This window comes from Ligilactobacillus aviarius subsp. aviarius DSM 20655 (assembly GCF_001436315.1).
Lineage (GTDB): Bacteria > Bacillota > Bacilli > Lactobacillales > Lactobacillaceae > Ligilactobacillus > Ligilactobacillus aviarius.
The window spans coordinates 57672-115342 of the sequence record NZ_AYZA01000016.1 but is presented as its reverse complement, the minus strand read 5'-3'; the positions used below and the strand labels follow the sequence as shown (position 1 = coordinate 115342).

At 40.2% G+C, this 57671-nt stretch carries 47 protein-coding genes and 1 pseudogene (2 of these 48 cut by a window edge); 29 read left to right on the top strand and 19 right to left on the bottom strand.

What is annotated here, in order from left to right:
• Both FC33_RS03085 and FC33_RS03080 read right to left on the bottom strand, forming a co-directional pair.
• A protein-coding gene (locus tag FC33_RS03085) for an NAD-dependent epimerase/dehydratase family protein (RefSeq protein WP_057827155.1) crosses the window boundary here: on the bottom strand, positions 1–385 show its beginning. The gene continues 623 nt to the left of window position 1, outside the view; only the first 385 of its 1008 coding nucleotides appear in the window; the start codon lies at positions 383–385; its stop codon lies off the left edge, out of view.
• Positions 386–406: 21 nt separating this feature from the next.
• Positions 407–925: a phosphatidylglycerophosphatase A family protein gene (locus tag FC33_RS03080; RefSeq protein WP_057827154.1), complete on the bottom strand. Its 519-nt coding sequence runs from the start codon at positions 923–925 to the stop codon at positions 407–409.
• Positions 926–1111: 186 nt separating this feature from the next.
• Here FC33_RS03080 and FC33_RS03075 point away from each other — a divergent pair, with 186 nt between their 5' ends.
• Complete coding sequence (locus FC33_RS03075) at positions 1112–2275, top strand: GNAT family N-acetyltransferase (RefSeq protein WP_057827153.1); 1164 nt, start codon at positions 1112–1114, stop codon at positions 2273–2275.
• Between the two features lie 404 nt (positions 2276–2679).
• Here FC33_RS03075 and FC33_RS03070 read toward each other — a convergent pair whose 3' ends face one another.
• The 7 genes from FC33_RS03070 to FC33_RS03040 all read right to left on the bottom strand — a co-directional run bounded on the left by FC33_RS03070 (position 2680) and on the right by FC33_RS03040 (position 8772).
• Entirely contained in the window at positions 2680–3267 is a 588-nt protein-coding gene (locus FC33_RS03070) for a TMEM175 family protein (RefSeq protein WP_057827152.1), read from the bottom strand.
• A 48-nt stretch (positions 3268–3315) separates the two neighbouring features.
• Positions 3316–4383: a linear amide C-N hydrolase gene (locus FC33_RS03065; protein ID WP_057827151.1), complete on the bottom strand. Its 1068-nt coding sequence runs from the start codon at positions 4381–4383 to the stop codon at positions 3316–3318.
• 58 nt (positions 4384–4441) lie between these two features.
• Positions 4442–5356, bottom strand: a complete 915-nt coding sequence (locus tag FC33_RS03060) for a helix-turn-helix domain-containing protein (RefSeq protein WP_057827150.1) — start codon at positions 5354–5356, stop codon at positions 4442–4444.
• Positions 5357–5680: 324 nt separating this feature from the next.
• Positions 5681–6823 (bottom strand): DUF4767 domain-containing protein, encoded by a 1143-nt coding sequence (locus FC33_RS03055; protein WP_057827149.1) that lies wholly within the window; start codon positions 6821–6823, stop codon positions 5681–5683.
• A gap of 66 nt (positions 6824–6889) precedes the next feature.
• Positions 6890–7408: a biotin transporter BioY gene (locus FC33_RS03050; protein WP_057827148.1), complete on the bottom strand. Its 519-nt coding sequence runs from the start codon at positions 7406–7408 to the stop codon at positions 6890–6892.
• Between the two features lie 75 nt (positions 7409–7483).
• Positions 7484–7801 carry a bacteriocin immunity family protein gene (locus tag FC33_RS03045; protein ID WP_057827147.1) on the bottom strand — a complete coding sequence of 106 codons (318 nt, stop codon included), beginning with the start codon at positions 7799–7801 and terminating at the stop codon, positions 7484–7486.
• Positions 7802–7812: 11 nt separating this feature from the next.
• A complete protein-coding gene (locus FC33_RS03040; protein WP_057827146.1) occupies positions 7813–8772 on the bottom strand; it encodes a biotin--[acetyl-CoA-carboxylase] ligase in 960 nt (319 codons plus the stop codon).
• A gap of 316 nt (positions 8773–9088) precedes the next feature.
• Here FC33_RS03040 and FC33_RS08405 point away from each other — a divergent pair, with 316 nt between their 5' ends.
• The 9 genes from FC33_RS08405 to FC33_RS03000 all read left to right on the top strand — a co-directional run bounded on the left by FC33_RS08405 (position 9089) and on the right by FC33_RS03000 (position 18112).
• On the top strand, positions 9089–9226 hold the full coding sequence (locus FC33_RS08405) for a hypothetical protein (protein WP_164477236.1): 138 nt from the start codon (positions 9089–9091) through the stop codon (positions 9224–9226).
• Positions 9227–9334: 108 nt separating this feature from the next.
• The gene (locus FC33_RS03035; protein WP_057827145.1) at positions 9335–10150 is read left to right on the top strand and encodes a PfkB family carbohydrate kinase; all 816 of its coding nucleotides are present in this window, start codon (positions 9335–9337) and stop codon (positions 10148–10150) included.
• Between the two features lie 20 nt (positions 10151–10170).
• Positions 10171–10770, top strand: coding sequence for a TIGR01440 family protein (locus FC33_RS03030; protein ID WP_186806293.1), 600 nt, complete (start codon positions 10171–10173; stop codon positions 10768–10770).
• On the top strand, positions 10760–11260 hold the full coding sequence (locus tag FC33_RS03025; protein WP_057827144.1) for an ECF transporter S component: 501 nt from the start codon (positions 10760–10762) through the stop codon (positions 11258–11260). Before FC33_RS03030 ends, FC33_RS03025 begins: the two co-directional genes overlap by 11 nt.
• Before the next feature lie 144 nt (positions 11261–11404).
• The gene (gene hdhA / locus FC33_RS03020; RefSeq protein WP_057827143.1) at positions 11405–12220 is read left to right on the top strand and encodes a 7alpha-hydroxysteroid dehydrogenase; all 816 of its coding nucleotides are present in this window, start codon (positions 11405–11407) and stop codon (positions 12218–12220) included.
• Positions 12221–12454: 234 nt separating this feature from the next.
• Positions 12455–13747, top strand: a complete 1293-nt coding sequence (locus FC33_RS03015; RefSeq protein WP_057827142.1) for an adenylosuccinate synthase — start codon at positions 12455–12457, stop codon at positions 13745–13747.
• Positions 13747–15039 (top strand): adenylosuccinate lyase, encoded by a 1293-nt coding sequence (gene purB, locus FC33_RS03010; RefSeq protein ID WP_057827141.1) that lies wholly within the window; start codon positions 13747–13749, stop codon positions 15037–15039. The genes FC33_RS03015 and purB overlap by 1 nt, the downstream gene beginning before the upstream one ends.
• Before the next feature lie 339 nt (positions 15040–15378).
• The gene (locus FC33_RS03005; RefSeq protein ID WP_162257614.1) at positions 15379–17532 is read left to right on the top strand and encodes a SpaA isopeptide-forming pilin-related protein; all 2154 of its coding nucleotides are present in this window, start codon (positions 15379–15381) and stop codon (positions 17530–17532) included.
• A 142-nt stretch (positions 17533–17674) separates the two neighbouring features.
• Positions 17675–18112: a hypothetical protein gene (locus FC33_RS03000; protein ID WP_057827139.1), complete on the top strand. Its 438-nt coding sequence runs from the start codon at positions 17675–17677 to the stop codon at positions 18110–18112.
• Positions 18113–18152: 40 nt separating this feature from the next.
• Here the strand turns inward: FC33_RS03000 and FC33_RS02995 are convergent, their stop codons facing one another.
• On the bottom strand, positions 18153–19055 hold the full coding sequence (locus FC33_RS02995) for a sulfite exporter TauE/SafE family protein (RefSeq protein WP_146993448.1): 903 nt from the start codon (positions 19053–19055) through the stop codon (positions 18153–18155).
• An 86-nt stretch (positions 19056–19141) separates the two neighbouring features.
• Complete coding sequence (locus tag FC33_RS02990) at positions 19142–19897, bottom strand: sulfite exporter TauE/SafE family protein (RefSeq protein ID WP_057827137.1); 756 nt, start codon at positions 19895–19897, stop codon at positions 19142–19144.
• 556 nt (positions 19898–20453) lie between these two features.
• Between FC33_RS02990 and oxc the strand changes: the two genes are divergently transcribed.
• The 3 genes from oxc (at position 20454) to FC33_RS02975 (ending at position 25547) form a co-directional block, all read left to right on the top strand.
• The gene (oxc, locus tag FC33_RS02985) at positions 20454–22136 is read left to right on the top strand and encodes an oxalyl-CoA decarboxylase (RefSeq protein WP_057827136.1); all 1683 of its coding nucleotides are present in this window, start codon (positions 20454–20456) and stop codon (positions 22134–22136) included.
• A 21-nt stretch (positions 22137–22157) separates the two neighbouring features.
• A complete protein-coding gene (frc, locus tag FC33_RS02980) occupies positions 22158–23504 on the top strand; it encodes a formyl-CoA transferase (RefSeq protein WP_057827135.1) in 1347 nt (448 codons plus the stop codon).
• Positions 23505–23660: 156 nt separating this feature from the next.
• Positions 23661–25547, top strand: a complete 1887-nt coding sequence (locus FC33_RS02975; protein ID WP_057827134.1) for an acyltransferase family protein — start codon at positions 23661–23663, stop codon at positions 25545–25547.
• Positions 25548–25598: 51 nt separating this feature from the next.
• Here FC33_RS02975 and FC33_RS02970 read toward each other — a convergent pair whose 3' ends face one another.
• From FC33_RS02970 to FC33_RS02955, 4 genes are all read right to left on the bottom strand, one after another.
• The gene (locus tag FC33_RS02970) at positions 25599–26780 is read right to left on the bottom strand and encodes an AEC family transporter (protein WP_057827133.1); all 1182 of its coding nucleotides are present in this window, start codon (positions 26778–26780) and stop codon (positions 25599–25601) included.
• A gap of 409 nt (positions 26781–27189) precedes the next feature.
• On the bottom strand, positions 27190–29133 hold the full coding sequence (locus tag FC33_RS02965) for a copper-translocating P-type ATPase (RefSeq protein WP_057827132.1): 1944 nt from the start codon (positions 29131–29133) through the stop codon (positions 27190–27192).
• Positions 29133–29447 carry a cupredoxin domain-containing protein gene (locus tag FC33_RS02960; protein ID WP_180752386.1) on the bottom strand — a complete coding sequence of 105 codons (315 nt, stop codon included), beginning with the start codon at positions 29445–29447 and terminating at the stop codon, positions 29133–29135. Before FC33_RS02960 ends, FC33_RS02965 begins: the two co-directional genes overlap by 1 nt.
• 16 nt (positions 29448–29463) lie before the next feature.
• The gene (locus tag FC33_RS02955; protein ID WP_057827131.1) at positions 29464–29835 is read right to left on the bottom strand and encodes a cupredoxin domain-containing protein; all 372 of its coding nucleotides are present in this window, start codon (positions 29833–29835) and stop codon (positions 29464–29466) included.
• A gap of 120 nt (positions 29836–29955) precedes the next feature.
• Between FC33_RS02955 and FC33_RS02950 the strand changes: the two genes are divergently transcribed.
• Positions 29956–30672: a DUF4396 domain-containing protein gene (locus tag FC33_RS02950; RefSeq protein WP_057827130.1), complete on the top strand. Its 717-nt coding sequence runs from the start codon at positions 29956–29958 to the stop codon at positions 30670–30672.
• Positions 30673–30723: 51 nt separating this feature from the next.
• Here FC33_RS02950 and FC33_RS02945 read toward each other — a convergent pair whose 3' ends face one another.
• The gene (locus tag FC33_RS02945) at positions 30724–32670 is read right to left on the bottom strand and encodes a M13 family metallopeptidase (protein WP_057827129.1); all 1947 of its coding nucleotides are present in this window, start codon (positions 32668–32670) and stop codon (positions 30724–30726) included.
• Positions 32671–32747: 77 nt separating this feature from the next.
• Positions 32748–34445, bottom strand: coding sequence for an APC family permease (locus FC33_RS02940; RefSeq protein ID WP_057827128.1), 1698 nt, complete (start codon positions 34443–34445; stop codon positions 32748–32750).
• 255 nt (positions 34446–34700) lie between these two features.
• Between FC33_RS02940 and FC33_RS02935 the strand changes: the two are divergent.
• Positions 34701–36619, top strand: a pseudogene (locus tag FC33_RS02935) (sugar MFS transporter).
• 65 nt (positions 36620–36684) lie between these two features.
• On the top strand, positions 36685–37680 hold the full coding sequence (galE, locus tag FC33_RS02930) for a UDP-glucose 4-epimerase GalE (RefSeq protein ID WP_057827127.1): 996 nt from the start codon (positions 36685–36687) through the stop codon (positions 37678–37680).
• A gap of 37 nt (positions 37681–37717) precedes the next feature.
• On the opposite strand, the gene FC33_RS02925 is transcribed toward galE, so the two are convergent.
• Positions 37718–38713 carry a LacI family DNA-binding transcriptional regulator gene (locus FC33_RS02925; RefSeq protein ID WP_057827126.1) on the bottom strand — a complete coding sequence of 332 codons (996 nt, stop codon included), beginning with the start codon at positions 38711–38713 and terminating at the stop codon, positions 37718–37720.
• Positions 38714–38895: 182 nt separating this feature from the next.
• Between FC33_RS02925 and FC33_RS02920 the strand changes: the two genes are divergently transcribed.
• Genes FC33_RS02920 through gtfA form a run of 4 tightly spaced genes read left to right on the top strand, consistent with a single transcriptional unit; the run spans position 38896 to position 45242 of the window.
• Positions 38896–40062 carry a galactokinase gene (locus FC33_RS02920; RefSeq protein ID WP_057827241.1) on the top strand — a complete coding sequence of 389 codons (1167 nt, stop codon included), beginning with the start codon at positions 38896–38898 and terminating at the stop codon, positions 40060–40062.
• Positions 40063–40084: 22 nt separating this feature from the next.
• Positions 40085–41563 carry a UDP-glucose--hexose-1-phosphate uridylyltransferase gene (gene galT, locus FC33_RS02915; protein ID WP_057827240.1) on the top strand — a complete coding sequence of 493 codons (1479 nt, stop codon included), beginning with the start codon at positions 40085–40087 and terminating at the stop codon, positions 41561–41563.
• A 20-nt stretch (positions 41564–41583) separates the two neighbouring features.
• A complete protein-coding gene (locus FC33_RS02910) occupies positions 41584–43782 on the top strand; it encodes an alpha-galactosidase (RefSeq protein WP_057827125.1) in 2199 nt (732 codons plus the stop codon).
• A 17-nt stretch (positions 43783–43799) separates the two neighbouring features.
• Positions 43800–45242, top strand: coding sequence for a sucrose phosphorylase (gene gtfA, locus FC33_RS02905; RefSeq protein ID WP_057827239.1), 1443 nt, complete (start codon positions 43800–43802; stop codon positions 45240–45242).
• 68 nt (positions 45243–45310) lie between these two features.
• Here the strand turns inward: gtfA and adhP are convergent, their stop codons facing one another.
• Entirely contained in the window at positions 45311–46321 is a 1011-nt protein-coding gene (gene adhP / locus FC33_RS02900; RefSeq protein ID WP_057827124.1) for an alcohol dehydrogenase AdhP, read from the bottom strand.
• Between the two features lie 656 nt (positions 46322–46977).
• On the opposite strand from adhP, the gene FC33_RS02895 reads away from it, so the two are divergent.
• The 9 genes from FC33_RS02895 to FC33_RS02855 form a co-directional block, all read left to right on the top strand.
• Positions 46978–48267, top strand: coding sequence for a PTS sugar transporter subunit IIC (locus tag FC33_RS02895; RefSeq protein ID WP_057827123.1), 1290 nt, complete (start codon positions 46978–46980; stop codon positions 48265–48267).
• 142 nt (positions 48268–48409) lie between these two features.
• Positions 48410–49720: a PTS sugar transporter subunit IIC gene (locus tag FC33_RS02890; protein ID WP_057827122.1), complete on the top strand. Its 1311-nt coding sequence runs from the start codon at positions 48410–48412 to the stop codon at positions 49718–49720.
• A gap of 113 nt (positions 49721–49833) precedes the next feature.
• Positions 49834–50172: a PTS sugar transporter subunit IIB gene (locus FC33_RS02885; protein WP_057827121.1), complete on the top strand. Its 339-nt coding sequence runs from the start codon at positions 49834–49836 to the stop codon at positions 50170–50172.
• 26 nt (positions 50173–50198) lie between these two features.
• The gene (locus tag FC33_RS02880; RefSeq protein ID WP_057827120.1) at positions 50199–50528 is read left to right on the top strand and encodes a PTS lactose/cellobiose transporter subunit IIA; all 330 of its coding nucleotides are present in this window, start codon (positions 50199–50201) and stop codon (positions 50526–50528) included.
• A 66-nt stretch (positions 50529–50594) separates the two neighbouring features.
• A complete protein-coding gene (locus tag FC33_RS02875; protein ID WP_057827119.1) occupies positions 50595–51692 on the top strand; it encodes a DUF871 domain-containing protein in 1098 nt (365 codons plus the stop codon).
• Positions 51693–51888: 196 nt separating this feature from the next.
• Positions 51889–53271, top strand: a complete 1383-nt coding sequence (locus FC33_RS02870; RefSeq protein ID WP_057827118.1) for a ClC family H(+)/Cl(-) exchange transporter — start codon at positions 51889–51891, stop codon at positions 53269–53271.
• A 243-nt stretch (positions 53272–53514) separates the two neighbouring features.
• Entirely contained in the window at positions 53515–54711 is a 1197-nt protein-coding gene (locus FC33_RS02865) for a hypothetical protein (RefSeq protein WP_235803881.1), read from the top strand.
• Between the two features lie 29 nt (positions 54712–54740).
• Positions 54741–56261 (top strand): glycan biosynthesis hexose transferase WsfD, encoded by a 1521-nt coding sequence (gene wsfD / locus FC33_RS02860; RefSeq protein WP_162257613.1) that lies wholly within the window; start codon positions 54741–54743, stop codon positions 56259–56261.
• A protein-coding gene (locus FC33_RS02855) for a hypothetical protein (RefSeq protein ID WP_057827116.1) crosses the window boundary here: on the top strand, positions 56251–57671 show its 5' portion. The gene runs 220 nt beyond the window's last position; the window shows 1421 of its 1641 coding nt (coding positions 1–1421); the start codon lies at positions 56251–56253; the stop codon falls past the right edge of the window. The genes wsfD and FC33_RS02855 overlap by 11 nt, the downstream gene beginning before the upstream one ends.

Below are 57671 nucleotides of genomic sequence, written 5' to 3'. Positions count from 1 at the left end.
ATGAGCCAAAGACAACAAATTTTTTCAATCCTGCTTGACAGGCCAGGCGAACCATCCGTTGCGTTGGTAAAACATTTGCCTCATAGTAAAATCGTTTTGCTGGAATTTCAGCTTGAATTCGTTCATCGGCTCCGGCAGCATAAATAAAGCCATCACAATCGCTTAACATCTCAACGACTTCGTGGTCATTCATTTCATTGATATTTCCAACGAAACATTCAACATTGTCCATACCTTCAAGGGGATTATCTTCTTTGATTACCGTATCTTTTTTAGGTGGAAGTGAAAGAGTTTTGACTTTAATATCATTATTTAATAATTCTTTAATTGTATGGTATCCAAGAAAACCGGTTCCACCGAGAACAAAAACTTTATTAAATTTCATTGAAATCTCCTCCTTCATTCATTATTCCATATCGCTTGCGCTTAAATTATGGGCTAAATAACCTTCAGCACAGGCCTGAATGGCAGAAATGCAATCATCGAGCATGGTTGCAATTTGGCCGCCATTTTTTTGCGCGGTATCAAGCTTTTTGGCTGCGTTTGATTTATGGACATCAAGGTAGCCGAAATTTGAAACGGCGATTGACCCGTAAAGTTGGGCAATCCCGTTAATGGCAAGCATTTCATCGACCCCAAAACAAGGATTGTCTTCAGCAATAATTGTCTGTAGCGGTTCAGGTAACTGATGCGCATTTGCAAGGTTGTCGATTGCGAGGGCGACCATAATGGCATTGCGGACTTCTCGTTTACTTAAAACTTTGCGCACGGCCATTTCAGCTTCGTCGATCGTTAACTCATGATTGAATTGCCGCTGATGTTCCCAAGCATGGGTGGCAATTTCGTTAAGCGAGATATCGCGTTTTTCAAGTTCGGTTTGAATGTAATTCCATACTTCCTGATCAGGATAAACATCCTTTGACATAAATTTCACTTCCCTTAAACTTATTCAATCAGCATTATATTAAATAAGCGCTTCCAGAGCAATTATTTGAACTGGGAATTTCATTCAACAATTTAGTTATTATTGAGTTAATTTTTTATTAAAATTGGTATATACATTTAATTAAGAAAGCGTTATTATTTCGTTATAAGAAAGGAGGAATCTTAAATGGAAGATTTAGTTTTACAGCTGTCAGAGCGCGAATCGCTTTATCAACTTTATCTGTACGCTTTTAACCGCCAAGATTCACCCGCGCGGAAAGCGTTTTTTATGGATCGGGTTGAACATGGAAAAGTTTTTCGAATCAAAGATGGCGATCAGGTTGTCAGTGGTTTGTATCGGCTGCCGTTTGAACTTCGAATTGGGGATCAGCTTTTTCAAATGGGCGGAATTGGCGATGTGATGACTTATCCGGAATACGGCGGACATGGGTACGCAACTACCTTATTAAAAACCGCTTTAGCGGACATGAACGCCGATGGATATGAATTGTCATTTTTAGCCCCATTCTCGCAACGTTATTATCGCCGGTTGGGTTATGAGCAGGCTGTCAGTGCGTTTACATACGAAATTGATGCGCAAAAGTTTCGGCCAGCCAAAGTAGAAGCTCAGCGCAAGGTCGAACGAACACCGCTTGCAAATTCCGTGGATGAGGTTGCTGAATATTATCGCCAAACGGTTGCAACGCAAGATGGAAAGATCAACCGGCAGCCATGGTGGTGGCATTACCTCACCTTGAAAAATAAATGGAATGTAGCGAAGGTCTATGATTCAACTCAAATGACGGGTTATGCAATTTATGAAATTCAGGGGACGAATATCGTTGTTTCTGAAATGAATTACCAAGATTGGGATACGTACCAAACGCTGTTGAATTTCATTGCGGCGCATTCAAGCATGGTTGAACGGTTCATTTTTAAGGATTACAGCAATTTTTACCAGGGACACTATTCACTTGAGCCAGGTGAAATGAATGTGCATGTCGAGCCGTATATGATGGGCCGAATTGTTAACTTTAAACGGTTTATTGCCAAATATCCGTTTGAAAATGAGTTTGGAACAATGTTCATCAAGATTGAAGATGATGTTCTTCAATCGAATAACGGCGTTTGGAAGGTAAGCAAAGCGGGAATCGAACAAGAGTTTCAGGAAGATCATTGGCAAATCAGGGGGAAGATTAATGATTTGTCAGCCTTTTTCTTTGGACAATTGTCTTTAAAACAAGCGGTTCAACTTCATCGAATTCAAGTGCAAGCAATTAATGACGAGCAATTAGCGCAGTTTGATTCGGCAGTGAAGAAGAATATTTTAGGGTTTAATGATTACTTTTAATTATTAAGAGATTGTTAGAAAACTCAGCAATCTCTTTTTTTTATGGTCGTAATTTAAAATTTTAAAGGGCTGTAATCCATTGCGACTGTAAGGATTAAGCGATGGAAGATAAGCTTACAGCGAAACGGTGATTGGGAATTAAGAATTCAATTAGAAATCGAGCTAAAGGCTGGGGTAGCTTAAGGTGCGGTGTTAGGATAAAGGTGAAATTAAAGGAAAGGTTGAAGGAGGGATTCCAATGAAAAAAGTATTAAATTTCTTTGTTAAGAAACATGATTTAGCTTCAATCACCGCATTGATGCAGAACTTAAAGTACAACCGTAATTTATAGAATTTGAAGGAATACAAAATGGATTCACATAAGTAAAAACACTCACAAGATATTTAAATCTGGTGAGTGTTTTTTAATGCTGATGTTGTTTTTTGATAATTTGCTCAGCCCGGCGCTCTGGAATTATCCAAACGGCGGTTGCAAGGATCACCGTAATGATGATTGCTGGCGGGTAAAAATATCCGCAAATGAATCCTATAATTTGAATCAAAAAATAAATTGTAAATTTCCGTGGTCGATAAATCACTTGGAAAAGCGCCTTATTGGCTTTATCCGCCCAGTAAAGGGTAAAGCAAAGTAAAACATACATTAATGAAATCAGTAAAAAGACGATTCCAAAGAAAAATTCAGCAACCCGCGCAAAAAAGTGATCACTGACAAAAGTGGTTACGTATGGGAAAAACGAAATCACAAAAAGTAACAATGAATTTGCCCATAAAACACCGCCGTTAATTTTACGAACGACTTGAAATGTGTTGTGCAGATTATGCCAGGTAATACATAAAACAAAAAATGAAGTTGCATATGTTAAGTATTCCTTATGCAATGCTAAAACGGCACTTAGCGTCGCAGCGGCTGGTTGCTTTAAGCTTAAAACTAAAACCGTCATAACGATCGCAAGCACAGCATCAAAAAACGCGGTCAACCGGTCCTTACTCATTTAACAAGTTTCCTTTCAGATTAAATTAACCAGTTTAGTTTAGCATAGTTAATTAACGTTTTTAAAATCAGGGGTTTCGTTATTCAACGGGAAACTCTTAACTTCCGTATTATTCAGTTCATGATTAAGGTCAACGCATTGAACCGTTGAATTTTTGTATGATTTCCAGTAAAACTTCAGTGATTCAGCGCACATTGCAGCCGAATAGATCGTTTCATCGTAATCTTGTTGATTTCCATGATCAGCGACTTTGACGATTCCAAGCGGCATGGCCACGTTATCGAGCAAATGGAATAGATATTGAATTCCTTCTTCTTCATTTTGACCCTTGATGCCATAATATTTAAGAAATGATGCCCGAATAAAACGCGATTGCGAAGTGAAATCACCAGGTAATCCGAGGGCACCGGTTCCCTTAAATGGTTTTTGAACTTCGATGCCATCCATGTTACGGTCAGGGAATTCATCGTTTTTAACGTTCAAGTAACTTAAAAGGTTTTGCTTGTGCCAACGATAATCGGGACTGTTGGTCATTACGCCAGCAGTATGCCGGTAAATGGTCATTTGTTGGTTATCAGGTTCGATAATGATCGTTTCCCCGGAACGGTCAGAAAAGACCCAGTGAACGGTTGCGGTTGAACCAGCAAGTGATTGGTTAACGCACGTTGCCTTTTTTGTAAGCAGGTCAACGACTTCATCAACGGTTGCACATTGAAGAAGCGCATGGGTAACAACATAACCCGGGTTAAGTTCTTGGCTATTTGGTCGCGGAACATCAGGAAATGATGCGAATCCAGCATAGAAAAGCTGACCGCCCATTAATCCTTTTTCGTTGATTCCTTCGTAAAAGACGGGTGTAACCTGCATGGCCATTGTTCCGACACCGACTGCCGCGTATTTTGACGTTACAATGTTTTCTTCACTTAAATTATGATCATAAGGCGTTCCGGCAGTATAGTATTTTAAGCCGCGCGGAACAACGGTTGTTGCTGATTCGGCAATCGAATTGAAATCATAATTCCGGCCCCAGATGTGTTTGCCGTCTTGGGTCTCCCACGCAATACTTGAACATCCGGCATTTAGTTGTTTTGCGACTTGACGAATCTTTGAATTCATATGATCAGCTCCTATCTAATTTCATCTTCGTTATAGCATAACGGACCCTAAAAGGTTATTAGTCCAACTTTTGGTAACCTTCTTTTAATAATTGAGCCAGACCTTCATCATGAAAATCATAAATTTGGCATACGTCTTTAATGAACGCAAAAGTCGCTTTCAAGTAGTCTTTTGAGTCCGTTAGCTGCATGATTTGAATTGCTTCCTTAATGTTTTGCAGGCCAATTGATTGTCCTGAAAGAAGAAAAACAATTCCTGAAAAGAGCTTATAAAGGGTCTTTTCAAAGAGCATGTCTGCATGAAGCGAAAAATTAGCAAGCTTGCTGACGACCTTGATGGCAGCCATTAAATCCTGATGAGAAATATCAAACGCAAGAATTACGCATAAGCTGCGGAAACTTTCATTTCCATAAATATGCATTAATTCGTAACTATCTAAATTGCGGATGATTCGTTTTTCCATGGCGTTAACGGCTGACGGTTCAAAGATAAAAATTACACTATTGAAAAGAGTGTGCTCGTAATGGGTCCACACGTCGCATTTCAAAAGGTAATTTAAAAGAATCTTCTTGGATTCCTGATCAAGTGGTTCATTTTGAAGCGAATTTAGAATAAGGGTTGTGACGCATTTAAGATGAAGGTAAGTCTGGTTATTTGGATTTTGTTGTGCATAAGTGGAAATCGTTGCGTGAATTTCCTGCATTAACGGGATGTTTCTGGTAATCGTCGCGTCCCGAATCTGCATTGCAATTTCATTGAAATAATCTGGTTTATACCCGCGCGAAATATAGAGAAATTCTTCAAAACTGACATGCAAATTTTGAAGCAAAGTCAAAAAGCTGTTAACGGAAGGCTGCGTTTCACCATTCACGAACCGGTTATAAGAAGATTTAGTAATGGTGTTATTGGTAATTTGTTGGATTGAAATATGTTTGTTTCTTCGAATATTTGAAATGGCTTTTCCAAAATCCATTTGATCACATCCTTAAGGCAATTTTTCAATTTAATGATATCGTTTTCACAATTTAGTTGCAAATTTGACAACGAATTCCCAATAGTGGTTATCTCACCCATTTAAAGAAAATAATTTAGTTATACTTAAAGGGTAGGGAATAGCAAATAAAATTAATAATCACGGAGAAAGTAATTAATGTTTCGGTCTTTCGTAGAACGGATTATTGATATTCGGGTCTTGGGAAGCAGATCCGAGTTCAAAAATCGTTATTCCTGAGTACAAGTGTTATGGGGATAAAAATGGTCTGGATTAGTGGGATCCAGACCATTTTTTTAGTTGTTATTAACGTGTACTTTCACCGTCATATGTCGTATCTTGTTGCTGTTGTGCTAAGTCTTGTGAGCGGTAGTAATTGTTATCTAACCAAATTCCGGCACCGCTAGCAGCAGCTAAGACTGGGACGTCTTTTCCATTAATATTCTCAGTCATGACCTTATAATATTCACCATCGCCGGCACTTTGATACCAGCCATAAACATTTAACCATCCATTAATATGGTTAAAGTAAGCCCAGTTTCGTTTACTACTGTCAATTGTACTTGGGTTTGTATTTTCATTAGCCTGTTTTTCTGAATCCGTAATCTTATGAACTTCAGTAACATCATTCGGGTCTTCAGAATCGGTTAATTTATTACCACTAATTGTAATCGATGTAATTTTATCGTCGGTTTTATCGTATGTATACCATGTCCCTTGCATGTCTGCCGGGAAGTTATCCGGAGCATCTGATTGTGAACTAGAATTTTGACTAGCATTATTACTTGTCTTTTGGCCATTCAATTTAGGCGTCTTTCCATTGGCAATCGCCTTGAATCCGTTACTCAAATCTTGATTAGCCGTTTCTTTAAAGTGCAAACCGTCATCGGGGCCGTTATTGGCAGATTTCGTTACATTCCCGTTAGTTTGTTGGGTAATTAAAACGACCGGATTGCCATTATGGAAAGTAAAGAGGTAAAGGTGCTCATTCATCGGTTGAGCAGTATCGCTGTCGCAGTAGATTGCGACCACGTTATAATCGGCATTGCCAGTTCCGTCATTTGACCATTTCATTGAAACGGTTTGGTTATCAACCTTTAACAAAGTTTGATCGAACTGTTGCGGAAATGCGATGCCGTAAAAATTAGTATTATTTCCCGGGCCATAGCTCTTATATTGCTGGTTCATTGTTGTACCCCATTTTTGCATAAATGAAGCCAGTTTCTGATTTTTCGATTGATTCCACGATGACTGTTCCTGTTGGTCACTAGCTGTTGTTGTCGTTGCGGCCGTTGCTGATGACTGATTCTTTTGGTTATTTTGATCAGCAACCTTATTAGTTTTAACTGCATTGTTTTGATGCGTTGAATGACTAACTTGTGAGTTTCCGCAACCGCCAAGTAAAACAGCGGAAGTCAAAAGCAGAACAAGAAGGAATCCTTTTTTCATGTGATCCACACTCCTTAAAATTATTTACATTGTTAGTATATCAAAAATCAAAACAATTCAACGAGGTTATTTCTTTCTGATTTGGGCGGCGATCCGCGGGCCAATCAGAGCGGTCAAAATGTCCTTAACTGTATCTCCTGGAATAAAGACTAAACTCGAAATTAAAGTTGAAGTTAATTTGGCATGGGTATACCATGCTAACCATATTCCACCCGCAACGTCCATGAACAAAACGCCCCATAACCAAACGATAACGAGGGTCAATGAGAATCGTTGAATATGAAACTGCTGCAAACAAAAGCCGATTAGAAATGGGACGATCAGCCAAGTATAAAGATAGCCGCTTGTTGGACTAAAAAATTGGGCGGGCCCACTGGTGATCAATGAAATCAGCAGGAACAGGGCAACACTGGCCGTTCCTTTTTTCGGCCCTAAAATAACTCCCGCAAGCATGATTCCAAGGTTTTGAACAACAATTGGAACGGGAAGGATCCCGGTTGGAATCGGTGGGATAAACCCTAAAACTAAAATACAAGCGGCCATTAAAGCGACCTGAGCAAGACTGATTGTTGATGAATGTTTCATAAAAAAACTCCTTAAAATACGATTTAAGGATAGTTTTGCATATTGTTAACCATAAATCAATATTAAAGTTAACAATTATCGTAAAAACAGATTGCCTAAATTTACAAAACCATTTTCAGCAATGCGTTTTTGGGCAATTTGGTTTGCAACTTGGTAAAGGTGTTTGACTTCAGGTGTAAACTTAATGTTTTTGATATGCTGGTCAATCAAAATATAGGTTGAGAAATCATGGATCAATCTTACGCAACAGGTAATTGAGTCCATTCCATGATTTAAATTTTGCGCAGCTTTCAGAATCAATTGTCCAAGTTGGCCGCTTTGGTCATGATCAGGAAGTGAGTTATATGCGGCATCAATCAGGCCGAACAATTCTTGATTACTTATTTTCCCCATGATATTTCTCCTTAAAAATAAATTTTTTGAACTTCCCCTGAATAATATGTTTGAAGATGGTTTTGTTTGTCCTTAACGACTAAGCCGCCATCATTGCTAAGATCGACAACTTCGCCATGTGTCAGTTTCGAGCCGACCTGCATATCGATTTGTTTGCCCATTAGATTTAATCGTTGGCGGTATTCTTGAAGATAGTGGCCGTCTTCATAATCGGTGAGAATACTGAGTAAGTTATTGATCAGTTCAGCAGCAATCGTGTTAAGGTCGGCTGGAAGACGATCGCTGATGGCTTGCACTTTTGATTTTAATTCTTTAGGAAAATCTTGAGTTGTTAGGTTAATGCCAACGCCAATTACTAATTCGGTTGGTGCTAAGGATTCAAGGTCAGCGGTTGCTTCCGTTAAGATCCCTGCGATTTTTTTGTGACCAATGTAAAGGTCGTTGACCCACTTTACGCTGAAATTTTGTTCCGGAAAGAATTTTTGAAGGGCATGAATGACCCCAATCGCAATGCTTGTTGTTACTAGTGAAGGATTAAGGGGTTGATTATTCAACGGAACGGCAAGACTTAAATAAATTCCACCGTGATCCGGTGAATAAAAATCGCGTTTAAAGCGGCCGTAACCCTTTGTTTGTTTTTCGGCAATCACCGCTAGTGGTTGGGTTAACGAATGAACGCCGAGATATTCTTTAAGATACGTGTTAGTTGAATTAATCGTTTTAAAAGTTTGGACGTCAACGGATTGATCAAGTTGACGTTCGATCAGTGCATTATTTAATGCATACCCGGTTTCAAGCTGATAGCCGGCGCTGCGTTTGCTTTTGATTTGGAAGCCGTCATTTTCAAGGGCTTTAATGTATTTCCAAACCATTGTGCGGCTAATGTTGAACTTTTGGGCTAGTTCGTCGCCCGAGATCCAATTATTTTGTGAAGTAAAAAGTAAATTTAAAATTTCCTGTTTAAAATCCATGATCAAACTCCATATAGTTATTCTTGTAAACATTATACAGCGATTAAGGTTAATAAAAAACACCAGGAATCAGTCTGTGTCAAGATTAGAGGAAATTAAGTGATCTTAGGTGTTTTAATGTGTAGGATTGAATTGTAATATGAGATGTAACTACCTCACTTCAAAGGTAATGAAATTGGCAGGCAAATTCAATTCTTTTTCGAGCTTAAATTATTTGCATTAAAAAATGATTCTTTTTTCTTGATTCAGCTGACAATTGCGTTATAACGAGGGTGTAAGGAATTTTAATTCCGAAATTGGAAGAAGGCGAGTAGTTATGGCTAAGACTTTAAGTAAGGAAGAGCGGAAAGAACTTGCTCGGAAAGCAATGGAAGCTCGTGCTAAGGAACCAGCCAAGAAACAAGGAGCCGGGTTCGCACAATTGGATGCTGACGCCAAGAAGTTACAAAATTAGAATTTGAAAACTGAATATTTAATAGGCAGATCTCTTAGGGAGGTCTGTTTTTTTAGTTAAAATCGATTTATAATACATAAAATAGTTTATTAATAAAGAAAGAATATTATGAAAAACGCATTTATAATTGAAGATTTATCAAGTTTAAACAGTATCTCAATGAATGTTGCCGGACCGATCGTTGCAAGTTATGGTTTGCGCGCATTACAGATTCCGGTACAAAATTTCATTACCCAAACTGAAATGGAAGGGACAATTCGAACTAATTACTCCGCTGAATGGTTGAAAGCATTGTTTGAAACCGCCCATCACCAGTTTAAGAATACCGAAAATATTGGGTTGATCGGCTATCTAGGAAAGACGGAAATTATTGACTTAATTGAAAAAAGCGAGTTGATCAATGATTTTCAATTGCTTTTGGTCGATCCGGTGATGGCTGATAATGGGCATTATTACCCATTGTTGGATGCAACCTATTGTCAGCAATTAAAACGACTATTGCCGTTTGCCGACGTGGTTACGCCAAATGTAACTGAATTGGCGTTTTTGACAGGAAATCAATATTCACCTTCATTTTCAGAGGATCAGATTGCAGCTATGGTTAGTCAACTGCGGGGACTATTGAAGCCGAATGCAACGGTAGTGGTAACCGGAATTGAAACGCAAGATCAGGTTGGCTGCTACTGGGATGATGGCGTTTCATGTGGAACAAATTATTTGCGCAAAGTTGATGGTCATTTTTATGGAACAGGGGATGCGTTTGCCGCGGCTTTGATTGGCGAGCTCAGTGAACATGCTCGGTTGATCGATTGTTTGCCGCAAATCATGAAACGAATTCAAGCAAGCATTCGCAATACCCTTTTAAGTGAAAATGATTTAAAATTAGGAATAGATATTACGCCAATGCTTCGGCGGAATGATTAATTGCTTTAGGGAGGATCATCATGATTGATTTAGCAGATATCAAGGAAAATTTGTCAGATGTGTTAACTGATTATTTTAATAATGAAAAGTTTGATTTGAAACCTGGATCACTGTTTGTTGTTGGCTGCAGTACAAGTATGATTCGGGGCGAATGGATGGGAACCGATTCTGCATTGTCAATTGGAAAAGCTGTTTACGAAACTTTGCAAGCATTCTTAAAACCCCGGAAAATCGATTTAGCAATTCAAGGTTGTGAACACATCAACCGGGCATTATTAATGGAGCGGGAAGTTGCCGAAAAGCACAACTTTGAAATTGTTTCAGTTTGCCCATCAATGCATGCGGGTGGCGGAACCCAAGTTGCAGCTTACGAAGAAATGAATGATCCGGTTGAAGTTGAACACATCGTTGCCGATGGTGGAATTGACATTGGGGGAACTGATATTGGAATGCACGTTAAATTTGTTCAAGTTCCGGTTCGGTTAAAGCACCACACAATTGGAGCAGCCAATGTTACCGGCTTATACACCCGGCCGAAATTGATCGGTGGGCAACGCGCATTGTACACATTCTCAGATAAGAACAAGATCGATACATGGGAGAACTTAAATGAAAAGTAATAAATTAAAATTAATGACCGTGACTGCTTTATTGACGGCATTAAACATTGTAATTAGTCGGATTTTGATTATTCCGATTCCATTTACCCATGGAAACATTAATTTGTGCGATGCAGGAATATTTATCGTCGCAATGTTATATGGACCTTGGCCGGGATTATTTGCCGGTGCCGTATCAGGATTTTTGTTGGATTTGATTTCGGGATATAGCCAATACATGTTCTTCTCATTGATCGTCCATGGACTTGAGGGTTTGCTCGTTGGCTTCCTCTTCCAGCGTCTGCATGCGGCAAAGTCAAAAATGAAGCAGATTGGAATCATGCTTGTTGGAACGATCATCATGGTTGCCGGATATTTCTGCTCGGATTCAATTTTATACAACGTTCAAACTGGCTTGGTTGGAATTCCAATGAACTGCATTCAAGGCGTTGTCGGATTGATCGTTGCGTTGTTATTGACACCGCAGTTGCGGAAGATAATTAAATACTAAGAAGATTAACGGAGGTTGCAATGCTTATTGCAGCCTTTTTAGTTTAATCATTTCAATTTGGTACGTACCTTTAATCGAATTGATTATTATATTTTTTTGTAATAGAATAAATGCAACCATAAAATTATTGGAGATGAAAGAGTTATGAGTAAGAAATTGGAAAATAAAGTTGCCATTGTTACGGCGGCAAGTCGCGGCATCGGTCTTGAAATTACACATAAGTTAGTTGAAGAAGGCGCAACGGTTTACATGGCAGTCCGGGATAGTGAAAAGAACCGGAAGTTAACGGAAGAATTGAACGCTGAAAATAAACAATACCAATCAGTCTTTTATGATGCATTTGACTATCCTTCATATAAGGAAGCCGTTAAAAACGTTGTTGCAGATGCCGGTCGGTTGGATATTTTAGTGAATAATTTTGGCTGGACTGATGTCAAAGCAGATACAACGTTAACGGATGGCGATCCGGATGCATTTAAGAAGATCGTTGATGTTAACATCATGAGTACGTATTACATGTCAAAGTATGCGGTTCAACAAATGAAGACGCAAAAGACGGGTGGCAACATTGTTAATATTTCATCTGTTGCCGGGAATACCCCTGATATTGCCCGCTTAGCTTACGGGGTTTCAAAGGCCGCAATCAATTCATTGACCCAACAAACAGCGGTTGAATACGCCCGCGATAACATCCGTGTAAATGCTATTTTACCAGGATTAGTTGCAACCGATGGGGCATTGGACAACATGTCAGATACATTCTTAGATACATTCTTGAAGCATGTACCGTTGAACCGGATTGCTAAACCGCGGGACATTGCCAATGCAGTTGCGTTCTTGTTAAGCGACGAAGCTAGCTTTATTACTGGTGAATTGATTCCGGTTGCCGGCGGCTTTGGTTTGCCAACTCCAATTTATGGTGACTTCCAAGGGATGCAACACCAATCACAAACAAAATAATTGATTTAATCTGATAACAGCTGGGCTTTGAGGCTCAGCTGTTTTTTTGTATTTTATTAAAGCAATGTTCGTGTTAATCAATTTATAACTAAAGATGATAATTATAAGTTAATTAATAATTAAATAATTGGTTTTCATTTCAAATAATATTCGTATTTTTATTGACGGTTATTACTTAAAATTGGTAAACTTACATCGTAATCATTGATTTAGGAGAAACAAGGAGATTTTTATATGTCATCGATTGTAATTATGGGAAGCCAATGGGGCGATGAAGGAAAAGGGAAAATGACCGATTGGCTGGCACAAAAGGCGGATATGATCGTCCGTTATCAGGGCGGAAATAATGCTGGCCATACAATTGCATTTAACGGGAAGACGTATAAATTGCAATTGATCCCATCTGGAATTTTTGAACCGCAAAAAATCAATGTGATTGGGAACGGTGTGGTTGTTAACCCGAAAGCTCTTTTAGGTGAATTACAGATGCTTAAGGACGCCGGAGTGACGCCATCAAACCTTAAAATTTCAAGTCGGGCTCATTTGATTTTGCCATATCATATTCAACTTGATATTGCCCAGGAAAAGCAACGGGGTGATCGAAAGGTTGGAACGACTCATAATGGAATTGGCCCGGCATACATGGATAAGGCTGCTCGAATTGGGATTCGGATGTGCGATTTGCTTGAAAAAGATACATTTGCGGCAAAACTAAAAGAAAACTTAGCACAGAAGAATGCGCTTTTTGAAAAAATTTATGATGAAGAACCATTTGATTTTGATTCATTATTCGATGAATATTACGAATATGGTCAACAGTTAAAAGACTACGTTACGGATACATCGGTTCTCGTAAACGAAGCAATCAATGCGGGTAAGAATGTGCTGTTTGAAGGTGCTCAAGGCATCATGCTCGATTTAGATCACGGAACATATCCATATGTAACATCTTCAAATCCAGTTGTTGGCGGCGCGCTTGCTGGTGCCGGCGTCGGACCGCAGTCACTTACCAAGATGGTCGGAGTTTGCAAGGCATATTCAACCCGGGTCGGTGAAGGACCATTTCCAACTGAATTAACAAACGAAACGGGCGATTGGATTCGGGAAAAAGCCCATGAGTATGGAACGGTGACGGGCCGGCCGCGCCGAATCGGTTGGTTTGATGCGGTTGCAATGCGACACGCTAAACGGGTTTCCGGAATGAATTGTCTGAGTTTGAATCTGTTAGACATTTTTACCGGATTAAAAAAGGTTAAAATTTGTACAGCATACATGCTTGATGGCAAGCAAATCGATTACTATCCAGCAAGTTTGAAAGAATTGGAACGGTGTGAACCGGTATATGAAAAATTTGATGGCTGGACGGAAGATATTTCCACGGTGACGGAATATGATCAATTACCAGCAAACGCCAAGAAGTATTTGAAACGAATTGAAGAATTAACGGGCTTACAATTGATGACGATCTCAGTTGGTCCAAGTCGGGAACAAACGATCACGTTGAAGGATGCATGGGAGGATCGGTAATGTTAGCAAGATATTCACGCCCAGAGATGGCAAAAATTTGGACAGATGAAAGTAAATACGGTGCTTGGTTAAAGGTTGAAATTGCGGTTACAAATGCATGGGCAAAACTTGGAGTTGTGCCGCAAGAAGACGCCGAAAAGATTGCCAAAAACGCTTCGTTTACGGCAGAGCGGGTGGCTGAAATGGAAGAGGTTACCCACCACGACGTTGTTGCGTTTACCCGGACGGTTTCAGAATCCCTTGGCGAAGAAAAAAAGTGGGTCCACTACGGTCTTACAAGTACTGATGTGGTTGATACTGCACAAGGTTATTTGTTAAAACAGGCTGACCAAATTTTGCGACAAGACTTAGAAGAGTTAAAAGAAACGATCAAACAGATGGCATTGAAATATAAAAATACTGTTATGATTGGCCGGACCCATGGTGTTCAAGCCGAACCAATGACCTTTGGCTTGAAGATGTGCCGGTGGTATACCGAAATTCAACGCGATATTGAACGGTTTGAACATGCTACTGCCGGCGTTGAATGTGGTGAAATTAGCGGGGCAGTCGGAACCTACGCGAACGTTCCGCCGGAGGTTGAAAAGAGCGTTACGGAAGAACTTGGATTAAACCGACAACCGGTAACAAGCCAAGTATTGCCCCGGGATCTCCATGCGGAATACATTGCTACGTTGGGATTAATTGCAACTAGTTTAGAGGAATTTGCAACTGAAATTCGCGGCTTACAGCGGTCTGAGATCCATGAAGTGGAAGAACATTTTAATCCAGGCCAAAAGGGTTCATCTGCAATGCCGCACAAGCGGAATCCGATTGGATCAGAAAACATTTGCGGAATGGCGCGGGTTTTACGCGGCAACATTGTAACGGCCTACGAAAACGTTGCGTTGTGGCACGAACGTGATATTTCGCATTCATCGGCCGAACGGGTGATTTTACCAGACTCAACAATTGGTTTGGACTACATGTTGCACCGGTTCAATAAGATCCTTTCAAGTTTGGATGTATTCCCTGAAACGATGAAGGAAAACATGAATAAGACTTACGGTTTGATTTACAGCCAACGGTTATTGTTGAAACTGATCAATACGGGGATGTCCCGGGAAAAGGCTTATGATATGGTTCAAAAGCTTACTGCGAAATCATGGAATGAACATGTGCAATTCCGTGAATTAGTTGATCAAAGTGAAATCGCGGATATTTTGCCGAAAGCCGAGATTGATGATGCTTTTGATTACAGTTATCACCTGCGTCACCTTGATGAGATTTACCGGCAAGTTGGAATTGAATAATTGAATTTAGTTGAAAGTCATCGAAGAAGTTCGGTTAAAAAAGGAGAGCTTCTTCGGTGATTTTTTATTTCTTAAGTTCTTAATAAAAAATTAACCTTTTTCATGAATTTAGATTCCGATGATACCGGCTTTTATTAGTAATGATTAAAAATGCTTTGCAAAAAATTAAGGTTAATTTATAAGATTTAAAGCAAAAGATAACATTTTATAAAGCTATGTATTAAAATATCTCAATTGTGGGGTCAAAAATGGGATAAGTGAGAAAACGTTAAACTAATTTAAAGTGAGAGGATGATCTTTATGGGTAAGATAGTTCAACGTTTTTTACGAGTGTTTATCATGGTACTAATGATTATGAGTATTCCTTTCTTTTTTAAGTCATCAGTATCAGCGGCAACAATTCAGGTAAATGGTCTGAATGGGGATCAGGCAATCATTACGGATAGTAGCGGAAAGACGGTTTCGGATACTCAAGGGTTAAACGAGTATAACTACTATCAGGTGAAATATAATTGGTCGATTCCTGATTCAGTGATCATCAAATCGGGTGATACAGCTCAATTTACATTACCATCCAATATTCGCGTTCGCAGTACGGAAGCGTTTAATATTACGGACAGTCAAGGACAAGTTGTTGGACGTGCAACAATTAAAGCTGGTTCATCAACCGGAACGATTGCATTTACAAATGTTCCATCAACATTCCGGTATGATCGTCATGGAACATTAACATTTTATGGTCAAGGGAAAACAGTCCCTAAAACAAACGTTAATTCATGGATGATCAATAAAGGCGGCTGGGTTGATAATAAAACTTTAGATTCAAAAGGCAACCTAACTCAGTTATATTGGAACGTTGTGTTAAATCCTGCAGGGAAAAAGTTAACGGGAGTATCATTTACCGATAAGCCGCAAAAGGGGCAAACAATTATTTCGGATTCAGTTGAGGTTTATCAGGTTAATTCTTCAAACAAATTGGGGAAGAAATTATCGCCTAAAATTACGATGAACGCCGATGGGTCAATGACAATTGATCTTGGAGATATTAATACACCAATTTATATTGAATACAAGGTCAGTCTTAGTAAAAATGTTTCAAATTCAGCGACAACCGAATGGAAAAACGTTGGAATTATGAATTGGAACGGTGGCAGTTCTGCGCATACAACAGCGTTTGTTCGGCATGGCGGCTCTGGAACCGAAGTTGGTTATAACGGATCAGTTGAATTACATAAGGTTGATGCAATTACCAAAAAATCATTGGCTGGAGCAGTTTTTGATTTGGAAAGTCAATCAGGGAAAATATTACAATCGAATTTAACAACGGATTCAAACGGTAATCTGATCGTTAAGAACTTGAAAGACGGCAATTATCAATTTGTTGAGGTTAAAGCACCTCAAGGTTATCAGATTAATTCAAAACCAATTCAGTTTACAATTAATGACAGTTCGTCAAACGCTATTTCAGTAAAAGTTACAGCAGAAAATCAGCCGCTTAAGAGTTCGTCAAGTAAGATTTCAAGCAGCAGTAAGAAGAGTTCATCAAGCAAGAAATCAAGTTCAATCAAAGCTTCATCAAGCAGCAAGAAGAGCAGTTCATCATCAAAGAAGTCAAGCTCAAGTGTGACGGCTTCAAGCAGTAGCAAGAAAAGTTCAAGCGTTAAGAGCTCATCAAGCTTAAATAGCGTTTCAAGTAAACAAAGTTCAAGTATTAAAGGCTCGTCAAGTAAGGCTTTAAGGAGCAAACAAAGCTCCTCAAGCAATAGTCTGGTAATTTCGACAAGCTCGATCAAGAAGAACGGAAGTAAGAGCCATCGTGGGGTACCTGGATGGTCGAAGAATTCATCATCGAATTTAAGCCTTTCGCAAAAATCATCAGGACTGAGGAATTCAATTGAAACGTCATCTAAACAAAGTCATTTTTCAATACCAAGTGCTAAGCCAAGCATTGAAAGCAGTGAAGTTCCGGTTGAAGTAAGCAGTCAAAAAACGACCTTAGTATCAAGTACAATTGGCGTTCCAGTGCCTGAACAAGGTTCAAGTTCGCGATGGACAATGAGTTCCAAAGCAACGTTGGTATCAAAAACGGAAAATGTCCCAACGGTAAGTTCATCAATTGTGGTCGTAAGCAAGCCGAATGAAACCTCAAATAGTGAGAACGACGATCATGGCTTAAATTCGAGTTCAGCACCTAGTGGAACAGATGATCGATCATTCAAGCCGGCAATGGTTTCGACCGTGGTTAATAACGATAATTTGAATGAAAATAGAAGTGCTTTAAGTAGTCGATCAAACCAACCATCTTCTTCGAACGTGCCAGCTTTTCAAAAAGCAGCGGTTAAATCATCAAGTTCATCAGAGGTGAAAAAGAATGGGAAGATTTTACCTCAAACGGGAGAAGAAGAAGAGTTCATGGATGTGTTATCGATTGTTGGTCTAATTATGGTCGGCGGCGTAGTTGGAATTGAAATTAGTAAGCATCGACACAATTAGGAAAAATATCGCAGGTTGGCTGCGATATTTTTTATGCACAAAAACTGGGCATTTCGGGGCTTTTGCTATATGTTAGCTGACAATCGCCTTACTTTATGGATAGAGGGTTCAAGGTCCTCAAAATAAAAAGTAAGGAGAGATCATTATGGATTATGCAAAGAGACAATTAAAAGCGTTAGGTCGGATTTCAAAGAAGATCATGGATGCTGAAAACCACCTCACCAAGATTGAAGATGGGGTTGATGAAAAGAAGCATCGGACAGCGCAGCATGAAACGATCAAGGACATCAAATCGATTTTGAAACACGCAGTCAAAGTCGACAAGGACGAAATCAAGATCATGGTTCACGAAGATGAAGGGCATAAAGATTCAACTGAAAACCATTATGTTTACGTTGAAGACGAAGAAGGTGTGATCGGTCATCTTCGTGAAGAGTTTGCAGAACTGGATAAAAAGCTTGAAGAGTTGAAAGGGTCAGAAGGCTACGAAGTCAAAGCATTTTTAGCTGAAAAAGATTACCTTGAAAAGGCCAAGAAAATCCTTGTTGAAGCTCATAAGTTTGATCCGGACGACGAATAACAATAAAGCGGACGTTTTACGACGTCCGCTTTATTAGTCATTATTCAACTTTTTCTTGATCATAATTTGATTCTTTTTTTGCTCGAATTGAACTGCTCCATAATGAAATGGCAGTGAGGATACTTACAATGACGATCAACCAACTAAGAACGGTAAACGACATTGATTTAACAAGGGTTGCAGCAATGATAACGCCAATCACCCCACCGATAACAAATCCAAAGATCCCCCGCGTTGAGAAGCGATCGCTCTTAACGAAACTAAAGCTTGTGAACGGCATCAGTAATGCACATGAAAGCATCATGATTGGAAATGCTGCGATCGGTTTTAGCCCAAGCAAGTAGATCATTACCATACATGGAGCATACAGCCCAACGCCGGCAGCCATCAATCCGCCAAGAATGAAATTTCCGATTACCCCAATCACAAGGGCCCAACCATGTAATCCATCCGCATTATTTCCGACAGCCAAAATGTTGATCCATCCCATCTTATTTGCAACCATCAATAATGAGGTGATTACTAGGGCAACGGCCATAAACCGTTGAACGATCACGGAACTCATTTTGACAACCAGGAAACTGCCAATCGTTGCCCCAATTACCGCTGCAAGCACCATTGAGATCAAGGTCAATGGTTGAACCGGAACAGCTGTTACAAAAAAGAGGGCTTCAACAATTGTTGGAATTCCGTGAGCAATGTTCAATGTGCCGGGTAAATCCCGTTCATCTTTTAAATAATGGGTCATCTGAAACATCGTTGTTGTTGTGATGAAACTCCCAATTCCAAGCGTATCGCCAAAATCGGCAATTCCAGCGATCCCCATCCCTAAAAGATTATCCTTCAAATTAAACTGCTCATGATTTCGTTTGACCTGCCGAATGATGACCAAGGCCAGGTAAAGAATACATAAAATTAAAATTCCAATAATTATTTTTACCACGATTCGTTGCTCCTCAAAATATTTATGGTTTTAGTTTAGCACTCCGAAAATAGCTTGTGCGAATTATGACAAAAAATTCATTATTTTTAAATAAACGGTTTAACTCCCATATATAAAAGAATAATCGCAATCAATGGCTTCATTACTCGGGAAATAAAATTCCGGTTGCGCTGACCGATCAGCCGCATCATTAATGGCGCACATGCAGCTCCGAGGGCTGTTCCAAGGGCCATGAAAAGAACCGGATGCCAAGCAATGGTCATTGTATGCCAGTGAAGCCCTACTCCTAAAAGAGTCGTCCAAATTCGGATGTATGAAGACGTCGCAGCTGCTTGCGTAACCGGAGCATCAAGCAGCAGCATTCCGGCAACTAATGGACCGCCGCCCGACATTCCAGCTAATCCGACCATGACACCGCTAATGATGCTGGCAAATGGAGGAAAATATTTTGCAGTTAATTTTGAAGATTTCTTTTTACGAGAGTGTGAAATTGAGTTCCATAAAATTGTGGATGCCAGAATAATTAAAATAACACTAATGATCAGTTGATAAAGATCATGATTGGTAAATGGAACGATCAAACTTCCACCGATCGTTCCCAATAACGCCCACTTCAAAAGAAAATTTCCGCGACGATAATCAATCGTATGGGTTCGGTGGTTGATCAGGGTCCCAATGATCAAGGCAGGAAGCGTAACGACGAGCGCACTTGCGGCTGCCGTTTTGGCGCTGAGATGAAAAATTGTGATGAGACATCCAATGTAAAGCGCGGCTCCCATTCCAAGAAAGATTAAGATAAAGCCAATTAGAAAACCGCACAAAATAAGTAATCCAATATGCATGCGATTACCTCCTTGGTCTTTATTATAGGAGTAACTTAGATAAAAGTTTACTAATGTAGTCGAAATGAAACATTTGCAACCGAGTTTTAATCTATGAATTTTCGGTTAATTTTATGAACTTTTTATATTTGGATAATTAAAATCAAAAAAACCTTACTATCAACTGATAGTAAGGCCGAAACAAAATAAGCCTCGAATACGAAGGACGTATTCCAACTAATAGGATGGGAATTCGTATACCTGTGTAAAGCGAAATTGAGGTGGTTAGTCAAACTCCCAAATGACCAACCACTTCAAGCCTATGATTTTTCGAAAGGGGTTTCAAACAAAGATTCTTTGCAATCACGTTTAATCGGTTAATATCAGTGTTTTTAAGGAAAATTCAAAATTTTTCAAGTGTTTTTGTGAACGCTTTAAAGACAACGGAACTATATTAAAAGTTGAAGAGAGTTATTGGAAAACTAACGTAAGTTGCTCTTCAATAGCCCGCTTGAAAGGGGGCTTTGATGATAAATGATTATTCATCAAGGAAATCAACAGATTGGAGGAAACATGAATGAGTGAACAAGTTACAGGTGCAGAATTATTAATTGAAGCACTGAAGAAAAACGACTTAAAAAATGTTTATGGTGTTGTTGGAATTCCAGTAACTGATTTAGCACGGATGATGCAACGTAGCGGGATGCGGTATTTTGGCTTCCGGCGTGAAGATTCGGCGGTAAATGCAGCTGCGGCTTCTGGATTTTTAACGGGGAAACCGGGCTTAGCATTGACGGTTTCAGCTCCCGGATTTTTAAATGGATTGGTTGCATTAGGCGAAGCAACGAAGAATTGCTTCCCGGTAATTATGATTTCGGGCTCATCCGAACGTCACATCATTGATTTGAACCGTGGCGATTATGAAGGCTTGGATCAATATAACATCGCAAAGCCGTTCTGTAAGGCTGCATATCGGGTCGATCGTCCAGAAGATATGGGCTTAGCAGTTGCTCGGGCAATTCGATCAGCAGTTTCAGGCCGTCCTGGTGGGGTTTACCTTGATTTGCCAGCTGATACGATCGGGGCTTTGTTGGATGAAAACATTGATCCTGAAAGCACGTTGATCAAAGAAGACGATCCGGCACCGCAACAACGGCCTTCAGTTGAAGCCGTTGACAAGGCAGTTGAAGTTTTGAAGAATGCCAAGAAACCATTGATCATTCTTGGCAAGGGCGCTTCAATTGCCCATGCTGAAAATGAAGTCCGCGATTTCATTGAAACAACCAAGATCCCATACTTACCGATGTCAATGGCGAAGGGCTTATTGCCGGATGACCATGAATCATGTGTTGCTGCTGCTCGGTCGCTTTCATTTAGCGATGCTGATGCGATCATGTTGGTTGGTGCCCGGTTGAATTGGATGCTTTCACACGGTGAAAAGTTCAATTCGGATGCTAAATTGATTCAAATTGATGTTGATGCAAATGAAATTGACTCAAACAAGAAGATTGCTGCTCCGTTAGTCGGTGATATGAAGTCCGTCTTCAATGAATTAACACCCGCAGTTAAGAAAGCTGGAATCAAGGCTTCACAAGATTGGCTGGATGCATTGAAGGCGAAGAAAGACGAAAACTTTGCAAAAATGCAAAAGCGGTTAACAACGCCGCGGTCACCAATGGGATACTATGGTGCCCTTGCTCCAATTAAAGAGTTGATCAAGAAGAACCCCGATACTTACCTTGTAAGCGAAGGAGCGAATACCCTTGATATTGGGCGGAACGTCATCGACATCTTTAAACCGCGTCACCGGCTTGATACTGGTACCTGGGGTGTCATGGGTGTCGGCTTAGGATACGCCATTGGAACGGCTATTGAAACGGGCAAGAAAGTTGTTTGCGTTGAAGGCGATAGCGCATTTGGTTTTGATGGCATGGAAATTGAAACGATTTGCCGGTTGCATCTTCCAATTACGATCGTGGTCTTCAACAACGGCGGAATCTACAACGGTGCTGAAAAGGATCCCGCAGGCAGTGATCCGGCTCCAATCACGTTGGATGCCAAAGGGCGGTACGACAAATTGGCTGAAGCCTTTGGCGGGTTAGCATACAACGTAACGACCCCTGAAGAATTAGATAAAGCCTTGAATGAAGCATTTGATGCTGGCAAACCGGCAATTATCAATGCCGTTATTGATCCTGCTTTAGGAAAAGAATCAGGTCACATTGGCAATTTGAATCCAAAGTTAGGAATCAAACATTAAAAAGCGAAAAGAGGAATTAAAATGACTGAAGAAAAGAAAACATCAGAATACGCACCATTAAAAGGAATTAAAGTTGTTGACTGGACTCAGGTTCAATCAGGCCCATCATGTACGCAATTATTAGCCTGGTTAGGGGCTGATGTTATTAAGATCGAACGGCCAGATATCGGTGGGGATCCAACCCGGAACCAATTATTGGATATTAAGGATTCATGGGGAATGTACTTCTTGCAATTAAATGCTAACAAGAAATCATTGACCTTGAATATTAAAACCGATGAAGGTCACAAGATCATGGAAGACCTTTTGAAGAAGGCCGATGTCTTCATCGAAAACGTTAAACCAGGGGCTGCTGAAAGAGCTGGTTTCGGTTGGGATGACGTTCACAAGATGAATCCGCGGTTGATTATGGCTTCATTAAAGGGATTCAATCAAGGATCACGGTTTGAAAACGTTAAGGCTTACGAACCGGTTGCTCAATCAGCCGGTGGGGCTGCTTCAACAACTGGATGGAACGAAGGCGACTTTAATGTGCCAACGCAGTCAGCCGGAGCTTTGGGTGATACCAACTCAGGAATGCACATTACGATTGGGATTTTAGCCGCATTGTTCCAACGTGAACACACTGGCGAAGGCGTTTATGTATACCAATCAATGCAAAACGCCGTTATGGATCTTTGCCGAATCAAGTTGCGTGACCAAGTCATGCTTGATAATTTAGGAGCATTGCCGCACTACGCTGTTTACCCAGACTTCAAGTGGGGCAAAGCTATTCCACGTGCTGAAAACACAGAAGGTGGCGAAGTTATCGGCTGGACGTACAAGGCTAAAGGTTGGGAAACTGATCCAAACGCTTACGTTTACATTGTTATCCAAAACTCAAACAAGAGTTGGGAAGCAATTGCCAACACAATGGGTCACCCAGAATGGATCAAGGATGAACGCTTCAAGGATTGGCAACACCGTCAATTACACAAGAAGGAAATTTATCCATTGATCGAATCATACACAAAGCAATACGACAAGTATGAATTAACTGAAAAGTTAGGTGCAGCCGGCATTCCAGTTGGTCCAATTCTTGACTGGTATGAATTGGAAAATGATCCTGAATTGAACGAAGACGGAACGATCGTTACGATCGACCAAGGTGGTAACCGCGGCAAGTTCAAGACATTGGGAATGCCATTCACGATGTCAAACTACAAGCCAGATTACAAGCGCGCCCCTGATTTGGGTGAAAACAACAACGAAATCTTAAGTGACTTAGGTTACACTGAAGATCAAATCAAAGGTCTTGAAAAAGACGGAACAATCATCCCTGCTCAAAAGCCAAAGAACCCACGGCGTGAAGTTATTAAGGGCAAATAAAAGTTGAATAAAGAAATCCCTGTTTGGCGGAAACGCTGAGCAGAGATTTTTTTATATGCAAGTAAATTAGTTTTGCTTCTTTTCAGTATCAACAATTTAGCTAAAAGGGAGTATAATTTAACAGGTACTATTAAGGATAGAGCGGAGTATTTTGCAATGGAGAAAAGGCTGAAAAAAAGCAGGTATATCACTGGGTTTGACGGAATCCGAACCTTGGCAGTTGTTGCGGTTATTCTGTATCACATTTTACCTGGAAGTATGAAGGGCGGCTTTTTAGGGGTGCCCATCTTCTTTGTATTATCAGGATACCTGATCACCGACCTGCTTCTTCAAGAATGGGAACAGTCCGATAGCATCAGTATCAAGGATTTTTATAGTCGGCGGATCCACCGGTTATATCCCGGCTTGGTAACGATGGTTTTAGGAACGACCGCTTATATTACCCTGTTCCAACGATCATTGTTAAAGGGGATCAAAACGACGATTCTTGCTAATTTAACATATGTTTATAACTGGGTTGAAATTGCGCATCATCAGTCATACTTTAATAATTTTGGCGCACAGTCGCCATGGACGCACTTATGGTCGTTATCAATTGAAGGTCAGTTCTATTTGATTTGGCCGGTTGTTTTAGTACTGTTTTTACGGCTTTTACATAATAAAAAGAACTATTTGAAGATTGGTCTCGGCGTTTTTGGCGTTGCCATTCTTTCAGCAGTTTTAATGGGAGCTTTATATCATCCAGGAAATGATCCTTCGCGGGTATATTATGGAACCGATACGCGGATGTTTTCGATTTTGATGGGCGTTGGCCTGGCATGTATTTGGCCAAGTACCCGGTTGAAGAAGAATCTTGATAAGTCGCACCGCGTTACCCTTGATGTCTTAGGCGTAATTGCTTTAATTGCGGTCATTGTTATGTTCTTCATGATGAATGGCGAAGGAACGTTTGTTTATCGCGGCGGAATGTTCCTCTTCTCGATCGTTTCAATGATTTTGGTTGGAATCGTTGCGCACCCGGGAGCCGATTTAAACCGCGTATTGACGAATAAAGTCTTTACCTGGCTTGGAAAGCGCAGTTATGGGATCTACATTTACCAATATCCCGTAATGGTCTTTTATGAAGCGAAGGTCAAAGTCGGCAGTCATCCATTGCTGAATGCGCTGATTGAAATTGCAATTATTTTAGTGATCAGTGATTTGTCTTACCGGTTAATTGAAGTTCCATTGCGGCGGTTCAACTTTAAGAAGACGTTTACAGTACTCAAGCAGAGTTTAGGATTTAAGAAAAAACAATTATGGAATGACTTAGGAGTTGTAGCTGGAGCGATGATTTTGGGCATTGCGTTTTACGGAACATTTTTCTGTAAACCGGAAACGAACGGAGTTTTCCAAAAGGATCGGTCTGAACTGCAACATCAAATCGCGGCCAACCAAAAGAAGGTTGCGGACCGGAATAAGCATATTAAATATACCAGTGAACAAAAGCCAACGAAGGCCTCCAACAAGGATGTTTTAGTGAAAAATGGCAATGTAACGGATAAGGGCAAGGCATTTGCAAGCAACCTTCAAATCAGCGGGGTTGGTGATTCAGTCATGGCGGATGCGTCAGCAACGTTGCAGGGCGAATTTCCGAAAATGATTATCAATGCGCAGGTTGGCCGTCAGGCAAGTGCAGCGCCAGCAGTTTTGAAACAGATGGATGCTAACCACCAATTGGCGAATACCGTTTTGATCAGCTTAGGGACTAACGGAACGATTTCCCAGGATACTTTAAATCAAATTATGAGCATCTTAGGGCCGCAACGAACGGTCTTCTGGTTAAATGTCCACGTCCCAACGAAACCGTGGCAAAATGACGTTAATAACACGTTAAATCAAGCTCAGAAGCGATATCATAATTTGCATGTCATTGATTGGTACAGTTATTCGAATAACCATCCAGACTGGTTCTATGCAGATAACGTTCACCCGAATGAATACGGACTGAAATTTTATGGTGACTTTGTTTTGAAGAGTATTTTGAAATATTATGATCATTAGAAAAAAGACAGATTGCATTGAATATGCAATCTGCCTTTTTTAATTTAGATTCTAAAGGATATGAGCAATCAACGGTAATGCCCAAATCCAGAAGATACATGAAACGGCAAACCCGACCGTTGAAATTGCAACGGAACTTGCCCCTTCCTTAACGTAAATATTGTACCGGCTTGAAATAATGATTCCAGAAAAGGCCGGTGGTAATCCAACTGCTAAACAAAGCATTGAAATTTGATTTGGATCTGATCCCATTCCGCATAAGTATGCGGCAGCAACGATAATTGCGGGGGTCAAGAAAAGCCGGAAGAATGTATTCCAGAGGGCTTCCTTATCAATTGAGAATTTAACGGTCGATAATGCTAACCCGGCTGCAAGCACCGCAACACCAGAGTTGGCTTTAGCAATCAAATCAAATGTTGGGGCCCATGAATTTGGAATATGAATCCCGATCAATACTAAAATAACCGCAATCAATGGCGCAGCTGCAACGGGCTGCTTGATCGCATTGATGACTGAATCCCATACTGAAGGGGTTTTATCCTTTTCTTCCAGTTTGGTGTATTCATATTCTGCCCGAATCAAGTCGATTTCACGTTTGGCGCCTTTTTCGCGTAATGCTTTTGCTTCAGCATCGGTAATTGGAACTTCATCAGGAATGGATTTAACATCAACATCACGTGCTAATTCAGGCTTTTTGATTTTATCTGGTTGATCGAGTTGAGTAGTTGTATTTTTCGATTTTGACTTTGCAACTTTCGCCCGAATCTTAGCCTGGCCGTGATTGATCAGTGCTAGTCCAATTGGAATCGTAATGGCATTGACGACGATCGAAACGATCCCAATGATCAGGTTTGTTGAAACGTTATTTCCGTAAATTGGATCAAGGACAGCAAACCCGAGGAATCCAATCGTCGGGGATCCCGCAATCAGCGCGCAGACAGCTGCTTCTTGCGTTGTCCGGTGAAACATTACCTTGTCGAGGTAATAACTTAACATAAATAATCCTGTAACTCCGACAATCGAGATCAAAGTTAAGACAATATCTTTAGCAAAAATTTTGCGGGTTGCTTTAACAATTGAAATAAATAAAGCTGCAGGAAGAGCAATATTAAGAACTAATTTATTTAATCCCTGCCGCTGGTCATCATCAAAAACATGGAATTTTCCGCAAACGTAACCAAGAATCATGATAATCAGGATCGGGATAATATCGTTCTTGATAATTGTGAACATATTATCGCTCCCTTCGGATATCAAAGGTGGATGATCGATCATTCCACCTTAGTTAAACGTCTCTGCAACATCAATCAAGATGATCATGATAACAGGCCTTTATTATCAATGAGATAAACGCTTTCATTTAGAGCTCCTATAACTAGCGTACATCGTCTGCCTAATAATTCCATTATATTGACCGGTTAGAAAGCAAATATCGCGTCAAGAATATGGGTATTTAATTATATGAATAAAAAAAGGAAGGTGTGACAAAACGTTAAAAACGAACGTGGTGGAAGCAGAAAAGCGAACGAATCGCGCAGCGTAGATTCGGAGGTTTTCGAACTTCCAAGTAGCCCGTTTGTTTTGGAGTCCGATTATGCGGATATAACAAAGAAGCTGCGACTTATGTCACAGCCTCTCTCCACTATTCTTTTCTTAATTGCGGATCATCTTCAATTTTAGCTTTGTTAAGCAGCAACGATGAACCGACGACCGTGACTGATGAAAAGGCCATTGCCAGGCCGGCTAACTCGGGACTAAGTTCAAGGCCCAAGTGAGCAAACATTCCGGCAGCAATTGGGATTCCAATCACGTTGTAGATTAATGCCCAAAATAGATTAAGTTTGATTCGGTTAAATGTTTTTCTTGAAATATCAAGGGCGCAAACAACTTCGCGCAGATCATTTTGAACAAGTACGATCTCACCGGACTCAATTGCGATATCCGTACCGGAACCCATTGCGATTCCAATATCAGCAGTTGAAAGGGCGGGTGCATCGTTGACGCCGTCACCAATGAAAGCGACCTTTCCCGATGTTGATTGTTGAATCTTTTTGATCTGTTCGGCTTTTTCACCCGGAAGGACTTCGGCAATCACCTGGTCGATGCCGACTTGGTCAGCAATTGCCTGGGCAACGTTTCGGTTATCACCCGTTAACATAACGGTTTTTAGCCCTCGCGCTTTTAACTTCGCAATCGCTTCAGCCGATGTCGGTTTCGGGGTATCCTGAATTGCAATGAGGCCGATTACCAGGTCGGCGATTCCAACTAAAACGACGGTTTTGGCTTCATCTTGAAGAGCAATCATTTGCTTTTGCAACTCGGCAGAAAGCTGACAGTCAGTTACCAGTTTGGCGTTTCCAATAAAGGCAGGTTGGCCGTTAACCAAGGCTTGAACTCCTTTTCCCCGCAGATCCTTAAAGTTTTGAGCGGAAGGAAATTTGATTTGGCTTTCTTTCACCTTGGTCATGATTGCGTGGGCAAGCGGATGCTCAGAATTTTCTTCCAAACTCCCGGCAATTGGAAGCACCTGCTGCGGATCACCAATAAGATCGGTGACGATCGGTTTTCCGTTGGTAATGGTTCCGGTTTTATCAAAGACGATGGTTTGAAGGCCATTGGCTTCCTCCAACGCTTCACCATTTTTGATCAGGATCCCCATCTTTGCTGCCCGGGCAGTTCCTACCATTAGTGCAGTTGGGGTAGCAAGGCCAAGCGCACATGGACACGCAATTACAACGACCGAAACGGCAAACAGCATTGCCTGAACAGCCGTTGCATGGAAGAAGACGAACCAAACGGTAAACGTGATGATGGCGATGATCAAAACAGCTGGAACAAAGATTCCCGCGATCTTATCAGTTAAATTTTGAATCGGTGCGTGACTGGTTTGAGCCTTTTTAACCATCTCAACGATTTGAGAAAGCATCGTATCTTTTCCGACCTTAGTTGCTTTGAACAAAATTGAACCGTTGTTATTGATCGTTGAACCCACAACCGGATCGCCGACCGTTTTTTCAACGGGCATGCTTTCGCCGGTGATCATTGATTCATCAACGGTCGTTGAGCCTTTTGTAATGACACCGTCAACGGCGATTTTTTGTCCAGGACGAACGCGAATGGTGTCGCCAACTTTGACCTGATCAAGCGGAACATCAACATACTTTCCATCTTTTAAAACCTCAGCCTTTTTAACCTGAAGTTCCAATAATTTGCCTAGGGCGTTTGAAGCATTATTATGCATGCGTTCTTCCATTGCATCACCAAGCAGAACAAAAATCGTAACGTACGCGGCACTTTCAAAGTAGACATCGCGCCCCGTGAAAAGGGCAAAGATCGAATAAAAGTACGCAACGGTCGTTCCGACAGCGACAAGGGTATTCATATTGGAGTTATGGTGCTTAAAAGCGGCCCATGCGCTTTTCCAATATGGAATGGCCGCAATCAGCATAATGATTGTTGTCGTCCCAAATGCAATCCAGCGGTAACCCGGCATTTGCCAATGAAACGGCATTGCCAGCATTTGGATCAGCATTGGGACTGCTAAAATGAAGGAGATCCAAAACCGTTGCAGATTTGAAAGCTTCATTACTTAATAACAACCTTTCCGTGGAACATATTCATTCCGCATGCATAGTTGAATTCGCCTTTTTGATCCGTATTGATTGCAACTTCAACGTCTTGGTTCAAAGGAAGGTCGGTGTTGAATTGCATTTCATCAGATTGAACGCGGGCAAGGCAAGCTGAATCGTTTGAACGGTTAAAAATGATTTTAGCTGGAGTGCCTTGTTTGAATTCAACGACTTCCGGTTCATAACCATTGGCAACGTTGACTTTAATAACTTGGTTGCCATCCTTCATTGTTGCTTGATTTTTCTTGTGAAATAAGTCTTTTAATCCCATGATGATTTTCCTTTCCTTACTTAATGATGATCTTGCCATGGAACATGTCCATGCCGCAGGCGTAGTCAATTTCGCCTTTTTGATCGGTTGGAATTTCGATTGTTGTAATTTTTTGTTTTGTTAAATCCTTATCAACCCCCAGTTTTTCAAAAACAACGTGGGCTAAACAAGCGGTTGAATCTTGCATGTCAAAGTTAACCTTGGCAGGCACTCCCTGTTTCAGAATGAGGGTACTTGGTGAATAACCGCCTTTTACAACAATCGTAGCATGCTGTTCATTATTCTGAATAGTTGAATTGCCAGCTTGTTCATGATGATTGCCGAAAAACCAGTAACAAATGAAACTAATCAATGCGACGGCGAGACCAAAAACGATTGCGTTAATCATCTTAAGTCAGTCCTTTCTTTATGATTTCAAATTCATTATAGCGTTGTCGTTTACAAATGTAAACAAATATCGTGATTCCGCCTGTCAACTGACTATAATAGAAAATGGAAGGTGAGATAAATGGAGTTATTAAATCAAATTGCAATTGGATGGATCGTGATTGGAATTTTATCAGCGGTCATCATTTTGATTGATGTAATTCGTCATCCGCAAGCAATGAAGATTATGGATGCGGTTTGGCCAATTAATGCGTTGTGGGGTGGGCCGTTAATTTTGTGGGCCTATTTTACTCTCGGAAAACATCGCAAAATGAAGATGTCAATGCCGATGAAATCGATGAAGATGAAGATGGATGCATCAATGAAAATGCCAATGGATGATCACAAATATGATAAGTTTTGGCAAGGAATCGTGGTGGACGCGCTTCACTGTGGTGCCGGATGCAGTTTATCAGATTTAGTTGGTTCATGGATTTTTTATTATTTATTAAGTTTTAGCATTTTGAACCAAAAGTTATTTGGCGAATGGCTCTTTGATTATGTTTTAGCATTGATTATCGGCGTTTTATTCCAATATGCAGCAATTGCACCAATGATGGATGGTTCAGTTGGCTATAAACTGTTTCAAGCATTTAAGATCGATTTCTGGTCACTCACAGCCTGGCAAGTCGGCATGTACGGCTGGTCAGCAATTATCAACTTTGGCTTGCATTTACATTTCACACCGGTAATGCCTGCATTTTGGTTAATGATGGCAATTGGAATGGCATGCGGGTTTGTAACGGCATACCCGATGAATTGGTTGTTGGTGAAATTGGGAATTAAGAAGGGAATGTAAATCAAAAAAGATTGCAACACAAACGTTGCAATCTTTTTTACTTATTCACTTTTACCAAATCTGAACCCGTTTATCCGGTTCAAGCCACATCCCATCACCTTGATAAATATCAAATGTCTGGTAGAAATCATCAAAGTTTTGCGGTTGCACATTTCCGCGCAGCATTTCAGGAGCGTGCACGTCAGTTGCAAGGAGCATCTTTTCGTATGCCGGGCTGGCTTTCATCCGCCAAATGGTTGCCCAGTTAGTGAAGAATTCTTGTAAGTCGGCGTCAGCACTTTGTTTAAGGGCTTCAAGCGCACAACTCATTCCGCCGTTATCCGCGATGTTTTCTGAAACGACAAGCTTACCGTTCACGGTTCCGCCGGCGAATGGAATTCCGTCAAATTCATTGATCATTTCCCGGGTTAACTTTTCAAAGTGGGCGAAATCTTCCTTAGTCCACCAGTTGGTCATATTGCCGTATTCGTCAAAATGAGCACCGTTATTATCAAACGCGTGTGAAATTTCATGGCCCATTACACACCCGATTCCGCCAAAGTTTTTGCTGTGGGATTGATGCAGGTCATAAAACGGCTTTTCTAAGATTGCTGCTGGGAATGTAATGTCATTCCGTGACGGATCGTAGCACGCATTAACAAGTTGTGATGGCATGTCCCACTCAGTTCGGTCAACCGGGCGATGGTAACTTTCAAAATTATCAGCAATCTTGATCCGTTCAACATTAAGATAATTACCCAGTAATGTTCCGCCGTCTTCGGCTGGAATAATTTTCATTTTGGCATACACCGGTTTAATTTTTTCAGGGAATCCAACCTTAATGGCGATGTGGTCAAGTTTCGTGATCGCCTTTGCCCGGGTTTGGTCACCGAGCCAGTCATTTTTTTCAAGCCGGTGCTTATAAATTTGAATCATTTGTTGGATCATCTTAGTTGCATCAGCCTTGGCGTCTTCGCCAAAATACTTCTTGCCGTAGAAGTCGCCAATCACATATTTAAATGTTTCATCAACGATTTGATATGCAAATTTCCGTTGAGAAACTGGCTTTTGCGTTCCGGAAAGTTTTTGATGGAATTGGTCGGCGGTTTGCCGCAAATCATCTGTCAGTAACTTAGCAAGCGAGTTCACGGTCTTCGTTAAGATCCAGCTCTTGAGGTTCTTGAAGGTCGTGTCGTTTACAATTTGATCAAAGTGTTCAAAGAACTGCGGTTGGGTAACGATCACCTTTTCCGGATGATCATCAATCAGTTCTGAAATTGTGGATGCGAAATCAAAGCTTTGACTGTATTGTTGGATTTCTTTCAGTGTCCGCGGATTATACTGTTTTGGATAATCGGCGAGTTCATCAGCTGGAAGAACATGCGGTACAAGCAGTTTATCAAAGACAAGCGCTTGGTTGACAATATCCGCAGCCTGTTCTTGATTATAACCGAGGGCTTGCAACAATTGGCTTGTCATGGTTGCCCAAGTGTGCAGTAATTCATCGCTTTCAGGTTTAGTGTAATAGGTTTTATCCGGCAAAATCAGCTCCGGAGCATACATGAAAACGGCATTTTGCGCTGTATTTTTCCAATCTGGTTCAACGTCGATCGTCAATGGAAGCGGAAATCCATTTTTGACCCAGTCAGTCAATTGATGACTTAAATCGGTAAGAAGCGAGAGTTTCTGAATTGGTTTGATGACTTCCAATAACGACGTAACGCCTTCTTGTTCCCGTTGTTTAAAATCAAGGGCAAGTTGGTGCATTTTCATTGCTTCAGCAAACATTGGGTTGGGAGCCGAAAGCTTTCCTTGATGGTAACGGTCAAAGTCATTCATTAATTTTTGGTGAACGGCTTCGTCCATGTCTTGAAAACTGCCGGCTGCGGGTTTGTCAACTGGAATTTGAGCTTTTTGAAGCCAATCATAATTAACGTGCATATAGAGGTTATCCTTGATCGATGCTTGTTTCCCCTTTGTGACCGGAGCACCGCCAAGAACAAATTGAACATTTCCCATATTAAAAACTCCTTTCAAGTCGCAGATCTAAAGTTCCTTTTAACTATATTCTAATTAAAATTTAATAATATCGCAAATCAGTGATCAGAATGGGAGTCCTTACGCATTGCTTGGGCATATTTTTCAAGCGGTGCATCTGCTTTCGCCCAGTCTTGCGGAACATTAACATGGGCGTTGGGGTCAAAGTGATACTTGATCGGTACTCCCATTGGCCGTTGATCCTTTGCCATGATGTCGGTTGGAACATTGGATTGAACTTTTTGTGGCTTCTTTAGGCCTTCGATTTCCCATGTATAAGGAGCAAATTTATTATCCGCATTGACCCAGTCATTGTTGTGGGTTGCATTATGGTGCTTTGATAATTGATAAAGGCCGAATGCAACTAATAAGACGACGCCGACAAGGCAAGCGATCGTCACATCATAAACTGTTCCAGAACCAACTTCCTTTTTAACTTGGGTTGGCGGATAGAAAGCAAGAACAATTCCGAAGACGGACGATGCGATTCCAACGATCGTAATCAGCCAGGCACCGAATTTACCGCCTGGAACCTTGAATGAACGTGGGCGGTTAGCTTGGGTATAACGCAAACGGATAAAGGCGACAAACATAATAATGTAGTACAGCAAATATAAAATGGTGATCGTTTGGGTGATCATTACGAAGAACCCTTCAACATTTGGCAGTAATTTTACTAAAAAGGCAATCACGGTCACGCAAATTGCTTGGAAATACATCATCTTAGATGGCATTCCGTGCTTGTTATAGTTTTGAAGCCATTTAGGTAATAACCCGCTTTGACCAGCCTGGCCAAGCATAAATGATGGTCCAGCAAGGTTAGTGATCCACATTGCAAACATCACAAGGAAGTTGGCATAAATAAATAGCATGTACAGCCATGGAGCATGAATTGTTGCTCCCAGGTCATGGAACGTTACAAATAATGCATCAAGAATGTTGATTTTGCTTGCTGGAATAACGGTTGCGATGATCAAAGTCCCAATTACAAAGATCAACAGGGCGAGGATTCCAGCGAAGAAGATTGAAACCGGATATTGCTTTGACGGATGTTTCAACTCTTTAATGTGCGCAGCATTCATATCAATTCCAGCCCACGAGAAAAGGACGCCGGCAACCAGCGCTAACGTTCCCATTCCGTTCCATTGCGGGATAAGATCCTTAGCATGGACGGGCATTGCTGGTTTATGACCTTGGCAAAGCCAAACGATCACTAAAATGACCATAACTGCAAGTGGAATAAACGTTCCAATAATTACCCCGTATTTGGCGATGTTTGAAAATGTCTTGGTTCCGCGAGCAGCCAACCAAGTAACGAGCCAAAATAAAGCAATAAAGCCACACATGATCAGAATTTCATGTTGTGGATGCTGTAAGAACTGGATTGCCCGCTGATAATGTGGCGTGAAAAACATAATTGTAGCTGCAAAGTTGGGCATTCCGGCGCCGAGATTAAAGGTTGATTGAAACCACAAAATAATTAAACAGGTAAACGCCCATCCTTTGCCGATTCCTTCACCAACCCATCGAAAAATACCGCCCCGCTGCGGCCAGCCGCTAGCAAGTTCAGCGGAAACAAGGGCTGTTGGGATGAAGAACAGAATAAATCCAATTGCAAAGTAAGTTACTGATGATAAACCATAAAAAGCCTGTTGCGGGTCATTTGCTAATCCCGCAATCATAACGACATTCAGCATTGTAAGGGCTAAAGTCGACATGTAATATTTTTGCGGCTTTTTAGTCTGATTTTTTCCCATAAAAATTCCTCCCCGTAAACTAAAACCTATAAGAAATAAATATCTTCTTATTTTTGTAATAGTTCATCTGCCAACGAGGAACAAGCAAGACTGGTTAAATGCAAGAATTCTTTGATAAGGCGGGAATTGTGCCGGTTAATAAAGCTAGTAAAAATTATAGTAAAATAAATCAGAAAAATTTAGTAAAATTATATTGATTTTTACTAGAAAACGGTTACAATTAACATTGTAAGTTAATAAGAAAGGGGTTACATTATGAAAGATAATGTCCAACAAGAAAAGGGGAACAAGTGGGTCACACGGATTTCATATGCTATCGGTGCATTTGGAAATGACTGGTTCTACGCAGTTCTTTCGACATACTTTATCATGTTTGTAACGTCGCATCTGTTTGGTAAAGGCGACAATGCAATGATCTTATATATCACTAACATAATTGCGTTATTGCGGATCGTTGAACTCTTTATTGACCCAATTATTGGGAATGCCATTGACCGGACAAAGACGCGCTGGGGAAAATTTAAGCCTTGGATCTTTGGAGGTGGGATGGTAAGTTCGATCGCATTAGCCGTTCTTTTTACAAATATGGGCGGATTAAACCGGACTCATCCATTTATTTACTTAGCAATTTTTGCTGTTTTATATATTTCAATGGATATTTTTATTCATTCAAAGATACAAGTTTTTGGTCAGAAATGTCTTCATTGACATTTGATTCTGGCGAACGTGAAAAGATTTCGACCTTTGCCCGGATTGGTTCAAATATCGGGGCCAACTTAGTCGGAATGGTTATCATGCCATTGGTATTGTTCTTCTCATTGACAAAGAACGGCGGTTCTGGTGATCTTCGCGGATGGTCAATGTTTGGAATGATTACCGCTGCAATTGTAATCATTACGGTGTTAGTTGTTTGCTTGGGAACTCATGAACTTGATTCAGACTTACGTAAAAATAAGGAAGAAACAAAGTTAAAAGACGTTTTCAAGGTTCTTCTTAGGAATGACCAGTTAATGTGGACAGCTGTTTCTTATGGATTGTACGGCATTGGAGTCAACATTTTTAATTCAGCTGAACTTTACTACTTTACATATGTTTTGGGTCAATCATCAAAATTTGCAATTATTGGGACAATTAATATGATTTTAGGATTCTTCTCAATTTCTGCATTCCCTGCATTGGCTAAGAAGTTCAATCGGAAAAATGTTTTCTATGCATGCATTTTGATCATGTTCTGCGGTGCAGGTTTATTAGCAGTGGCAGGTCAGAATTTGGCGCTTGTTGTTATTGCAATGGAATTATTTGCAGCACCGCAACAAGTTGTTTTCTTAGTTATCTTAATGATAATTACAGATTCAATCGAATATGGGCAGTTGAAATTTGGACACCGTGATGAATCACTGACACTTTCGGTTCGTCCGTTAGTAGATAAGTTGGGCGGAGCAATTGCCGGTTGGTGCATTGGACCGATCGCCATCTTATCACACATGACTTCAGGTTATACTTACAAAACAATTACCGCTGGGAATATTTTGACATTTAAATTATTTGTAATTGCTTTACCGGTAATTTTAATTTTGCTTGGAACATTCTTCTTCTGGAAGAAAGTTACATTGACTGAAAAACGGCATGCTGAAATCGTTGAACAACTTGAAAAGAGCTGGGGCGAAAAAAACGATACGAGTGTTGGGACTGGTGAACATGCAGTTGCTGGTGAATACGATATCGTTGCTCCAATTAAAGGAACATATCTTCCACTCAAGGATGTTAGTGATCAAACATTTGCATCAGGTCAAATGGGCCAAGGTTTTGCCCTGAAGCCAAGTGATGGAGCTGTTTATGCACCATTTGACGGAGTTGTGCGGCAAGTCTTTCCAACCCGGCATGCAATTGGAATCGAATCTGAACATGGCGTAATTATGCTGATTCATATCGGAATCGGAACGGTCAACATGCACGGAACAGGATTTGTTTCATATGTTGAACAAGGCCAGCAAATTCATAAGGGTGAAGAAATAATGGAATTCTGGGATCCAGCAATTAAGAAAGCTGGATATGATGATACCGTCATGGTAACAATTACAAATACAAAGGAATTTGATCAAGTAGATGTCTTACCAAAGGATAACCAGACGATTGATTCTTCAACTAACGTAATGAAGTTAATTAAGAATTAATAGAAATTAAATGGAAGACTGATCGATAGTCTTCCATTTTTATAAATTTCAAAGGAGGAGAAAAAATGACAACTTTAGTTTTAGGCGGAGCAGGTTATATCGGCTCACATATGGTAAAGCGATTGCTCGAAAAAGGGGAAACGCCAGTTGTTGTTGATAATTTGGTAACTGGTCACCGGGCAGCGGTTGATCCCCAAGCTAAATTTTATGAAGGTGATTTAGCTGATCAAGACTTTATACGAAATGTTTTTAGGGAAAATCCAGATATTGATGTTGTAATTCATTTCGGGGCATATTCACTAGTTCCAGAATCAATGAAAAAACCATTGAAATATTTTGATAATAACGTTGCCGGATTAATTAAACTTCTTGAAGTGATGAAGGAAGTTGGCGTTAATAAATTAGTATTTTCATCTTCAGCTGCGACCTATGGGATTCCAGATAAGATGCCGATTAAGGAAACTGATCCGCAAAATCCGATCAATCCATATGGCGAAAGCAAGTTAATGATGGAAAAGATTATGCACTGGGCTGATGAAGCCTATGGAATGAAGTTCGTTGCATTACGGTACTTTAATGTTGCTGGTGCATGGCCAGACGGATCAATTGGAGAAGACCACATCCCAGAAACGCACTTAATGCCGATTATTTTGCAAGTCGCTCAAGGAAAACGCGATAAGTTGCAAATTTATGGTGATGACTATAATACACCGGATGGGACGAATATCCGGGATTATGTTCATCCAATTGACCTTGCCGATGCGCACATTTTAGCAGCTGATTATTTACGGAATGGTAATCCATCAGATGCATTTAATCTGGGATCATCGACTGGGTTCTCGAACCTTGAAATGTTAAAAGCTGCTCGTGAAGTGACTGGGAAAGAAATCCCAGCAGAAATTGCCGGCCGGCGCGGCGGTGATCCGGATACATTAATTGCCGCTTTTGACAAAGCACGCCGGGTATTAGGGTGGAATCCGCAATATGACGACGTTCACAAACTAATCGAAACAGCTTGGAAATGGCATTCAAGTCATCCAGAAGGGTATGAAGATAAGTAATAAAAAGGATTCACGACCAATTGATCGTGAATCCTTTTTATATGCTGCTATCTCTTAAAATTAACTTTGTTTTCAAAGTAATCATCTGACAGTATTCGTCACCATTTTCAATGATTGATTTCAATCGATTAACGGCTTCAATTCCCATTTGTTTAGTATAAACCCGGACAGAACTTAATGAAGGATAAACGTATTTTGCAATCGAAGTATCATTAAAGGAAATAATGCCGACTTCTTCGGGAATTTTAATATTTGCTTCTTGCAAGGCGCGCATTGCTCCAATTCCAATCGAGTCATTTGCGGCGAAGAAAGCATGCGGTAGATCATTGCCCAGCTCAGTGATTGCTTGTTTCATCATCTCATATCCTGATTTGGCAGTGAATTCGCCAACATAAACGTATTTTGATTTATAAAGTGATAAATCAGTGAGATAGTTTTTAAATGATGTAAAACGCGGATCAATGATGTCTTTTTGACCGTCGTTAGTTGATTCTTCTCCTGCAAGTAAACCAATTTTATTTTGACCATGGTCGATAAAGTAATCAATCACTTCGGTGACCGCGTCATTAATGTCAGGAACCACACAGCTATGATTAAATGCAAGCGTATTTAAATCAACAAAAACAAGGTTAGTGTTGATTTTTTCAAAACGTTTGATTTCATCATCACTATACTTTCCAATTGCGATGATTCCGTCAACATCTTGAGCACGATCAAGAGAATCATTATGAAATACCCGGCGAACGTTATACTTTAATTCGTGAAGCCGCTGTTCGATTCCAGTCCGAATTGAATAGTAATACAGGTCATCTAGTTCTTCTTGTTCGGTGTACCATTGAATAATTGCAATGGTCCCACCTACGTTTTTCTTTTTTTGTTTTCGTTTGGTTAGGTAATCTAATTTTTCTGCTGCCATAAAGATTCTTTTCTTTGTTTCTTCGCTAACGGAAAGGGTTTTATCATAGTTTAAAACCCGCGAAACAGTGGCAGATGAAACGTTTGCCATTGCTGCAATGTCTTTGATTGTTGCCAAAATTAATCTCCTTGCTTTAATGTCTATGTACTATTGTATCATAAGTTAAAAATTTACTTTGATAATTTAGTTAATTTTAATTAGTAAACATTAACTAAAACCATTGATGATTTTTACTAAAATCATTATAATGAATAGTGTAATAAATCGCTTACATAAATAAGGACATGGGGATGAAAATTATGGATAAAAAAGAACTTGAAATGAATTTTGAAGAAGTGTTTGGGGTTAAGCCGGAAAATTGTTTCTTCTCACCTGGAAGAATCAATTTGATTGGGGAACACACAGATTATAATGGGGGACATGTTTTTCCGTGTGCGATTACCCTTGGAACGTGGGGAGCTGCCAAGAAACGTGATGATCAAAAATTACGTTTCTATTCAGGAAACTTTGAAAAATTAGGAATAATTGAGACTGATTTAAATAACCTGAAATACAAAAAAGAAGATAATTGGACGAACTATGCTAAGGGAATGATTTATTATTTACGCGAAGCAGGTTATCAGGTTGAACAAGGAATGGACATTTACATTTGGGGAAATCTTCCTCAAGGAGGATCAGGGTTATCATCATCAGCATCAATTGAAATGCTGTTTGGAGTAATGGTTCAATCCTTGTTTGACCTCGACGTTGACCGGCTCGCCCTTGTTAAAATGGGAGTTAAAACTGAAAATGAATTTTTAGGTTTGAGCTCAGGAATTCTTGATCAATTTGCAGTTGGAATGAGTAAAGAGGGTCATGCAATCTTACTTGATACGAATACTTTGGATTACAAGTACGTTCCGTTAGACTTAAAGGACAACGTAATTGTAATCATGAATACGAATAAACCACGGGCTTTAGTTGAATCAAAATACAACGAGCGGGTTGCAGGATGTCAGGAAGCTGTTAAAGAACTCCAACAAAAGTTGGATATTAAGGCTTTGGGTGAACTAGATAATGAAACCTTTGATGAATACTCATATTTATTGAAAGATGAAACTCATTTGAAGCGCGCACGGCATGCTGTTTCAGAAAATCAACGCTGTCTTCGTGGAGAAGCAGCCCTTGAAAAAGGTGACTTGGAAGAATTTGGACGACTTCAAAATGCTTCGCATGTTTCCCTTGAATATGATTATGAAGTAACAGGAAAAGAACTTGATACACTTGCACATGAAGCTTGGAAGCAACCAGGTGTTTTAGGAGCAAGAATGTGTGGTGCAGGCTTTGGCGGCAGCGGAATTGCATTGGTTGCCAAAGATAAGGTTGATGAATTCGAAAAAAACGTTGGAAAAGTTTATGAAGAAAAAATTGGTTATGCTCCGCGGTTCTTTGTTGCGGAAGTTGCCGATGGAACCCATGAATTATAAAAGAGAAAGATGAGTGACAATGATGAGTGTGAAGAGTTTAGTTGATAAGTTTGTTTGTGGCGTAATTAACGAAAGCGATTATGAAAGTCTTGACCGCAATTATTTGAAGAACCGGGTTTTAAATCTTGTTGGGGAGGAAAATATTCCAGTTGCTCCAGAAACGGATGACTTGATTGAATTGAAAAATCAACTGGTTCAAGTTGCCATTCAAAACCAAAAGATTGGTGACACTGCCAATGAACAGGATAATCTTGGAGCAGAATTAATGGACTTTATTACGCCGGCTCCAAGCATCGTAAACCGGCGTTTCTGGGATGAATATCAAATTTCACCGCAAAAAGCGATTGCTGCATTTTATGATTTAAGTAAACGAAATGATTATATTAAAACGAAGGCAATTGCGAAAAATATTTACTTCAAACATCCAAGTGAATATGGCGACATTGAAATTACCATTAACCTTTCCAAGCCCGAAAAGGATCCAAAGCAAATTGCGCTTGCAAAGAAAATGAAGGCTTCCGGTTACCCGAAATGTAACCTTTGCATGGAAAATGAAGGCTATCAAGGACGAATCAATTACCCGGCACGAGCTAACCACCGCATCATCCGGCTTGATATTGATGGTCATCAATGGGGATTCCAGTATTCACCATATGCCTACTTCAATGAACACTGCATTTTTTTAGATTCTGTTCATGAAGAAATGGTAATTGATAAAAAAACATTTAAGCAATTATTGACGATCGTTCAAAAGTTTCCGGGTTATTTTGCAGGCAGTAATGCTGACCTTCCGATTGTTGGCGGTTCGATTTTATCGCATGAACATTATCAAGGCGGACGGCATACGTTTGCAATGGAAACGGCTCCGATTGAAACGCAAATCAAATTTGATGGCTTTGAAAATGTTGAAGCTGGGATCGTTAAGTGGCCAATGTCAGTAATTCGATTAACAAGTTCAAACATGAATCAGATTTGTGACTTAGCGGATAAAATTTTGCAAAAGTGGAATCATTACACCGATAAATCAGTATCCGTTGTTGCTCAATCAAATGGGGAATGGCACCATACGATCACCCCAATTGCGCGGATGCGGAACGGAAAGTATGAACTTGATCTCGTTTTACGTGATAACCAAACATCCGCTCAATATCCAGATGGAATTTTCCATCCACATAAAGATGTTCAGCATATCAAGAAGGAAAATATCGGTCTGATCGAGGTTATGGGATTAGCAATCTTACCACCACGCTTGAAGACGGAAATGCAAGAAGTTGAAAAGTATTTGCTTGGTAAAGACAATCAAATTGCTGATTATCACCGTGAATGGGCAGATAAAATTAAAAAGGAATCACCAGCTTTGAATGAACAAAACGTTCATGCGATTGTTCAAGATGAAATCGGAAAGGTCTTCGTTCGGGTTCTTGAGGATGCGGGGGTCTTCAAGCGGGATGACCAAGGACATCAAGCATTTATGAAGTTTATTGACGCAGTTAATCACTAAATATTCGGGGAGGCTTTTGAATGGCAAATCTAATTAGTTTTGATGAACAAAATAAAGTATTTCATCTTCATAATGACAAAATTTCATACATTTTTTCAGTTGTCGAAGGTGGATTACTAAATCATTTATATTACGGAAAAAGAATTAATGAATATCATGGCGAAATGAATTACCCTCGAATTGACCGGGGCTTTTCTGGAAATCTTCCCGGATCATTAGACCGGACATTTTCACCAGATACCTTAATGCAAGAATACAGTACAAGCGGAATTTGTGATTATCGCACGCCGGCGGTAATTGTTCGCCAAGAAAACGGATCACGGGCCTCACGATTTGAATATCAGGGTTACCGGATCGAAGCCGGAAAACCGAAATTAAAGGGCCTGCCAGCAACGTATGTTGAATCTGACGATGAAGCTGAAACCCTTTATGTTACTCTTAAAGATCAAGTTTCAGATGTTGAAGTGACATTATTATATACAATTTACCGTGATCGCGCAGTGATTGCCCGGTCAGCTCAGGTAAAGAACAACGGGGATGCAGCTGTTTATCTTGATAAGGTAGCATCAATGCAAATTGATTTGCCAAATCAACCGTTGGATGTTGTTAGTTTCCCAGGAGCTCACGCCAATGAACGCGACATGGAACGGGCTCACTTAAATCGGGGCGTTCGAAAATATGAAAGCCGGCGGGGAACAACAAGTCACCAAATGAATAACTTTGTTGCATTATGTTCGCCGAATACGGATGAAATGAATGGCGAAGTTTATGGATTTGACTTAGTTTATTCTGGCAACTTTGCAATTGAAGTTGAACGCGATCAAATTCAACAAACCCGAGTAACATGCGGAATCAACGATTACAACTTTGCATGGAAATTAGCTTCAAACGAAGAATTCCAAACACCTGAAAGTTTAATTGTATACTCTAACGAAGGATTTAACGGAATGAGCCAAACATTCCATCACTTGATTCAAGAACGGGTTGTTCGCGGAAAGTATCGTGATCAAGAACGACCAATCGTAGTTAATAACTGGGAAGCAACCTTTATGGACTTTACCGAAGAAAAATTAACGCCGATTGTTGACGAAGCCCAAAGACTTGGCATTGAAATGTTTGTTCTTGATGATGGCTGGTTTGGTCACCGTGACGATGATAACTCATCATTGGGTGACTGGTACGTTGATCAGAAGAAGTTTCCAAAGGGCTTGAAGCACTTTGCAGATTACGTTCATAATAAAGGCCTTAAATTTGGCTTGTGGTTTGAACCTGAAATGATTTCAATTGATTCCGATTTGTACCGTGAACATCCAGATTATATGATGGCTGTTCCTGGACGGAAACCATCACCATCCCGGAATCAATACTTACTTGATTTGACCCGGAAAGATGTCCGCGATAATATCATCGGTCAGGTTGAAAAGATTTTACGAGAAAATGATGTTGATTATGTCAAGTGGGATATGAACCGGCATTTATCAGATGTTTATTCGCTTAAACTTCCTGCAGATCAAGAAGGTGAAGTATATCACCGGTATATTTTAGGTGCATATGAGATGGTTGATCAAATCACAAGTGACTTCCCTGAAATCCTCTTTGAAGGTTGTTCAGGTGGCGGCGGCCGCTTTGATACCGGCTGGGCATATTACATGCCACAGTCGTGGGCAAGTGACAATACGGATGCAGTTGCCCGTCAACGGATCCAATATGCAACGTCATACGTCTACCCAACATCAACAATGACGGCTCACGTTTCAGTTTCACCAAACCAACAAACCGGGCGGCAAACATCATTTGAAACCCGTGGAAATTGTGCAATGAGTGGTGTCTTTGGATATGAATTAGACTTGACTCAAATGAGTGATGACGAAAAAGCAATGGTGACAAAACAAGTTGCTGAATATAAAGAAATTCGTCATCTTGTTCAATTTGGTGATTTTTACCGTTTGAAGAGTCCATATACATCAAATGAATGTGCATGGATGTTTGTTTCACCAGACAAGAAAGATGTTTTAGTAAAACAATTCCAAACAATGGCGGACGCGCAAGCACTGTCAACAATTACTAAGCTAGTTGGACTTGATCCGCAAAAACATTACCAAAATGTTGAAACAAAAGAGATCTTTGGTGGCGACGAATTGATGAACGTTGGATTTTTCAATCCATTTTACCATCACGATTATGCAAGCAGCAGTTATCGGTTTAAGGCAATTGACTAAAAAAGCGGGGAATGAAAATGACGGTTCAAAATAAAGCAATGTTGATTACCTATCCGGATAGTTTAGGAAAAAACATTAAGGAATTAACCGAAGTCTTGGAACACGATTTTGGGGATGCAATTGGCGGGGTTCACTTATTGCCATTCTTTCCTTCAACGGGTGATCGGGGCTTTGCACCAGTTGATTACAAAGATGTTGATCCACAATTCGGAACATGGGAAGACGTTGAAAAGTTAGGCGAAAAGTATTATTTAATGTTTGACTTTATGATCAATCATATTTCGCGTCAATCAGAATATTATAAAGACTTCAAGAAGAATAAAGATGCCAGCAAATGGGCAGATTTGTTCTTAAGTTGGGATAAGTTCTGGCCAGAAGGACACCCAACTCAAGAAGATATTGATTTGATTTATAAACGGAAAGATCGGGCGCCATATCAAGAAATTCATTTTGATGATGGAACAACGGAAAAGCTCTGGAATACCTTTGGCGAAGAGCAAATTGATATGGACGTTCGGACACAGGTGACAAAGGATTTCATTAAATCAACCCTTGAAAGCTTAATTGATCATGGTGCTGACATTATTCGGCTCGATGCGTTTGCATATGCGGTTAAGAAACTTGGAACGAATGACTTCTTTGTTGAACCTGAAATTTGGGATTTATTAAATGAAGTTGATGAGGTTGTTAAGGCTAAGAAGGCTGAAATCTTACCTGAAATTCATGAACATTACAGTATGCCATTTAAGATTTCAGATCATGGATACTTTGTTTATGACTTTGCTTTACCAATGGTTACCCTCTATTCAATTTATAGCGGGAAGACCGATCAGCTTGCTAAATGGTTAACAATGAGTCCAATGAAGCAATTTACAACCCTTGATACCCATGATGGGATTGGGGTGGTCGATGCACGGGATATTCTAACACAAGACCAAATTGACTTTACGACTAATGAGCTTTATCGAATTGGGGCAAATGTAAAGAAGAAGTATTCAAGTGCAGAATATCATAACCTTGATATTTATCAGATCAACACGACCTTCTATTCAGCTCTTGGTGATAATGATCAACGGTACTTCATGTCACGGTTGATTCAAGTCTTTGCACCGGGAATTCCGCAAGTATACTATGTTGGGCTGCTGGCCGGAAAGAACGATATCAAGTTGCTTGAAGAAACAAAAGAGGGACGGAATATTAATCGGCACTACTATACAAAAAAAGAGGTTGCTGAAGAAGTTAAACGCCCGGTTGTTGCTTCATTATTAAAACTGTTATCATTCCGGAATAACGAAGTCGCATTTGATTTAGACGGTTCAATCGATGTTGAAACCCCAGATGAGCATTCAATTATTATTTCACGTTTAAGTGCAGATGGCAGTCAGAAAGCTGTTATGGAAGCTAACTTAAAAGACTTAACATATTCAGTGAAAGTTAATGGAGAAAAAGTTGAGTTTTAAGATAAATCAAAAAAGCCATTTCAACGATAATTCGCTGAAATGGCTTTTTATTATTCAATCAATTTTTATTAGAACTTGATGACTTTCCGGCCCTTAATTTCACCGTTCTTCATCTTATCGATCATTTCATTAACTTCGTCTAATTTGCATACAGATACGATTGGTTTAATTGCGCCATCAGCAGCCAAATCAAAGGCTTCTTTTAAATCTTGACGGGTTCCAACCAATGAGCCGGCAACTTGAATACCATCAAGCACCGTCTTCACAATTGATAATCCCATTTTGCCTTTTGGTAAACCGACTGCAACGACCTTTCCGCCAGCGCGTAAACTATCAACGGCCTGATCAAATGCGATTTGCGAAACGGCCGTAACGATTGCGGCATGGGCACCACCGAATTGATCGTGCGCAAATTTTCCGGAGTCGGCATTCTTTGAATTAAAGGTTAAGTCAGCTCCGACTTCTTTTGCGTATTCCAATTTGTCGTCATTAATGTCAACGGCTAATACATGAGCCTTAAAGACATTTTGGGCCCATTGAATTGCTAAGTTTCCTAAACCACCGCAACCATAGATGGCAACCCATTGTCCAGGACGGATTCCGGAAGTCTTTAATGCTTTGTAAGTTGTTACTCCCGCACAAGTAATTGAGCTTGCTTGGATTGGGTCTAACTTTTCAGGAACTTTAACGGCAAAGTCGCCTCGAATGATGCATTTTTCAGCCATTGCGCCGTCCATGTTATAACCTGCGTTTTGAACCGAACGGCAAAGGGTTTCTCTTCCCGTTACACAGTATTCACAACGCCCACAAGCGCCGGCTAACCAAGCGATTGAAACGCGGTCACCAATTTCAAGTCCAGTAACTTCTTTTCCAATTTGTTCAACGCGGCCGATTCCTTCGTGACCGATAATTCTTCCGGGTTGCGGTCCAAAATCACCCGCGGCAACGTGCAGGTCTGTGTGGCATAAACCGCAATACTCCATTTTTACTAAAATTTCGTTGTCCTTAATTGGACGCAACTTAACATCCTTAATATCAACATAGCCATCTGAATTTGGCCGAACAACAGCTGCTTTCATCAAAATTCCTCCCCATAGTAGATTCGAAGATTTGAAAGATTACCTTTCTATGTTTATAGTAGCGCACTGATTGGTCATAAATAATTAATTAAATTAATTTATATAATTTATTTTTAAACTTGAAAATCAAAAGATGGAAGGAGCATGATTGGGGCTTAACAAAAATTTTAAAAACTTTTTTCAAAATTTAATTCCGAATTTTATCAATTAATTTGGATTTTGTTATTCTTCGGAAAAGCAGAAATAAACTTAATCAGTTTGTTAAATTGGTATGATCATTCGCGATTAATGGAATGATAATCGCATTCAATAATGAAAATGTTAACATCAATGGTCTAACCCATTTTTAATCATGAGGGATGAATCATATAATAATTTAGGACTTAATTAATTTAAGGGTTTACACGTAAATATGATTGGTCTATACTAATTCAACGTAGTAAGCGTTTTCAAAATCGTTAAAATAACTGATAATTAACCATTTCGTGATTTGTAATGATTTATTATTCAAGGGTAAAGATTTTTGAAGGTCGGTTGCACCTTAGACCTTAGAAATCGAAATTTTAAGAATCGATGAGTTAATCAAATTAATTATATTAATCGGATTTTACGTTGTTGGAAGTTTTAGCGATTGAATACAGTAAGGAGTGATTAGGATGGCTACAGGAAAGCCAGGGTTTAAAGACCGCCTGTTAAAGGTCGTTGGTAAAATTTCATCATCCCGGCACATGGTTGCTTTACGTGATGGAATCGCACAGGCTGTTCCATTGATCATTATTGGATCAGTCTTCATGATTATCGGACAATTCCCGATTCAAGCTTATTTGAAGTTTATGGCCCATACATTTGGCCCGCATTGGAACATTGTAATCCAACAAATTACGTTTGCTTCATTTGACTTGATGGGATTAGTTGCGGTTATCGGGATTTCATATAACTTAGCTAAAAGTTACAAGGACATTGATCCATTGCCAGCAAGTTTAGTTGCAATGTGTGGTTTCTTCTTAACGATTCCATTTACAATGCACAAGGATGGCACGTTCTGGATTCCGTTGGCTCAATTAGGTTCAACTGGTTTATTTATTGCAATTATTATCGGATTATTCTTAACTGACTTTTACGTTTGGATGATTCACAAACACATCACGATCAAGATGCCTGCTAGTGTTCCTCCAGCTGTAAGTAACTCATTTGCAGCTTTATTCCCAGGTTTCTTCTGCTTGTTGCTTGTTTGGATCGTTCGGTTAGCAATTTCATTTACTCCAATTGAAACCATTCCAAACTTGATGCAATTTATTTTCAAGCCGATCTCGGCCGTTGGAACAAGTTTGCCAGGCGCATTGCTTTGTGAATTCTTGATCTCATTCTTATGGTTATTCGGGGTTCACGGGGCCAACGTTGTTTCTGGAATTATGATGGCCTTCTGGTTACAAGCCATGCAACAAAACGCAGCTGCTTTCGCTGCTCACAAGGCATTACCGCACATTGTTACCCAACAATTCTTTGATAACTTTGTTCACATCGGCGGTGCCGGTGCCACATTAGGATTGGCAATCATGATGATCATGTTTGCGAAGAGTGATGAATACAAGACTTTGGCCAAATTGGAAATCGCTCCCGCATTCTTTAACATTAACGAACCGTTGATTTTCGGGTTCCCAATCGTTATGAACATCTACATTGCATTACCGTTTATCATTGCACCGTTAGCCAACGTTTTGATCACTTACGGGGCAATGGCAACTGGATTATGTGCCAAGACAATTGGGGTCATGGTTCCATGGACAACTCCAGTTGTGATCTCAGGTTACTTAGCAACCGGTCACATTTCAGGAGCAATTACCCAAATTGTCTGCTTGGCAGTCGATGCTTTGATCTACGTTGGCTTCTTCAAGAAAGCTGATAAAAAGAAGATTCAAGAAGGATTGGCAATGGAAAATAAATAGCGATTCGTTTATAAAAATCAAGGTTTGCATTCCTTGATTTTTATGTTAAATTAAAAATGTAAGCGTTGTCACAAAAATGCAATCATTTAGTAATAATTTTAACATTATTTAATTGACGTTTACGTGAGTATGTTTTAAGGGGATGAAGCAAATGTCTTCAAAGGGAAGTATGAAAGACAAAGTAATGAAAGTGATTGGTAAAATCTCCAATTCACGCCATATGATCGCGTTGCGGGATGGGATTGCGCAAGCTGTTCCATTGATCGTAATCGGGTCAGTCTTCATGATTATTGGACAATTTCCAATTCAAGGATATTTAAAGTTTATGGCACACACGTTCGGACCACATTGGAATGTTGTGATTCAGCAAATCACATATGCTTCATTTGACTTGATGGGATTGATTGCGGTAATCGGAATTTCGTATAACTTGACTAAGAGTTATGGGGACGTCGCACCGCTTCCAGCAGCATTGGTTGCGATGTGCGGGTTCTTCCTGACGATTCCATTTTCAATGCACAAAGATGGCACGTTCTGGATTCCATTGGCTCAATTAGGTTCAACGGGCTTATTCATTGCCATTATCATTGGTCTTTTCTTAACGGACTTTTACGTATGGATGGTTCACAAGAAGATTACGATCAAGATGCCTGCTAGTGTACCACCGGCTGTAAGTGATTCATTTACAGCTTTGTTCCCAGGTTTCTTTTGCTTATTGCTTGTTTGGGTGATTCGGATGGGAGTTTCATTTACCCCAATTGAAACCATTCCAAACTTGATGCAATACATTTTCAAACCGTTGTCAATTGTTGGAACAAGTTTACCTGGAGCGTTGATTTGTGAATTCTTAGTTTCATTCTTATGGTTATTTGGGATTCACGGTGCTAACGTTGTTTCAGGTGTTATGACAGCAATTTGGTTAGCAGCCATGCAACAAAATGCGGTTGCCTTTGCTGCTCATAAAGCCTTACCAAACATTGTTACCCAACAATTCTTTGATAACTTCGTTCACATTGGTGGTTCAGGGGCTACATTAGGCCTTGCAATTATGATGATCATGTTTGCCAAGAGTGACGAATACAAGACATTGGCTAAGTTGGAAATTGCTCCGGCATTCTTCAACATCAACGAACCATTAGTCTTTGGGTTCCCGGTAGTTATGAATCCGTTCATCGCAGTTCCATTTATTGTGGCTCCATTGTTGAACGTTTTGATCACCTACTTTGCAATGGCTAGCGGAATCGTTGCTAAAACGATTGGGATCATGGTTCCATGGACAACGCCCGCAATCATTTCAGGTTACTTGGCAACCGGTCATATTTCAGGAGCCGTATTACAGGCGGTCTTGATTGCAGTTGATTCATTGGTATACGTCTACTTCTTCAAGAAGGCTGATAAGCGTAAAGTTCAGGCCCAAATGGAAAATGCCAAGAAGGCAGAAACTCAAGCTTAATTTATATTTAAATAATTCGATAATTCTTTTCAAGTTATAGCTAAAGTGCTATACTTTAGGAGTAAAGAAAACGCTATCAAAATCAGAATATTAGAATTTATGAGGTGGATAAAATGGCTAAATACACAATTATGTTAAACTGCTCAGCAGGAATGAGTACAAGTTTGTTGGTAACCAAGATGCAAGCTGCAGCAAAAGAAAAGGGCATTGATGCTGATATCTTTGCAACGGCTGCAAGCGATGCCCGGGCTCAATTGGATTCAAAGACAATTGACTGCGTTTTACTTGGACCGCAAGTTAGTTACATGCAAGATGACTTCAAGAGTATGCTTGAAGGCCGTAAGAACAGTTTAGGCAACGATATTCCATTGGCTGTTATCGACATGCAAGCATACGGCATGATGGATGGTGAAAAGGTCTTAAATCAAGCAATCAGCTTGATCGAAGGCTAATCTAATATTAGGAGAGAGGATAGTTAATGGCTGAAGAACAACCAAACTTAGAAGCAACAATGGGTTTGATCATGAATGGCGGAAACGCTAAGGGATTTGCCTTTGAAGCAATCCGGGCTGCAAAAAAAGGCGACTTTGAGGAAGCCCACAAGAAATTGGATGCAGCAGATCAAGCTTTGAATGAAGCTCACAATTCACAAACGGAAATGTTAACTAAGGAAGCCCAGGGCGATCATCAACCAGTTACATTGTTAACGGTGCATGCCCAAGATCATTTAATGAATGCTATCACGTTCCGGGATCTTGCCGGTGAAATGGTTGATATGTATGAACGAATTGCAAAATTAGAAAAATAAATCAAAAAAAAGGTGCAGGGAAAAGCTTAACTGCACCTTTTTCATTAAGAAAGGATGAGTTTTCACATGAAACGCGAACTGGGAATTTCAGTTTATCCCGATCACAGTGATCCGGAAAAGGATAAGGCATATATCAAAAAAGCAGCCGATTTAGGATTTACGCGGTTATTCATGAGTATGCTTGAAGTTCAAGACGGCAAAGAAGCAACGGCGGCTAAATTTAAAAACATTATTAGCTTTGCACGTGATCACGGTTTTGAAGTCATTTTAGACATTAATCCGGGAATTTTTAAGCAACTTGGAATTTCATACGATGATTTAAAGTTTTTTGCTGATCTTGGGGCCAGCGGAATCCGGCTTGATGAAGGCTTCGACGGCTTGAAGGAATCATTGATTTCATATAATCCGTATGGGTTAAACATTGAATTGAACATGAGCAATAACGTTGCTTACTTAGATAACATTTTATCGTATGAAGCAAACGTTCCGTACATTTACGGGTGCCATAACTTTTATCCGCAAGAAGGCAGTGGCTTGCCGTATGACTTCTTCGTCAAGTGCAGTCAACGGTTCAAAAAACACGGAATCAAGACATCGGCATTTATTACAAGTCAGGATGCTTTGACTCAAGGCGGTCCGTGGAACGTAAACGATGGGCTGCCGACCCTTGAAATGCACCGGCATTTGCCAATTGTCGTTCAAGCTAAGCACTTATTTGCAACGGGACTGATCGATACGGTCATTATTGGGAACTGCTATGCTTCGGATGAAGAACTGGAAAGTTTAGCAGCGCTTGATCGTTACTGCATCACTTTAGATGTTGATTATGTTCCGGAAGTCAATCCGATTGAAAGGACGATTTTGGAAGATAACCTTCATTTCCGCCGGGGCGACATTACCGCAATGACGATTCGGTCAACGCAGGTTCGGGTCAAGTATGCTGACCAACCAAACCCGCCGCATGATAATGAACACGAATTTAAGCGCGGCGATATTGTTGTTGGCAATGATGAGTTTGGCCGGTATAAGAATGAATTACAGATCGTTCTGGAACCGCATCAAGATTCACGGAAAAATTTGGTTGGCCGAATTCCTGAAAATGAAATTTTTATGCTCGATTACATCAAACCATGGAGCAAATTTAAATTCGAAAATCATAATTAAAAATTAACCATCATTTATCTGAAAAAAGAAATCAAATACCTGTAAGAATGTGGCTTTGAACCGCATTCTTATTTTTTATTGACCGGTAATGACCGATTAAAAATCGTTATATCGATTTGGCGATAAATGTTTCAAATATTTTGTCATATCTTTTAGAATAGAAAATGGATGCTATAGGAAAAGGAATGGATTAGTTATGGGCAAATTAAGTGTAACGGAAATTTTGCATAAGCCGTTTACAAGCCGAAACCTGTTATACGTCTTTAAAGGAATTTTGGTCGGCTTGGTAACCGGAGTGGTTGTAAGTATTTTCCGGTTGATTATTGATAAGACGATGAAGGGATTATATTTCATTTATCCCTATATGGTAGCCCATCCAAAAACGATTATCCTATACGTAATTGCGACGATTATTTTGTGTATCGTGCTTGGGTTTATTATCCGGCCGCAGTTGTTTTACGTTAAAGGATCAGGGGTTCCGCAAATTGAAGCGGTAATGGATGGTCAACTTGAGATGCATTGGTGGGCCGCACTATGGCGGAAGTTTGTTGGTGGATTGCTGGCAATTTGTCCAGGACTGTTTCTTGGACGGGAAGGCCCATGTATTCAAATGGGAGCCTGCATTGGTCAAGGGTTTTCGGAAGAAGTTTTCCATGGGGACAAACAAGACCGGAATATTATGTTGGCATGCGGAATTGCCGCTGGGTTATCAGCTGCTTTCAGCGCTCCATTAGCGGGAGCCCTTTTCTTGGTTGAAGAAATCACTTTGGGATTTGCCTCAGCAACGGTTTGGTTGGCTGCGTTGGCGGCGGCAGTTGCTTCGGATTTAGTAACCCTCTTGTTCTTTGGATTAACTCCAAGTTTGCACTTTATTTATGATTATAGTGTTCCCGTTAAGGATTACTGGCAATTGATTATTTTAGGAATTATTTTGGGATTATTTGGAAACCTATACCAACGGGTGATCTTGAGTTTGCCAAAATGGTACGGTAAATTGACCATTATTCCAAAGGCATGGCATAGTATTGTTCCATTGCTCCTGGTAATTCCGATTGGGCTGTATTACGTTAAGATCTTAGGTGGAAGTCACGATTTCATCTTAGATTTAACCAGTCCGCACTTTATTAATTATTTAAGTGATCACTTACCGGCAATCGGCTTTGTGGCTCTGTTGTTGCTTATTCGGTTTGTCTTTTCGATGATTTCATACGGGGCATCAACGCCGGGTGGAATTTTCATGCCGATTTTAGTTTTGGGAGCAACGAGCGGAGCCCTTTATGCAAGTATCATGATCCATGCCGGATTATTGGCAAAGGGTTACTTCTTGAACATCGTAATTTATGCGATGGCTGCTTACTTTGGGGCGATTGAAAAAGCGCCATTTACGGCCGTTGTTTTGATTTCGGAAATGGTCGGCAGCATTAAACACATGATGCCGTTGTTGGTTGTAACGTTGATTGCATACGTGATCAACGATTGGCTGGGCGGCCGTCCAATTTACGCTGCATTGAAGGATGAAATGATGAGTTCGTTGGACAATCCGCGGAAGAGTGCGGAATTGACGGGGTTGAGAAGTTGATTTAGAATTCGATTATGAAAATATATCAAAGAAGTCGAGGCAAATTGCCGCGGCTTTTTTATTACTCATTCATTAAATTTTAATGGAAAGCAACCTGAATTTAATATAACCTGTTTGAAATTAGATTTAGGTAAAAATTATGGTTCCAATCTAGATAAATAATAGATAATTTGGTATCTTAAGAATAGGGTTAAGTGAAAATTCGTACAGTAGGGAATTTATAATTAGTGAGTGAGAATAACTATGAAAAAACCAATCAAATTTTTCTTGATTACCGGGATCGTAATCGTCATCGGGCTATTTGGCGTATACATTTTCAAGGGCCGGAATCAAGAAACAATTCATGTTAAACACAATGTTACAAAAGTTAGTGCTCCGGTTCGGAAAGTTTATACGACGGATGCGGCCACTTTCAAATTATCACCGGAATCATTGTCAGATTCTGAAAAAAATTCACGAAATAAACTCGAATCATTTTTAAAGGAAAATATGCTGGCTAACGGCGGCTTTGTAACCAACTATAAGGCACATAAGGATCAAAATAAAACTGAACTTGCAACCGGACATGATCAGTTGAGCGAATCAGCCGGATTGTGGCTGCGAAATTTAGCGTTAACGGGAACGCAGAAACAATTTGATGCGTTTTACAAAGAAACGAAAAAGAAATTCTTTGCGGATGGCCAGTTTACATACCGCATCAATGCGGATGGCAAGCGGTCGGACGTAAACGCTTCAATTGATGATATGCGGATCATCAGTGCGTTGATCGAAGCTGAACAACGATTCAAGGATCCAAAATATCAAAAAGAAATTAAGAGTTTGGTTTCAACGTTCAAGAAACAATCAATTCAAAATGGGATGCTGGTCGACTTTTATGACGTCAAGACGAAAAAGCCGGCCCACCAAATTTCACTATATTACTTGGATATTAAGGATATGGGATACATTTACAAGGTCGCGGGATTATCGCCGAAAGACCTTGAATTTGAGTACCACATTTTAAAAAATGGGTATATTTCAAATTCGTTCCCGCTTTATCACACCCGGTATAACTATGACACCGGAAAATACGAGGATAGTAAGCAAATCAACATTATTGAATCGTTGTTGTCAATTTTGTACTTATCAGAAATTGGTCAGGAAAAATCACAAAGTATTCAATTTGTGAAAAATGCCGTTACGACGGGAACTTTGTATAACTCGTATAACCTTGATGGCACGCCGGCCGATAAAAGTCAATCAGCGGCAAGTTATGCAATTGCAGCAATGATTGGAAAAGAGATTGGCGACCAGAAACTTTACCAGCAAGCAATTCAAATCGTCCAAAACTTCCAGATAACGGACCCTTCAAGCCCAATTTACGGCGGAATCGGTGATCCAAATACGCTGCAAGTTTATTCGTACAACAATTTGATGGCGTTGCTTGCATATGATTATTAGAACCTTATTTCAGAAAGTGTGGGAAGATGTTGACCAAAATCAGACAAAAATTGCATGCGTGGGCTGAGCCGGTCGAACGGTGGCTTCCCCCGGTGCGGTTGGGAATTTTGTTACTGGCATTGATTACGATCTTTTTATTATTTGTTCCTCCGGTGAGCGGACTGGTTGATGATGGAACTTATAACCTGATTCTGCATGCAAACGGGTTGCGGGAATTTACGGGTGATTCGAATTACTATAAGTACTTTGTGCCGCAGTTTCCGATTTTACAATACTATAATCCGGATGCGCATTTATATCTTTCATTACAGAATGTTCTTATTCAAGCGGCAATTTTGCTGAATAAAATTTTTTACAGTACAAAAATTTTTGATGTCCGGTTTTTAGGTGCAATCTATACGGTCCTTTTTCTGCTTGCATGCCGGTTGTTATTCAAAGGATTGACTCACCGGTTGACCGGTAAAAAGGCGTATTTGATCGTTTTACTGGGCGTGTTTTTCCTTGGTGATACGACTTATACGGTTTATTTCAATTCGTTTTACATTGAACCGCTTGATTTTATCATGATGATTGCATTTGTCGGGTGCGGGTTATTAGCATTCCAGCAGACAACGACCCGGAAAATTTTGAAATATTACAGCGGCCAGGTCTTAATTGCGTTTCTGTTTCTATTCGTTTCGCGTCAAGTCGCCTTTTTAGTTTCAGCGTTATGCATTTCGTTAATCGGCGGAATTATCTTTATTCGCGGCCGCCAATGGAAATTATCAGCGATTATCCTGGTGATTGCTTTGATTCCGATGAGCATTTTTATCGGGAGTTTATATTCCAATTCCAACCATAATCAGAACGTTTATCAAAGTATGACGCTCGGCGCGATGCCGTCAACGAAGAATCCGGGGAAGAGCCTTGCAGAGATCAATATTCGTCCGCAAAACGAAATTTTACGGGGAACGTCGTATGATGCGCCGTATGCAATTGCGCGGTCGGATTCGGCAACCATTCAAAAAGGATTTATTGATGAAATTAATTATGCCAAATTGGTATGGTATTACGGAACGCACCCAAGTATGTTATCGAAACTTTTGCAGACTGGATTGGAAAATAAAAACGTTGCGCGAACGAAAGTCGGGGTTTATGAAAAAGGCGCGGTCAAGCAGGGAGATGAAGATAAAACCTTTTTCCAATGGGCAACGATCGCGAAGGGCTTTATTCTCCCTAAAAAATTCGGTTTCTATTTTATTTTTGCAATTTTAGTAATTTCGGTTTACATCGTTTCGTGTGTCCGCGGTTTGGAAATGGGCTCGAAACTTTATGCAGCAAGGCTGTGGATGAATTGCGGCTTGTTGCTGATGATGTTTCTCGCATTCATTTCACCAATCATTATTTCAGGACAGACAAATATTATTCGGCAGTTGACCATGTCTTCAACTTTGCTTGATTTACTGGTACTGATCATTATTTCAGATTCCTTGCAGCACGATATTTGGATCACACGCGATACAGTTTTGCTGACGCGTGCGGGAGAGGATGGTGACGCAAATGAAGAATAAACTTTTAACCTTATTTGTAATCCTCGTTGGGTTGATTTCATTCAATTGGCATTCACCATCAGTCCAGGCAGCAACGACGATTCAAAATCCATCCAAGGTCCTGGTGGTTTACGACAGTTTAAATGAACGCAATCACCGGCAAGAAGATGTTCAAACGTTAAGTCGGATGTTGATGAGCATGGGGCAGCAGGTCACGATGATGTCAATGAGTGATTACCATGCTGAAATGATTTCAAAGGGACATTATCAAGCCGTGATCACGATGATCAACTGGCCGGGAATGAAGTTTGATAATCCGGCGTTTGACCGTGACCGCCAGCAATTTAACGGGAAGAAACTGCACATTGGTCCGCTAATGACGGCTGATGAGAAACAAAATTTCCCGGGAAATTGGCAAGAAATCAACCAACAGTCATTTATTTTAAAAGGGCAGAATAACCGCTATGAACAGCAAGTTGATTTTCAACGCCAAATTCAATTATTGGATCAGGTAACTGGAAATGAGCAGGCATTATCCCAGTTGGTTGCAGCGAATGGGACAAACCAAACCTATCCATTTGGAATCATTAATGGACAAAATGCATACTTGCCGTTTTTCAGCAGTCAAGGAGCAACGTTGCTGTCATCGATTCAATTGATTGCCCAGTGGCTCGGAGTTCACGGGAGTTACGTGCCGTATGTTGATGTGCGGGATTTTACGCCGTTAAGTTCGTTTACGGCCACGAAAGAATTTATTAAAAATTTAGATTCGTTTGAAGGAAATATGATCATCACGACAACTTCAACGACTCAGAATACGGATACGAAAACATTTAAGAACTATTTGAAGTTTCTGCGGGAAATGACCCGGAATAATCGGGCAGTCGTTTACTTGAACGTTCCGGCACTAAATGGGGTCGATAGCAGCAATGATGATACGTTGATGAACATGTTGACTCAGGAAATCAGTACCCTGATTGAAAATAAGATTTTTCCATTAGGAATCAGTGCGCCGACATATTGGAATTTTGATAAGTATTATCAGTTGAATGCGTTGAATTTTGGGGATGCAACACTTTTGTATAACCAGGTAAATAATCAGGATTATCATACCCAAACTTCAACCGCTAAGGCCTATCAAACGATGTTCTTTGCGATTCCGCACAGTGCACTTAAAAACATTAAGTGGAATATCAACGGCCGGTATACCGATTTTACCTTTCCAATGCCGGTCACGGTTGATTATCATTTTCCAAATTCAAAGGCTAAGGCTGAGAAAATCAACCGCGAAATCAAGGCGTTGCCGTTTGCACCGATGAGCCAGTATTTGTATCAGTTTAATACCGGAATTTCAACGCAAACGCAGAATTTGCGGGGGAAAGACGGCGTGATTTCGTTAAACGGAACGCCGGTTTCCGAAATTGATTTTCA

Excerpts from the sequence above, each read along its gene's own strand:
- FC33_RS02885 (WP_057827121.1), top strand. The coding sequence starts at position 49,834 with ATGGCTAAATACACAATTATGTTAAACTGCTCAGCAGGAATGAGTACA.
- FC33_RS03060 (WP_057827150.1), bottom strand. The coding sequence starts at position 5,356 with ATGGATTTTGGAAAAGCCATTTCAAATATTCGAAGAAACAAACATATT.
- FC33_RS08405 (WP_164477236.1), top strand. The coding sequence starts at position 9,089 with ATGGCTAAGACTTTAAGTAAGGAAGAGCGGAAAGAACTTGCTCGGAAA.
- FC33_RS03015 (WP_057827142.1), top strand. The coding sequence starts at position 12,455 with ATGTCATCGATTGTAATTATGGGAAGCCAATGGGGCGATGAAGGAAAA.
- FC33_RS03075 (WP_057827153.1), top strand. The coding sequence starts at position 1,112 with ATGGAAGATTTAGTTTTACAGCTGTCAGAGCGCGAATCGCTTTATCAA.
- FC33_RS02975 (WP_057827134.1), top strand. The coding sequence starts at position 23,661 with ATGGAGAAAAGGCTGAAAAAAAGCAGGTATATCACTGGGTTTGACGGA.
- FC33_RS03035 (WP_057827145.1), top strand. The coding sequence starts at position 9,335 with ATGAAAAACGCATTTATAATTGAAGATTTATCAAGTTTAAACAGTATC.
- FC33_RS03025 (WP_057827144.1), top strand. The coding sequence starts at position 10,760 with ATGAAAAGTAATAAATTAAAATTAATGACCGTGACTGCTTTATTGACG.
- FC33_RS02920 (WP_057827241.1), top strand. The coding sequence starts at position 38,896 with ATGGATAAAAAAGAACTTGAAATGAATTTTGAAGAAGTGTTTGGGGTT.
- FC33_RS02945 (WP_057827129.1), bottom strand. The coding sequence starts at position 32,670 with ATGGGAAATGTTCAATTTGTTCTTGGCGGTGCTCCGGTCACAAAGGGG.
- gtfA (WP_057827239.1), top strand. The coding sequence starts at position 43,800 with ATGACGGTTCAAAATAAAGCAATGTTGATTACCTATCCGGATAGTTTA.
- FC33_RS03050 (WP_057827148.1), bottom strand. The coding sequence starts at position 7,408 with ATGAAACATTCATCAACAATCAGTCTTGCTCAGGTCGCTTTAATGGCC.
- FC33_RS03080 (WP_057827154.1), bottom strand. The coding sequence starts at position 925 with ATGTCAAAGGATGTTTATCCTGATCAGGAAGTATGGAATTACATTCAA.
- FC33_RS02895 (WP_057827123.1), top strand. The coding sequence starts at position 46,978 with ATGGCTACAGGAAAGCCAGGGTTTAAAGACCGCCTGTTAAAGGTCGTT.
- FC33_RS03070 (WP_057827152.1), bottom strand. The coding sequence starts at position 3,267 with ATGAGTAAGGACCGGTTGACCGCGTTTTTTGATGCTGTGCTTGCGATC.
- FC33_RS02955 (WP_057827131.1), bottom strand. The coding sequence starts at position 29,835 with ATGATTAACGCAATCGTTTTTGGTCTCGCCGTCGCATTGATTAGTTTC.
- FC33_RS03005 (WP_162257614.1), top strand. The coding sequence starts at position 15,379 with ATGGTACTAATGATTATGAGTATTCCTTTCTTTTTTAAGTCATCAGTA.
- galE (WP_057827127.1), top strand. The coding sequence starts at position 36,685 with ATGACAACTTTAGTTTTAGGCGGAGCAGGTTATATCGGCTCACATATG.
- FC33_RS02970 (WP_057827133.1), bottom strand. The coding sequence starts at position 26,780 with ATGTTCACAATTATCAAGAACGATATTATCCCGATCCTGATTATCATG.
- hdhA (WP_057827143.1), top strand. The coding sequence starts at position 11,405 with ATGAGTAAGAAATTGGAAAATAAAGTTGCCATTGTTACGGCGGCAAGT.
- purB (WP_057827141.1), top strand. The coding sequence starts at position 13,747 with ATGTTAGCAAGATATTCACGCCCAGAGATGGCAAAAATTTGGACAGAT.
- FC33_RS02910 (WP_057827125.1), top strand. The coding sequence starts at position 41,584 with ATGGCAAATCTAATTAGTTTTGATGAACAAAATAAAGTATTTCATCTT.
- FC33_RS02870 (WP_057827118.1), top strand. The coding sequence starts at position 51,889 with ATGGGCAAATTAAGTGTAACGGAAATTTTGCATAAGCCGTTTACAAGC.
- FC33_RS02950 (WP_057827130.1), top strand. The coding sequence starts at position 29,956 with ATGGAGTTATTAAATCAAATTGCAATTGGATGGATCGTGATTGGAATT.
- FC33_RS02960 (WP_180752386.1), bottom strand. The coding sequence starts at position 29,447 with ATGGGATTAAAAGACTTATTTCACAAGAAAAATCAAGCAACAATGAAG.
- FC33_RS02940 (WP_057827128.1), bottom strand. The coding sequence starts at position 34,445 with ATGGGAAAAAATCAGACTAAAAAGCCGCAAAAATATTACATGTCGACT.
- FC33_RS02990 (WP_057827137.1), bottom strand. The coding sequence starts at position 19,897 with ATGCATATTGGATTACTTATTTTGTGCGGTTTTCTAATTGGCTTTATC.
- FC33_RS03065 (WP_057827151.1), bottom strand. The coding sequence starts at position 4,383 with ATGAATTCAAAGATTCGTCAAGTCGCAAAACAACTAAATGCCGGATGT.
- FC33_RS02875 (WP_057827119.1), top strand. The coding sequence starts at position 50,595 with ATGAAACGCGAACTGGGAATTTCAGTTTATCCCGATCACAGTGATCCG.
- adhP (WP_057827124.1), bottom strand. The coding sequence starts at position 46,321 with ATGAAAGCAGCTGTTGTTCGGCCAAATTCAGATGGCTATGTTGATATT.
- FC33_RS02880 (WP_057827120.1), top strand. The coding sequence starts at position 50,199 with ATGGCTGAAGAACAACCAAACTTAGAAGCAACAATGGGTTTGATCATG.
- FC33_RS03045 (WP_057827147.1), bottom strand. The coding sequence starts at position 7,801 with ATGGGGAAAATAAGTAATCAAGAATTGTTCGGCCTGATTGATGCCGCA.
- FC33_RS03030 (WP_186806293.1), top strand. The coding sequence starts at position 10,171 with ATGATTGATTTAGCAGATATCAAGGAAAATTTGTCAGATGTGTTAACT.
- FC33_RS02965 (WP_057827132.1), bottom strand. The coding sequence starts at position 29,133 with ATGAAGCTTTCAAATCTGCAACGGTTTTGGATCTCCTTCATTTTAGCA.
- FC33_RS03055 (WP_057827149.1), bottom strand. The coding sequence starts at position 6,823 with ATGAAAAAAGGATTCCTTCTTGTTCTGCTTTTGACTTCCGCTGTTTTA.
- FC33_RS02865 (WP_235803881.1), top strand. The coding sequence starts at position 53,515 with ATGAAAAAACCAATCAAATTTTTCTTGATTACCGGGATCGTAATCGTC.
- FC33_RS02890 (WP_057827122.1), top strand. The coding sequence starts at position 48,410 with ATGAAGCAAATGTCTTCAAAGGGAAGTATGAAAGACAAAGTAATGAAA.
- oxc (WP_057827136.1), top strand. The coding sequence starts at position 20,454 with ATGAGTGAACAAGTTACAGGTGCAGAATTATTAATTGAAGCACTGAAG.
- frc (WP_057827135.1), top strand. The coding sequence starts at position 22,158 with ATGACTGAAGAAAAGAAAACATCAGAATACGCACCATTAAAAGGAATT.
- FC33_RS03040 (WP_057827146.1), bottom strand. The coding sequence starts at position 8,772 with ATGGATTTTAAACAGGAAATTTTAAATTTACTTTTTACTTCACAAAAT.
- galT (WP_057827240.1), top strand. The coding sequence starts at position 40,085 with ATGAGTGTGAAGAGTTTAGTTGATAAGTTTGTTTGTGGCGTAATTAAC.